At 64.3% G+C, this 57,671-nt stretch carries 45 protein-coding genes (2 of these 45 cut by a window edge); 26 read left to right on the top strand and 19 right to left on the bottom strand.

What is annotated here, in order from left to right:
- Nucleotides 1-792, top strand: the 3' end of a protein-coding gene (locus QX010_RS19155; RefSeq protein ID WP_316181196.1) for a S46 family peptidase. The gene continues 1,458 nt to the left of window position 1, outside the view; only the last 792 of its 2,250 coding nucleotides appear in the window; its start codon lies beyond the left edge, outside the window; the stop codon is at nucleotides 790-792.
- Nucleotides 793-921: 129 nt separating this feature from the next.
- Here QX010_RS19155 and QX010_RS19150 read toward each other — a convergent pair whose 3' ends face one another.
- On the bottom strand, nucleotides 922-1,089 hold the full coding sequence (locus QX010_RS19150) for a hypothetical protein (RefSeq protein WP_316181194.1): 168 nt from the start codon (nucleotides 1,087-1,089) through the stop codon (nucleotides 922-924).
- Nucleotides 1,090-1,967: 878 nt separating this feature from the next.
- On the opposite strand from QX010_RS19150, the gene QX010_RS19145 reads away from it, so the two are divergent.
- From QX010_RS19145 to QX010_RS19135, 3 genes are all read left to right on the top strand, one after another.
- Nucleotides 1,968-2,597: an MvdC/MvdD family ATP grasp protein gene (locus tag QX010_RS19145; RefSeq protein WP_316181192.1), complete on the top strand. Its 630-nt coding sequence runs from the start codon at nucleotides 1,968-1,970 to the stop codon at nucleotides 2,595-2,597.
- Complete coding sequence (locus QX010_RS19140) at nucleotides 2,594-2,905, top strand: hypothetical protein (RefSeq protein WP_316181191.1); 312 nt, start codon at nucleotides 2,594-2,596, stop codon at nucleotides 2,903-2,905. The genes QX010_RS19145 and QX010_RS19140 overlap by 4 nt, the downstream gene beginning before the upstream one ends.
- Before the next feature lie 262 nt (nucleotides 2,906-3,167).
- On the top strand, nucleotides 3,168-3,473 hold the full coding sequence (locus QX010_RS19135; protein WP_316181189.1) for a transposase: 306 nt from the start codon (nucleotides 3,168-3,170) through the stop codon (nucleotides 3,471-3,473).
- Nucleotides 3,474-3,482: 9 nt separating this feature from the next.
- Here the strand turns inward: QX010_RS19135 and QX010_RS19130 are convergent, their stop codons facing one another.
- The 3 genes from QX010_RS19130 to QX010_RS19120 all read right to left on the bottom strand — a co-directional run bounded on the left by QX010_RS19130 (nucleotide 3,483) and on the right by QX010_RS19120 (nucleotide 6,516).
- On the bottom strand, nucleotides 3,483-4,229 hold the full coding sequence (locus QX010_RS19130) for an IS5 family transposase (protein ID WP_316181187.1): 747 nt from the start codon (nucleotides 4,227-4,229) through the stop codon (nucleotides 3,483-3,485).
- A gap of 244 nt (nucleotides 4,230-4,473) precedes the next feature.
- Nucleotides 4,474-5,142: a class I SAM-dependent methyltransferase gene (locus QX010_RS19125; protein ID WP_316181185.1), complete on the bottom strand. Its 669-nt coding sequence runs from the start codon at nucleotides 5,140-5,142 to the stop codon at nucleotides 4,474-4,476.
- The gene (locus tag QX010_RS19120) at nucleotides 5,143-6,516 is read right to left on the bottom strand and encodes a radical SAM protein (RefSeq protein WP_316181183.1); all 1,374 of its coding nucleotides are present in this window, start codon (nucleotides 6,514-6,516) and stop codon (nucleotides 5,143-5,145) included.
- 629 nt (nucleotides 6,517-7,145) lie between these two features.
- On the opposite strand from QX010_RS19120, the gene QX010_RS19115 reads away from it, so the two are divergent.
- The 19 genes from QX010_RS19115 to QX010_RS19025 all read left to right on the top strand — a co-directional run bounded on the left by QX010_RS19115 (nucleotide 7,146) and on the right by QX010_RS19025 (nucleotide 25,558).
- On the top strand, nucleotides 7,146-7,610 hold the full coding sequence (locus QX010_RS19115; RefSeq protein ID WP_316181181.1) for a hypothetical protein: 465 nt from the start codon (nucleotides 7,146-7,148) through the stop codon (nucleotides 7,608-7,610).
- 1,322 nt (nucleotides 7,611-8,932) lie between these two features.
- Nucleotides 8,933-9,376: a hypothetical protein gene (locus tag QX010_RS19110; protein ID WP_315804564.1), complete on the top strand. Its 444-nt coding sequence runs from the start codon at nucleotides 8,933-8,935 to the stop codon at nucleotides 9,374-9,376.
- Nucleotides 9,377-9,674: 298 nt separating this feature from the next.
- Nucleotides 9,675-11,174: a bacterial transcriptional activator domain-containing protein gene (locus QX010_RS19105; RefSeq protein WP_316181179.1), complete on the top strand. Its 1,500-nt coding sequence runs from the start codon at nucleotides 9,675-9,677 to the stop codon at nucleotides 11,172-11,174.
- 196 nt (nucleotides 11,175-11,370) lie between these two features.
- The gene (locus tag QX010_RS19100) at nucleotides 11,371-12,627 is read left to right on the top strand and encodes a cytochrome P450 (RefSeq protein ID WP_316181176.1); all 1,257 of its coding nucleotides are present in this window, start codon (nucleotides 11,371-11,373) and stop codon (nucleotides 12,625-12,627) included.
- Between the two features lie 82 nt (nucleotides 12,628-12,709).
- Nucleotides 12,710-13,789, top strand: a complete 1,080-nt coding sequence (locus QX010_RS19095) for a PEP/pyruvate-binding domain-containing protein (RefSeq protein WP_316181174.1) — start codon at nucleotides 12,710-12,712, stop codon at nucleotides 13,787-13,789.
- A gap of 42 nt (nucleotides 13,790-13,831) precedes the next feature.
- A complete protein-coding gene (locus QX010_RS19090; protein WP_316181172.1) occupies nucleotides 13,832-15,640 on the top strand; it encodes a PEP-utilizing enzyme in 1,809 nt (602 codons plus the stop codon).
- Nucleotides 15,641-15,694: 54 nt separating this feature from the next.
- Nucleotides 15,695-16,297 carry an HD domain-containing protein gene (locus QX010_RS19085; protein ID WP_316181170.1) on the top strand — a complete coding sequence of 201 codons (603 nt, stop codon included), beginning with the start codon at nucleotides 15,695-15,697 and terminating at the stop codon, nucleotides 16,295-16,297.
- Between the two features lie 15 nt (nucleotides 16,298-16,312).
- Nucleotides 16,313-17,758, top strand: a complete 1,446-nt coding sequence (locus QX010_RS19080; RefSeq protein ID WP_316181169.1) for an aldehyde dehydrogenase family protein — start codon at nucleotides 16,313-16,315, stop codon at nucleotides 17,756-17,758.
- A complete protein-coding gene (locus tag QX010_RS19075; protein ID WP_316181168.1) occupies nucleotides 17,758-18,372 on the top strand; it encodes an HD domain-containing protein in 615 nt (204 codons plus the stop codon). The genes QX010_RS19080 and QX010_RS19075 overlap by 1 nt, the downstream gene beginning before the upstream one ends.
- The gene (locus QX010_RS19070; RefSeq protein WP_315804572.1) at nucleotides 18,369-19,130 is read left to right on the top strand and encodes an SDR family NAD(P)-dependent oxidoreductase; all 762 of its coding nucleotides are present in this window, start codon (nucleotides 18,369-18,371) and stop codon (nucleotides 19,128-19,130) included. The genes QX010_RS19075 and QX010_RS19070 overlap by 4 nt, the downstream gene beginning before the upstream one ends.
- A 14-nt stretch (nucleotides 19,131-19,144) precedes the next feature.
- A complete protein-coding gene (locus QX010_RS19065; protein WP_315804573.1) occupies nucleotides 19,145-19,468 on the top strand; it encodes a 2Fe-2S iron-sulfur cluster-binding protein in 324 nt (107 codons plus the stop codon).
- Nucleotides 19,469-19,894: 426 nt separating this feature from the next.
- Nucleotides 19,895-21,379, top strand: a complete 1,485-nt coding sequence (locus tag QX010_RS19060) for an aromatic/alkene/methane monooxygenase hydroxylase/oxygenase subunit alpha (protein ID WP_316181166.1) — start codon at nucleotides 19,895-19,897, stop codon at nucleotides 21,377-21,379.
- A gap of 100 nt (nucleotides 21,380-21,479) precedes the next feature.
- A complete protein-coding gene (locus tag QX010_RS19055; protein WP_316181165.1) occupies nucleotides 21,480-21,725 on the top strand; it encodes a toluene-4-monooxygenase system B family protein in 246 nt (81 codons plus the stop codon).
- Nucleotides 21,718-22,098 carry a Rieske 2Fe-2S domain-containing protein gene (locus tag QX010_RS19050; protein ID WP_316181163.1) on the top strand — a complete coding sequence of 127 codons (381 nt, stop codon included), beginning with the start codon at nucleotides 21,718-21,720 and terminating at the stop codon, nucleotides 22,096-22,098. The genes QX010_RS19055 and QX010_RS19050 overlap by 8 nt, the downstream gene beginning before the upstream one ends.
- A 9-nt stretch (nucleotides 22,099-22,107) precedes the next feature.
- Nucleotides 22,108-22,407, top strand: coding sequence for an MmoB/DmpM family protein (locus QX010_RS19045; protein ID WP_315716254.1), 300 nt, complete (start codon nucleotides 22,108-22,110; stop codon nucleotides 22,405-22,407).
- A gap of 21 nt (nucleotides 22,408-22,428) precedes the next feature.
- Nucleotides 22,429-23,454, top strand: a complete 1,026-nt coding sequence (locus QX010_RS19040; RefSeq protein ID WP_316181162.1) for an aromatic/alkene monooxygenase hydroxylase subunit beta — start codon at nucleotides 22,429-22,431, stop codon at nucleotides 23,452-23,454.
- Nucleotides 23,455-23,511: 57 nt separating this feature from the next.
- Nucleotides 23,512-24,501 (top strand): 2Fe-2S iron-sulfur cluster binding domain-containing protein, encoded by a 990-nt coding sequence (locus QX010_RS19035; protein ID WP_316181160.1) that lies wholly within the window; start codon nucleotides 23,512-23,514, stop codon nucleotides 24,499-24,501.
- Nucleotides 24,502-24,508: 7 nt separating this feature from the next.
- Nucleotides 24,509-25,039 (top strand): luciferase family protein, encoded by a 531-nt coding sequence (locus tag QX010_RS19030; RefSeq protein ID WP_315804579.1) that lies wholly within the window; start codon nucleotides 24,509-24,511, stop codon nucleotides 25,037-25,039.
- Between the two features lie 21 nt (nucleotides 25,040-25,060).
- The gene (locus QX010_RS19025) at nucleotides 25,061-25,558 is read left to right on the top strand and encodes a 2Fe-2S iron-sulfur cluster binding domain-containing protein (RefSeq protein ID WP_316181157.1); all 498 of its coding nucleotides are present in this window, start codon (nucleotides 25,061-25,063) and stop codon (nucleotides 25,556-25,558) included.
- 301 nt (nucleotides 25,559-25,859) lie between these two features.
- On the opposite strand, the gene QX010_RS19020 is transcribed toward QX010_RS19025, so the two are convergent.
- The 6 genes from QX010_RS19020 to QX010_RS18995 all read right to left on the bottom strand — a co-directional run bounded on the left by QX010_RS19020 (nucleotide 25,860) and on the right by QX010_RS18995 (nucleotide 46,791).
- Nucleotides 25,860-28,964 (bottom strand): DEAD/DEAH box helicase, encoded by a 3,105-nt coding sequence (locus tag QX010_RS19020; RefSeq protein ID WP_316181155.1) that lies wholly within the window; start codon nucleotides 28,962-28,964, stop codon nucleotides 25,860-25,862.
- A gap of 880 nt (nucleotides 28,965-29,844) precedes the next feature.
- A complete protein-coding gene (locus QX010_RS19015) occupies nucleotides 29,845-31,728 on the bottom strand; it encodes a hypothetical protein (RefSeq protein WP_316181153.1) in 1,884 nt (627 codons plus the stop codon).
- Nucleotides 31,721-37,390, bottom strand: coding sequence for a hypothetical protein (locus tag QX010_RS19010; protein WP_316181151.1), 5,670 nt, complete (start codon nucleotides 37,388-37,390; stop codon nucleotides 31,721-31,723). The genes QX010_RS19015 and QX010_RS19010 overlap by 8 nt, the downstream gene beginning before the upstream one ends.
- Before the next feature lie 37 nt (nucleotides 37,391-37,427).
- Nucleotides 37,428-40,724: a hypothetical protein gene (locus tag QX010_RS19005; protein ID WP_316181149.1), complete on the bottom strand. Its 3,297-nt coding sequence runs from the start codon at nucleotides 40,722-40,724 to the stop codon at nucleotides 37,428-37,430.
- 51 nt (nucleotides 40,725-40,775) lie between these two features.
- Entirely contained in the window at nucleotides 40,776-44,282 is a 3,507-nt protein-coding gene (locus QX010_RS19000) for a DUF6603 domain-containing protein (RefSeq protein ID WP_316181147.1), read from the bottom strand.
- Nucleotides 44,275-46,791, bottom strand: a complete 2,517-nt coding sequence (locus QX010_RS18995; protein WP_316181142.1) for a M64 family metallopeptidase — start codon at nucleotides 46,789-46,791, stop codon at nucleotides 44,275-44,277. The genes QX010_RS19000 and QX010_RS18995 overlap by 8 nt, the downstream gene beginning before the upstream one ends.
- A gap of 1,026 nt (nucleotides 46,792-47,817) precedes the next feature.
- Between QX010_RS18995 and QX010_RS18990 the strand changes: the two genes are divergently transcribed.
- Nucleotides 47,818-48,060 carry a hypothetical protein gene (locus QX010_RS18990; RefSeq protein ID WP_315804587.1) on the top strand — a complete coding sequence of 81 codons (243 nt, stop codon included), beginning with the start codon at nucleotides 47,818-47,820 and terminating at the stop codon, nucleotides 48,058-48,060.
- 228 nt (nucleotides 48,061-48,288) lie between these two features.
- Here QX010_RS18990 and QX010_RS18985 read toward each other — a convergent pair whose 3' ends face one another.
- The 5 genes from QX010_RS18985 to QX010_RS18965 form a co-directional block, all read right to left on the bottom strand.
- A complete protein-coding gene (locus QX010_RS18985; protein WP_315804588.1) occupies nucleotides 48,289-48,531 on the bottom strand; it encodes a hypothetical protein in 243 nt (80 codons plus the stop codon).
- A 126-nt stretch (nucleotides 48,532-48,657) separates the two neighbouring features.
- Complete coding sequence (locus tag QX010_RS18980; protein WP_316181139.1) at nucleotides 48,658-49,890, bottom strand: MFS transporter; 1,233 nt, start codon at nucleotides 49,888-49,890, stop codon at nucleotides 48,658-48,660.
- Nucleotides 49,891-50,060: 170 nt separating this feature from the next.
- Nucleotides 50,061-50,513: a hypothetical protein gene (locus tag QX010_RS18975; protein ID WP_316181137.1), complete on the bottom strand. Its 453-nt coding sequence runs from the start codon at nucleotides 50,511-50,513 to the stop codon at nucleotides 50,061-50,063.
- A 102-nt stretch (nucleotides 50,514-50,615) separates the two neighbouring features.
- The gene (locus QX010_RS18970; protein ID WP_316181135.1) at nucleotides 50,616-51,305 is read right to left on the bottom strand and encodes a substrate-binding domain-containing protein; all 690 of its coding nucleotides are present in this window, start codon (nucleotides 51,303-51,305) and stop codon (nucleotides 50,616-50,618) included.
- 218 nt (nucleotides 51,306-51,523) lie between these two features.
- On the bottom strand, nucleotides 51,524-53,560 hold the full coding sequence (locus QX010_RS18965) for an NAD(+) synthase (protein ID WP_316181134.1): 2,037 nt from the start codon (nucleotides 53,558-53,560) through the stop codon (nucleotides 51,524-51,526).
- Between the two features lie 188 nt (nucleotides 53,561-53,748).
- On the opposite strand from QX010_RS18965, the gene QX010_RS18960 reads away from it, so the two are divergent.
- Nucleotides 53,749-54,600, top strand: coding sequence for an NAD-dependent epimerase/dehydratase family protein (locus tag QX010_RS18960; protein WP_316181132.1), 852 nt, complete (start codon nucleotides 53,749-53,751; stop codon nucleotides 54,598-54,600).
- A 126-nt stretch (nucleotides 54,601-54,726) separates the two neighbouring features.
- Nucleotides 54,727-55,206, top strand: a complete 480-nt coding sequence (locus QX010_RS18955; RefSeq protein ID WP_316181130.1) for a hypothetical protein — start codon at nucleotides 54,727-54,729, stop codon at nucleotides 55,204-55,206.
- A gap of 72 nt (nucleotides 55,207-55,278) precedes the next feature.
- Here QX010_RS18955 and QX010_RS18950 read toward each other — a convergent pair whose 3' ends face one another.
- From QX010_RS18950 to QX010_RS18935, 4 genes are all read right to left on the bottom strand, one after another.
- On the bottom strand, nucleotides 55,279-55,905 hold the full coding sequence (locus tag QX010_RS18950; protein WP_315804683.1) for a hypothetical protein: 627 nt from the start codon (nucleotides 55,903-55,905) through the stop codon (nucleotides 55,279-55,281).
- A gap of 181 nt (nucleotides 55,906-56,086) precedes the next feature.
- On the bottom strand, nucleotides 56,087-56,353 hold the full coding sequence (locus tag QX010_RS18945; RefSeq protein ID WP_315804595.1) for a hypothetical protein: 267 nt from the start codon (nucleotides 56,351-56,353) through the stop codon (nucleotides 56,087-56,089).
- A gap of 72 nt (nucleotides 56,354-56,425) precedes the next feature.
- A complete protein-coding gene (locus QX010_RS18940; RefSeq protein WP_316181128.1) occupies nucleotides 56,426-57,406 on the bottom strand; it encodes a nitronate monooxygenase in 981 nt (326 codons plus the stop codon).
- A 58-nt stretch (nucleotides 57,407-57,464) separates the two neighbouring features.
- Nucleotides 57,465-57,671: the end of a hypothetical protein gene (locus QX010_RS18935; protein ID WP_315804597.1), read on the bottom strand. It continues 402 nt past the right edge of the window; only the last 207 of its 609 coding nucleotides appear in the window; its start codon lies off the right edge, out of view — the gene reads right to left on this strand; it ends in the stop codon at nucleotides 57,465-57,467.

Here is a 57,671-nt window from a genome sequence, read left to right as displayed (position 1 = left end):
GAAGCCTTTCTTGGGCGGGACGCGAGCCGCGAGTCGATTGAAAGGACGGTAAGGGCGGCTCACCAGGCGAGCAAAATTGGAGACCTGCAAGAACAAGCAAAAATGCTAGGCGAAACTACCGACCAATTACGGGCCAGACACGATCCGCTTCTGGACCTCGCGTTTGCTCTTCAGCCCGCGTTCAATGAGGCCAAGGACCGCAAAGAGCGAGACGAAGGCGCAATGCTTCAGTTGCGTCCTTTCTGGACGGCGGCCGTCATTGCCCATGGCCGCGGCCGGATATCTTCGGATGCAAACGCCACCCTTCGTGTCGCGTTCGGACACGTTAGAGGTTACATGGCTCGCGATGCAGTTTGGCTACAGCCGCAGACCACCCTGAAAGGGTTGCTAGAAAGATATACCGGCAAGGGGCCAACTAACTTGCCTGAGAAATTTCTGACTGCAGCGAAGTCGTCCGGGAATAGCCGCTGGATTGATCGCCAGCTTCATACCGTTCCCGTAAATTTCCTCGCCGACCTAGATACAAGCGGCGGAAATTCGGGAAGCGCAGTCGTTAACGGCAAGGGCGAGTTGGTGGGCATCAATTTCGACCGTACATGGGAAAGTGTGGCTAATGATCTCGCGTATAACCACCAATCTACTCGAAACATAAGTCTCGACGTCCGATATCTGCTTTGGCTGCTCGACACGTATTGGAGAGGCTACGCAGGGGTGCGCGACGAGTTGATGGGTCCATGCCGCGGGAAGGACCGGCAGGGCGCCTGCGACGGAAAATACCGTCTAGTTGAATGAGCAACAGGTTTGGGCCGTCGCCGTCAGAGAATTTGATAGGTCAAATGTTCGTCCAATCGAACCGCATTCGACCAGAAATGTAAACGTCAACCGAAGCTCCTAGAGGCGCTTCTCGTGAGTTAGTAAGGCTCAACTTAAGTGGTGAGCGACACCAAGAAGTTTCGGGAAGGTCCGGCCCTGGGTCTTGGTCGTGCGTTGCGTATTGGCCGCGGTGCTCTCCTCAATCTTGAGCGTACGCCAACGCATCTTGGCGCGGGTGAAGTTGATGCCCTCGTTGCTGATGAGGGTCGACTTCAATTACTAATTGTCAACAGGGCGTAAAGCAAGCTACTATTTGCTTCTTCGAACGGCTGCTGACGCAGGTTGCCAACAGACCCGCTCAAAGATCAGCGTAATCTGCCCGGCAACGTTCCTGGCCCCCGGGAACAATATTAACTTTACGTCTGCCTTGGATCACTCGATGGAGAGACCAATGGGAAATCAAAATGCAAACGCATTTGTCGATCTCGTAAAGAGTGCGCCGACGAAACCAAGCGCGGAAATAGTAACTTTAACTGGTGTTCTTTGGCAGCCCAGTGATCCTTCCAGATTTGGTCTGACATTTGGCGATGGGCGAAGCGCCACGTTCGATTTAGCAACTGTGAAATCGCATTTGGTCTTATACTCCTCCGTGGGAGCGACAATCGTACGGGTCGATTTAGACGCGTCTCGCGAGCTTCAATTAAATGATAGAGAGAGGTTTTTGGCATTCGGGGGGTGGGGTACAAGTAGGGCGCACAATTCGACGCATCTTGGAAAGCCGCCAAAGGATCCGATAGGCGATACCTATGACAGTGATCCAATGAGTTTCCATCAAACCGGAAAACCGCCGAAGGATCCGATCGGTGACACCTACGATAATGATGATCCTCGCGGTCAATTTTACGGAAACCGCGTACCGTTTTATGCGCTGCCCCATCGTTCGGCTGTGCCATTCGCCCTAGCTACATCTAGCCAGGTTCCTTCCTATCTAGTTGATTATTTGCAATCATTCACTCGTCATTATCATCCGACGAGAAGAGGTCCTGAAAATACTTGGCCTTGGGCACCGGATGTAACTTCGTATTCCTAAAGACCAAATTTGATGGTCCGCCATATGTGGTGAAGCGCTTTCGCCAAAGCGCGGCAGGAACTAAATGACCGTTCTAATTCTATCTGAGACCTACGATATTCACGCTCAAGCAGTGATGGAGGCGCTCAGAGAGCGTGGCTCCCAAGTGGAACTGCTCGATCTTTCAGAATTTCCTACCCGGCTTTCTCTTTCCATGGAATTCAGGGAAAGTGATCGCCGGTTTGAGCTGACGCGACGGAGCGGAGGGAGTCTGGATCTGAGCAGCATCAGATCCGTGTGGTGGCGTCGTCCACAGCCGATCCGCTTGCCATCCGACATGTTGCCTGTTCACCGACAATTTGCATCGTCAGAAGCAAATACAGCCTTTTGCGGTCTTTGGCAGTCGATGCGCGCGCGCTGGATCAATGTGCCTGCGCGCGATTCGTCGGCAGCGCATAAACCGTACCAACTTGCGCTCGCGCAGGAGATCGGCCTTCAAATTCCAGAGACGTTGATGACGAACAACGCCTCCGAGGCTAGCGCGTTTTGGCGCCGTCATGAGGGAGAAGTCATCCACAAGCAATTCGTCGCTAAGGAAGGTACCTGGCGCGAAACCAGGCGACTATCGAAATATGATGAAGAACATTTGGCCTCAGTCAATCATGCCCCGGTGAGTTTCAACGGCATGTTCCCGCAGTTGCTGATTTACGAGTGACTGCGGTCGACAAAGCATTTTTCGCGGCAAGCGCAGATGTTCGCAACGCGATATATCCGCAGGATGTGCGGATGAATCTAGATGTAAAATACGAACCACACGATCTTCCCGATGACATCGCGGCGTCCCTAAAGACATTAATGCATAAATTAGGGCTCGTGTATGGCGCTATTGATCTCAGACTGACTCCGGATGGACAGTACGTTTTTTTGGAGATTAATCCCGCCGGCCAATTCTTGTTTATAGAACAAGCAACTGGCCAGAAGATTTCTGCGGCACTTGCTGATGCGTTGCTTGCCGAGACGTGAGCAAATGAAGCGATCGTATGTGCTGCAGGTGAGGTGAGATAGCGCCGTGAACGGACACTGCCAGTCGGTTCGCTGTGGCGTACTACCAGCGCATAGCACGACATTGCGCTTGATCAGCGATCCCCAAAAGTGGAGACCTTTGCACGGATGGGGAACGTGATTCCCTTTTTACCGGATGAGTCGCGGAGGGCGAGATGGGTCAGCGGCGGATTGGTCAGGACTGTTGGGTGCGGCGGTGAGCAGGCGTGGTAGCCGGCGAGAGGTGCCGGACGAACTCAACGGTCTGCAGGACTGGTCGGCATTCGAACGATTGTTAGCCGTGATCCCGGTGGTGGCCAAGGGAGAGCCGTCATTCCCGCCCCTGATGATGTTCAAGGTAATACTGCTGCAACGCTGGTACGGGCTTGGGGACCCGGCGATGGAGGACGCATTGTTCGACCGGCTGAGTTTCCAGCGGTTTGCCGGGCTTTCGCTTGAGGACGAGACGCCGGACCACAGCACGATCTCGCGGTTCCGGGAGCGACTGACCAAAGATGGACTGATTGAGAGCCTGTTCGCCGAACTTTAGGGTCCGGACTCAATTGATCCACCAAGTGATCGCAGCGGCCAACAGGATTGCGGACAGGAAGATGTCTGCGCGCTTGTCGTATCGGGTTGCGATGCGGCGGAAGTCCTTGAGACGGCAGAACATCCGCTCGATGACGTTGCGGCCTTTGTAGGCGGCCTTATCGTAGCGATGCGGATGCTTGCGGGTCGGATTTGGCGGGATCACGGCCTTGATGCGGCGTGCGGCCAGTTCGTCGCGCAGGCTCCTGGCGTCGTAGGCTCGATCGGCCAGCAGACGGCGCGGGGTACGAACCATGCCGATCAAACCGCGTGCACCGACCAAGTCGTGGGTGTTGCCAGGGGTAATCAGGAAGGCAAGCGGACGGCCGATATCGTCGGTCAGCGCGTGGATTTTGGTGGTCTGCCCGCCGCGCGAGCGGCCGATCGCATTGTTGAAGCCCCCCCCTTTTGCGCCGGCCGCGGAGCGATGGGCTTTGATGTAGGTGGAATCCACCGACATCGATCCGTACATGCCGCTCGATCCGGTCAGGGCGTAAAAAATATCCGTCCAAATCCCCTGTCGGCTCCAGCGGTTGAAGCGGTTGTAGACCGTCGTGTAGGGGCCATAGACTTCCGGGCAATCGCGCCAGCGCGAACCAGATCTCAGCGTGTGCATAATGCCGCTGATCACGCGTCTATCATCGACCCGATGCGCTCCCTTGCGCCCTCGTGGCAACAACGGCTCAATCCGCCGCCATTCCGCATCGCTGAGCCACATTCCGCATCGCTGAGCCAGTAGACCTGCTTTGCCATTCAAGCCTCCCCTTCCGCTGAGAAGCTTGAATCACAGTCCAATTCCAGATGGAATCCCTATTGAGTACAGACCCTAGAGCACCCGTTCGATGCCGTGTTTGGTTCATTCACCAAAAATCACCACTGAATTAGGCTGTACTCTTGCTATGATCTTGGTGGACAGTAGTGAGGACGTGACCGAACCGCCCCGCGAGCTAATTGTTCTCGTGTCACAGTTGGCCAAAAACCTCGAATGTCCGCTCATCCGAAGTCACCGTCAGCCTTTCGAGACCGGCTCTCTTCAATTGCTGACGGACTTCCTCCGGCGAGTAGGCAGCTAACGACGCTGTGCGGAATTGGTTCGCAAGCAGCGCGGGATAACTCCCGGTTGACGGCGATGCTGCGGTTACTTCCTGGGCCTGGGCTGCGCGCCGCTTCAGGTCGCGAACAAGGACCGTGGCGCCCGGCTTGGCAACGCGTACAAGCTCTCGCCAAAACTCGTCCACATCGTCCACATAGTGCAGCACGCCGTTGCAAAGCACGACGTCAAAGCTGCCTGAAGGCGCCGGGATCTGGTGGGTAGAACAGCGGGCCAGCGCAATTGCATGCATGAGACCGGCACGTTCAATATTGCGGCGCGCAACATCGAGCATATGTGGCGACACGTCTATGCCGGTGATGCGCCACCCCTTCCGCGCCTGCGCCAGGTAGATAGGAATATTCGCAGCGCCCGTGCCTACATCAAGCACAGCGGCATCCGAAATATTCTCACAAAATTTTAGCAGATTGGCGGCGACAGTTCGGTCGGACACCTCGAACGAACTATCTATAAAAAGGTCCGCGTAAGGCGACAAATCTGGTTCACCTGTTATGGGGATGCGCTTGGGTACTTCGGTCATTCAACCCTCCGTCAGTTCCAGCGCCGGAAAATGCGAACGGGCGTCCGAAAATTGTTCCTCCGCGGTTTTCTGGCTTGTCAGCCGCGAGGAATCGTAATCTCTTTCAAGTTCAAGCCTTAAGCCACTCGGGACAGAGGACAGAATTCGTGCCCGAACGTGATTGATCAGCTTCGTCAAGTCGCGACAATACACCGATGGATTGTCAAAGCCATTGATGGCACTGTACCGATGCGACAATCCTCCACCTGCACAAACCGGCCGTAACGAGCATTTGCGGCATGCCCCACACAGTTGACCGCCGAGCGCCCCAGCACGTTGCATCTCGGTATTGAGCGCATCAATTTCATCGTTGTGCACACTCAAGCCCAGCTTCGTGAATTCCGGGCCGCACACTTTGAGAACGTCCAATGGCTCCAGTCCTCCGTCAGCTTCGCACACTGCTACGAAAGCGTATGGATCGCCAATGTACCCGGCATGATGCATGTTTGTCGTGGAGCCGTGCCCTCCAAACACCATTTTCACAAGATTTGTGAACAGGCGTAGATCGACCGAAGGAGCCATATCCTCGAACCACGCATCAAATACGCAGATGAGCCAGTCGGCAAATGGCGTCTCACCCGGGCCCGCCACAGACGGCAAGGGTGGCCGATCATGCGTCGCTTCGGGCCAGAGCAAGTCAACAACAGGTACCTTGAGGTTACGGAAGTGCTCATACAATGCGATGGGGTCGGTGGTCGGCTGTATTAATGCATTCACGCTGGTGAGCAGCGACGCATGGCGGGAATTCAATACAAGGCGAAGTGCCGCCTCCACACGCCCATATGAACTCTTGCCGAGATGATCGAGACGGTTCCGATCGTTGACGGTCGGCGGGCCATCGAGGCTGATACTAAACCCGATACCAAGTCGGCTGAAGAATTCGAGCCACTCTTCCGAGAGTAACGTTCCATTTGTCTGCAGAAGAAGCCGCGGCCGGACCGCAGGAAGAAGATGCTCCCGCGCCCGGTGCGCGAGACTGACGATACGCGAGGGACCCGCCAGCAGGGACTCTCCGCCATGCAGGACAATCGTTACTTCACTCAACTGATTACGAAGACAGTAACCCTTCACCCGATCGAACAGAGACTGCTGTACAGTTTCGGACATGAACTTCGGCTGAGATCGATAACTGAGATCGCCCTGATTATACATATAGCAGTAGGCACAGTTTAGATTGCAGCGGCTGGCGATTTTTGCGACGACGACCAGAGGAACTACTCTCTGTGGTGTACCCGCCGGGCTTGAGCCTCTTGCGCGTAAAAACAATCGCCGGACGAGTGGATGCGTGATTTGCTCGGCCTGCTCCGATAATACCGTATTGCTCAAAAATCCCATGGAAAGCTTCTCCTTCGGTTTCGGTTCTCGCTTCCGTATCGCGATGGCGCCGATAAGAACTTCAAATTCGTTTAGCGGTAAGGCCAGGAGATTATAACTATGCAGTCGATGAGACGCCGATATCAATCTCATAAAGCATAAGCTTGGCATTGCCACCTAAGATAGACAAGCGAAAAGCTACTCGATCCTTCGGGATACTGTGCGCTAGCTATGCTGGCGGCCGGAGCTGCGCGACCCTTCCAGATCGAGCTTGCCGACGAGCCATAAAATGAACGCATCACCGGTGCTTCGGGGTTCTTCGGCGGCGCATCAGCCGGTGCTAGCGTGAGCCCATCGGGTCGCCCCGCGGCGCCGGATCAGCGCCGGAGATGGGATTCCAGACCTTGCGGGGATTGCGTCACGCGCAGCCCGAAGCAGGCGATACAGAATCCACCGCCCAACGAAAAAGCGTCGTCCCTCGAACTTCATTGCGCCCGCGTGCGTGCGTCGTCGCCTCGGGGCGACATTGATCGGCGAAAGCCCAAGTTGGGTCCGGGTATTTACAATTTAGACTAGAGGGACTACTGATTGCAGCCACATATTATGCAATTTTTGCAAATCTCCCGACCGTGAGTGGGAGTTTGTAATGCGTGCGAAAATTTTACCAGCGATTTTATAGTCGCCGCACTTACAAGACCGGGTCTGGCACAAACGTATGGGCCTTTTCCGCTTGGCAGCTTGACGCCTCTCTACCGCTTCAATTCGGCGCCAATTCGTTACTGGCACCAGTATATTCACAATCGGACCTCTTCGTTTCACCCAGCCTGAAGTTATCGGCGCTTGGAGAGCTCGATCAGACGACGACTCTTTCTATCTATGCGACCGGTGGCCCCGACGCCTTTACGCGTGTCCGGATCTCCGACGATGGTTGGGCGACCACAGGCGGAAATATTCAAAAGGCGTTCGGAAAATTTGGCGTTGGCGCGATTTACGAACACAGCCTCATCTATGATGGCGTGTTTCGAACCCTGCTCTTCCAAGCAAACGATTTTTCCGCCTTCGCCGGCTACAAATACGCCAGTTCTTCAAAGCTAACGGTTTCAGCCCCTCGGTGATGGTCACCTACCGTGAGGCAGATCTCGCTTCATCTGAACGTGTCCTTTATACGCTAAAAGTAGCCGTTACGCAGAAATTGGCAAAGGACATGACCTTTTCTGACCCCCAGGCTCAGGTACTATGAATTTACGACGGGCGCGACCTCGGGGCGGCGTGATACGCGTCCATCCGTCATCTAAGGCCTTACGTATAAGATAAGCCCAGATGTAGGCCTTACCGGAAGTATTGAGTACGACCAACGCTGGAAACCTCACTGACACTGTTTTCCTGGTCAACCTTGATTTCAGCCACCAGTACAAGTCGCAGGTACCGAAATGAGCGGATTTGAAGGAACGTTTTGGGGCGAGTTTGTTTCGGGCAGCGATATTCGCATGCTGTGCGATGCTCCCGACGAGCGTACTTGGCCACGGCGCTACTGACCGTGCCTCAGCTCGGACGGATACGACGCGAGCGACAACCGAAGGCCGATCCCAGCGCCTTGACCAGAATCGCCAAGGCGCTGGCGAAGAGACTCTCGTGCGAGAGGAGATCATTACCGTCCCGGTCAAAAAGCCTACGGCGAAGCCCTCGTCTGGTAAATCCGAGAGTATATCGCGGCAGCAGCACCTCCTTATAATGGAACCGGCAGTTAAACCGGCCACCCCCGAACTCACCGAGGGGACCCGCCCGGCGACGAAGCGTGTAGTCGTCCGCCGAACTGAAACAATAAAGCGAGTCACGCCCGTGAAGATAAATCCCTATTAGGGGACCGGGACGCCGGGCATCCTAAAATGCCGTTCTCGCGCATGGACCGGAGTCGATAGCGCCGCATAGTGCGTCTTTGCGGGTCATCAAGAGTGCGAATAGATCTGTGAGTAGATTCCACCGACCAAAAGGGATGTGACAAGATATCAAATACTTACAAACTTGTTCGATTCCGGCCAGGGCACCATTTGGACCGTTCGCCCGCATCCGCCGTCGGCCGTTTACCCCTCAACATCAAAGACAAGCCGCATTTGCCCATCGCTGGCGTCCGCCCCCTCTGCCGGTATTCTTGATGGAAGTTCGCGGAGGTCATGGTATCGCGAGTCGTGGGTGGAATCGAACTGGCCGAGTCCGCCCCGTATCTCCGGCACCTGAAGCCGGCAGACAAGGATTACAAACGCTGAGATGAAGGCGGGTTTTTCATGCTCGCCACCGCGACTTTGGCGCTTCGCCTATCGTCGCCGGATTGGCGACAATACGCTCAATGCTGCGCTCTGCAGACTCGGCTGCGATAACACTGAGCGCACCACTCACGGTCTTCGTTCGCCCCCTCGGTCCCATCGAATGAAGGTGGCAGATGGAACGTGGGTGGCTGCGCGAACTGAACCACGCCAACCCGATCGCCTGGGCCTGTCTGGGAATCGCAAAGAGCTACCTCGGCAAACCAGAGGACGGCTTTCAGCACACATTGCTTGCCCGTACGATCGCTGGTGCGGCGCCTTTCCGTTTTCAGCTCGATGCCCTGAGCTGCATTGCGGGGACCATGGCGGGAGAACTGGACAAGGCCGTCCATCTTGCAGAAGCCAGCCATGCTCTTGCTCCGACCTTTGCTCCACCCTTGCGATATTTGTCAGCTCTCTATGCCCATAATGGGCACCGTGAGCTTTCTTTCGAGATGGTTCGCAAGCTGCAGACAACGGAGCCAGACTTCTCATATGACAAGCTGAGGGATAAAGCCTATCCCGCGGCTGGCCTCCATCGAACATCAATCATCAACTCGCTGCCAGCCCGACAGTTCTAGCGGCGTCCCCCTTCATCCGAGAGGTCATGGAGCGGCAATCCACGAGCGCCTGCCGGTCTAGAGGAGCCTCGCGTTGAGACAATCAGCTCCGCTGGCTTGCTCGATCCGCATCCCCTCCCTCGAACCCGAACATGCATCGTCGCTGAAGGCTATTCATTTCGCTGCCGCATTTCACGGCCTTTGGATCTCGCCAGCTTGCTGGAATGCTCGCGAAACAGGGCCTTGCAACCTTCCGGCGGCCGCTCTTAGACTACCTCCAGTCTGCTGACGGCAATGGGGTTGTCGCGGGTGAGGACCCATGACCAAGAACAGTTCTGTCAACCTCGCCCTATTCGCGACGCAGCAAAAGCTTCTTTTTGCGGACTTCTTCAAGCTTTACCAGACTGTCGCACAGCCGTGCCGGATCTTCGTGATCGCGGCGGACGTCAACGCGGTCGCGCGGGTCGAGAAGCTCGCAAAGCGCATCAACAAGAGCGGATTCGTCGAGGGCAAGAGCTTTGTCGAGATGGCGTTGCTGCGGGTGCCGATCTCGTTTCGAGATGTCGCAGGCCGAATCGAGAGGTGGGTGGCGCCGACCCGCAGACACGGCCCCGCCCTGCTCGTCGTCGACATGAGCTGGGGCCTCGAGACCAACTCGGCGACGGCCAATTTCGAGGGTTGGCCCGCACTTGCTGAAACGCTCACCCAGCAGTCCGAGGTCTCGATCGCCTCTCTCTATAACCGCCGGGTGCTGATCGACGAGCAGTTGCTCGTCGCGCTGCGCGGCCATCCGCAGATCCTCACCAGCGCCGGACTGGTGGACAATCCGCATTGGCTGCCGTCGCGGCTGCAGACGCGCGGCGCGTTGCGTGAGCAGGTCGATTTCTGGCTCGGCGCGATCGCGCCGGAGTTGCGGATCGGGACATCGGCGGCCGCGCTGCACGCAGCCGAAGGCGCCGACCCCATGTGGCTGTTGCGGCGATCGGCAGAAGAGCCCAGTACAGTTCATCTCGACAGCCGCGACCGCTGGAAGATCCGCTGCTTCGGACGGTTGCGGATCTATCGCAACGACGGCAGCCAGGTGAACTGGGACCCGCCCGGCGGAGCGACCCGCAAGACCAAGACCCTGTTCGCCTATCTGCTGCAGAAGGGCGGCCATGGCGCAGCCACCGACGAGCTTGCGGATCTGCTCTGGCCCAACGCCGAGGACATTGAGGCCGCGCGTAACCGCCTCTATCACACCGTGCGCTATCTGCGGCTGGCGCTCGGCCAGCCCAACGGACGCGACGAGACGCGCAACTATGTCCGACGCGAGGGATCGCGCTACGTGCTGGTGCCCCCGGAGCGCAGCTGGCTCGACATCTCGACCTTCGAGCAGCTCTGCCGTCAGTCCCAGGGTCACATCAAGGCGGGCGCCAGCGACGAGGCGCTGATCTGTCTGCAGGCGGCGGACCGTCTGTACACCGGCGACCTGTTCGAGGACATTCCGGTCGAGTACGCCGACGATGGCGAGCGCGACTGGTGCTGGAGCAAGCGCTATTGGCTGCGCGACATGTTCTTCAAGGTGCAACGCGACGCGGCTCGGATCTATCTCGAACGCAACGACCACTCGGCCGCGCTCGCGCATTGCCAGAAGGCGCTGGCGATCGATCCCTTGTGCGAGATGGCGCATGCCGAGGCAATGCAGGTGTTCAAGGCGCAAGGACGACGCGAGGCGATCGACCGCCAGTTCAAGCTGTACCTCGACTCGCTCAAGCATTTCGACAACCGGCCGAAGAGCACCTCGCTTCAGGAGCTGCACCGCAAGCTCACGGCGTAAGGCCGCTCGTTCGCGACCGGCTCGGCAACGCGACCTTTGCCGGCCAGGCCATGCGCCATGGGGCTGCCGCCGCCCGCATAATTGACGATTTGTCTCAAATTGTCATAGAGTTAAGGGCTAAAGAAAACCCAAAGGCCGCCGCTTAGAGTGAGCCCATGACAACGTCGCCACCAAGGGCGGCGAATGGGAGGACGACATGCCAGGTTCGGCAGCTCAGCTGGCGCGGTGTCCCTACAGCGACGCCGCCAAAGACTTCGATCCCTTCGAGATGCGCGATCCGTTCCCGTTCTATGAATGGGCCCGCGCCGAGGCGCCTGTCTTCTTCTCCGACGAGCTGAAATATTTCGTGGTGGCGCGCCACGCCGACATCAAGGCTGTGTTCGACGACTGGCGCACATTCTCCTCGGAGAACGCCCAGGCCCCGCTTCGCCCGATGTGCGAGGAAGGCAAGCGCATCATGCGCGAGGGCGGCTTCACCGCCTATTCCGGCCTGTCGGCGCGGGTACCGCCCGATCACACCCGCATCCGCAAGCTGGTCCAGGGCTGCTTCGGGCCGCGCCGGTTCAGGGCGATCGAGCCGGAGATCAAGGCGATCGTCAACCAGGCGATCGATGCCTTCGCCGATCGCGGACATGCCGACTTCTTCCGCGAGTTCGCCTATGATGTGCCGGCGCTGGTGCTGTTCAAGCTGGTCGGCATTCCCAATATGGACGTGCCGCGCGTGAAGTCCTGGGCGGTGAGCCGCGCGCTGCTGACGTGGGGCGACCTCAGCGACGACGAGCAGATCGTGCATGCGCGCAACATGGTCGAATACTGGACCTACTGCCGCGCGCTGGTGCGTCAGCGCCACGACGATCCGACCGACGATCTGCCGGGCGATCTGGTCCGACAGCAGAAGGACGGCGCCGAGATCAGCGACGAGGAGATCGCCGGCGTTCTCTACAGCGTACTGTTCGCCGGCCACGAGACCACGACGACCCTGATGGCCAACGGCATGCGCGAGCTGCTGCAGCGGCGCGACAACTGGGAAGCCATCATCGCCGAGCCGCAGCTCATTCCGAAGGCGGTCGAGGAATGCTTGCGCTTCAGCCCGTCCATCGTGGCCTGGCGCCGGCGCGCCCTGAATGACACCCAGATCGGCGGCGTGCCGGTGCCGAAGGATTCCAATATCCTCCTGCTCATCGGCTCCGCCAATCGCGACGAGGCGGTGTTCTCCGCGCCGACCCGTTTCGACGTCCGGCGCACCGACGCGAGAAGCCATCTGGCCTTCGGCTACGGCATTCACACCTGCGTCGGCCAGCAGCTGGCCCGCATCGAGTTCGCGATCGCGCTCGGCGAGCTCACCCGCAGGCTTCCTGGTCTCCGGCTCGCTGCCGACCAGACCATCGACTTCGTTCACAACATCTCGTTCCGCGTGCCGACGGCGCTTCGGATCGAATGGGACGTGACCTGACGCGACGATCGTCACTTGGCCGCGTTTCACAAGCAACAACAAGTCCGGAGCCGATCCGGGCCATAAGGTGGGGAACAGACGCATGGGCGCCAACGCAGCCGCATCCTTCATCGTGCCGTTCGAAGCCGCACGCGAGGACGACTTCCCGCGCATCGGTGGCAAATGCGCGAGCCTGGCGCGCATGATCGCCCAGGGCGTGCGCGTTCCCGCGGGATTTGCGGTCGCGACCGACGCCTACGCCCTTCATCTTCGAAGCAACGGACTCGAGGCGACGATCAGCGAGCGCCTGTCGCGGATCGTGCTCGACGATGTCGATGACGAAGAGAAGTTGTCGCACGAGATCCGCGACGCAATCATGGCGCAGCCGATGCCGGGCGCGGTCGAGCAGGCGATCCGCGAGGCGTATCGCCGGATGTCGCCCGACGGTCAGTTGCCGGTGGCGGTTCGCTCGTCGGCGACCGCCGAGGACCTGCCCGACGCCAGCTTCGCCGGCCAGCAGGATACCTATCTCTGGGTGGTCGGCGAGGACGCCGTGGTCGAGAAGGTCAAGGCGTGCTGGGCCAGTCTCTTCAACGCGCGCGCGATCTCCTACCGTGCCGAGAACGGGCTCGGCCAGATCGACGTGCTGATGTCGGTCGGCGTCCAGAAGATGGTCAACGCCGCCGCCGCGGGCGTGGCGATGACGCTGGATCCGATCAACGGCGACCGTACCAAGATCGTGATCGATTCCGCCTTCGGGCTCGGCGAGCCCGTGGTCTCCGGCGAAATCACGCCCGACAATTTCGTCGTCGAGAAGGTGCTTCTGCAGGTCATCAAGCAGCGCATCGCCGAAAAGGATTTCGAGCTCGTCGCCGATCATGCCGAGCGCCGGACCGTCGAGCGCGTGATCGCGCCGGAACGTCGCACCCTGCCTTCCCTGTCCAATACCCAGGTGCTCGCCGTCGCCAGGCTCGCCAAGTCGCTCGAGCGCAGCATGGGCTGTCCGCAGGACGTCGAATGGGCGATCGATGCCGATCTCCCTGAGGACGAGAACCTCGTCGCGCTGCAGAGCCGGCCGGAGACCGTCTGGAGCCAGAGGAAGAAGCAGTCGACCGCGATCTACGAGACCGGGATTGCGGGTGTACTTGGAACGCTGCTGGCCCCGGTCCAGGCCAAGCGGTGAGCATCACGACAACAAACAACAGATAACCGAGGGGAAACGACAATGACGGCGCATGCGAAATTCCCAAGTCCCTATGACCTGAAGACGCCGGTCGGCGCCGAGGGCTGGGAGAAGCTCTACCCCTATTATCTCCAGTTCCAGAACAGCCTGCGCGACAAGGAGGACGGCAAGTTCTGGTTCTGCGACTCGCAGCACTGGCCGAGCCCGTTCAAGCCGTTCGACGCCGTCACGGTCGAATTCGCGGTCAAGTGCCTCGGCCAGTACAATACGCGGCACTATCTGATCCCGCCGGCAAACGGCGTCGAATACCGCATCCACAATGGCTATTGCTACATGAGCCCGGTGGCGGTGGCGCCCGAGCTGATCGCAGGCCGCGTGCCGCATTTCATGGAGCGCGCCGGCTACTACTTCCAGAACTGGGATCGCCTGCTGGCGAACTGGGACAAGAAGGTCCGAGCCAACATCGCCGATCTCGAGGCGCTCAACTTCGAGCCGCTGCCCGAAGCCGTGCCGCTGGAGTGGATCACGGCGGGAGTCGGCCTCGACAACACCTACGCGCTGATGGAGACCTATGACCGGGCGATCCAGCTTCTCTACAAGACCTGGCAGTATCATTTCGAGTTCCTGAATCTCGGCTACGCGGCCTATCTCGACTTCTTCAGCTTCATGAAGGGGCAATTCCCCACCATTCCCGACCAGGCGATCGCCAAGATGGTGCAGGGCGTGGAAGTCGACCTGTTTCGTCCGGACGACGAGTTGAAGAAGCTCGCCAAGCACGCCGTGACGCTCGGTGTCGCCGATGCCCTGAAGAGCGGATCGGTCGACGAGGCGCTGGCCGCGGTCGGCCGTGCGCCGAACGGCGGCGAATGGCTGAAGGCCTGGAGCGAGGCGCAGGATCCCTGGTTCAACTTCACCTCCGGCAACGGCTTCTACTCAACCGACAAGTACTGGATCGAGCATCTCGACATCCCGCTCGGCTATGTCAGGGATTACGTCGTCCGCGTGCAGCAGGGCGAGGAGATCGACCGGCCGACGGAGGCCATCGCTAAGGAGCGCGACCGCATCACGTCCGAATATGCCGAGATGCTGGACGCCGATGCACGCGCCGCCTTCGAGGGCAAGCTGGGCCTGGCCCGGACCGTGTTTCCCTATGTCGAGAACCACAATTTCTACATCGAGCATTGGTCGATGAGCGTATTCTGGCGCAAGATGCGCGAGCTCGGCGCCATCTTCCGCGATGCCGGCTTCTGGAAGGACGCCGACGACCTATTCTATCTGAATCGTCAGGAGGTCCGCGACGCGCTGTTCGACTACGGCAATGGCTGGGCCGTCGGCGCACCGGCGATCGGTCCGACCTATTGGCCGCCGGAGATCGAGCGGCGGAAGAAGATCCTGGCTGCGCTCGCGACGACACCGCCGCAGCCCGCGCTCAACAATCCGCCCGACGTCATCACCGAGCCGTTCACGATCATGCTGTGGGGCATCACCACGGAGAGCATCGGCCGATGGCTCGATGGCGCTGCCAACACCACCAAGCTGTCCGGCATGGCCGCCTCCCCCGGCCTCGTCGAGGGCCGCGCCCGCGTGGTGCGCTCCGCTGACGAGCTCGGCCAGATCCAGCAGGGCGAGATCCTGGTCGCGCCGGTCACCGCGCCGAGCTGGGCGCCGATCTTCGGCAAGATCAACGCGATCGTCACCGACATCGGCGGCATGATGTCCCACGCCGCGATCGTGTGCCGCGAATACGGCCTGCCCGCCGTCACCGGCACGGGACGCGCCAGCTCCTCGATCAAGAACGGACAGATGCTGCGCGTCAACGGCTCGACCGGCGAAGTGACCATCCTGTCCTGACCCAATCGAGAGAGGCCGGCAGCGCCGGCCTCTCTCCGCATATGGAACATTGCAATGCTCGATAGGTCCGATGTCGGCAACCGCTATGACGAGGTCTGGCGCATCAGCGAGCCGTACATGCGCGCGCGCAAGAACGACGTCCACATTCCCCTGTCCTATGCCTACGCGCGCAAGCTGCTCGTGCACTATCCGGACGCGGACGAGGACATCGTTTCGCTCGCAATCATCCTGCACGACATCGGCTGGTACGCGATCGACATGAAGGACATCATCGAGAAGGGCTTCGGCCCCAACATGATGCAGTCCGATGTGCGCTTTCTCCACGAAAGCGAAGGCGTCCGCATGTCGCGCGAAGTCCTCGAACAGGCCGATTGGCCGGAGGACATCATCGTCGCGGTCGGCGAGATCATCGACGGCCACGACACCCGCCCCTACCCGCGCTCGCTGAACGACCGGATCGTGCGCGACGCCGACAAGCTGTGGCGCTACACGACCACCGGCGTCGCGGTGGCCTGCGACTGGTTCAAGATGACGCCACGTCAATATGCGTCGCGCCTGACGACCCAGCTCGGCGTGCTCGAGACCGAAGCCGGACGGCTGATGGCCGAGGCGGCGTTGGGCGAGACCCGGGCCGCGCTGATGCTCGACCTGATCTGAGCGAGGGACGCGGACATGGACATGTTCATCGGCGGCCGCTGGGTTGCAGCCCAAGGCGGCGCGACCTTCGACGTCGTCGATCCGGCAACGGGCGAGACGATCGACAGCGTTCCGGAGGCCGGGCCCGCGGATGTCGATGCCGCGATCCACGCAGCCGAGATCGCATTCCAATCGTGGAAAACGACGCCCGTGGCAGAGCGCGCCCGCCTGCAGAAGAACGCGGCGCGGCTGATGCGCGAGAGTGCCGGTGAGGTCGGCCGCCTGCTGACCAGGGAGCTTGGCCGTCCGCTGGCGGGAGCCATCAGCGAAATTCAGCGCTCGGCCGAACTGCTCGACGTCTACGCCGAGGAAGGCCTGCGCCTGCACGCCGAGATGCCGCTGACGGGTGTGGCCGGCGAAAAGATCGTCATCACCCGCGAGCCGGTCGGCGTCGTCGTCGCGATCACGCCCTTCAACTATCCGGTGACGCTGCTCTGCTTCAAGCTCGGCGCCGCACTGATGGCCGGCTGCACCGTCGTCGCCAAGCCTGCCGAGGACACGCCGCTGTCGACACTGCGGCTCGCCGAGATCTTCCATGCCGCCGGCTTTGCCGAGGGCTGCTTCAATGTCGTCACCGGCCGCGGCCCCGACCTCGGCATGCAGATGATCGCGCATCCGACACCGCGCAAGATTGCGTTCACCGGCGGCACCCGAGCTGGCAAGGCGATTGCCGCTGCAGCCGCAGGAACGATGAAGCGGATCACGCTCGAGCTCGGCGGCCAGTGCCCGGCCATCGTCTGCGCCGACGCCGATATCGGCGCAGCGGCCGCTGCGATCGCCCGTCACGCGTTCGCCAATTCCGGCCAGTTCTGCTACCGCGTCAATCGCGTCTATGTCGAGCGCCCCATCTACGCGGCCTTTCTCGCTGCGCTCGCCGACAAGGTCGCGCAGCTCGACGTCGGTAACGGGCTGACCTCGAATTGCGCACTCGGACCTGTTGTCAACGAGAAGATCTACCGCAACAGCGAGCGGCAGATCGCCGATGCCCGTGTCAATGGCGCAACCGTGCTGACCGGCGGTGCCCGGTTGACGGGCGGACTCTACGACAAGGGCTGGTTCCTGCCGCCGACCGTGATCGCCGATGCGCCCCCCTCCGCGCTCGTCATGACCGAGGAAACGTTCGGTCCCGTGCTTGGTGTCGCCCCATTCGACGAACGCAGCGAGGCGCTGCGGCTCGCAAATGCGACAGTCTATGGACTGGCCGCCTTCGTGTTCTCGCGCAACCTGGCAACAGGACTGACCCTGGCCGAGCGCCTCGAAGCCGGCTCCGTGTGGGTCAACGACATCCAGCGCTCGAATCAGCGCGCGCCGTTCGGCGGCATGAAGCAGAGCGGGATCGGCCGCGAGAAGGGCCGCTACGGCATCGAGGACTATCTCGAATACAAGACCATCTATCTCACCTACGACGCGGAGCTGCGGTGATGCATTTTCTGCGCGACCAGGACTTGCCGGTCTGGCTTGCGGCGCGGCCGTGGCTGGACGTGCGCTCCAACGACGAGCATACGCTGATCTCCTATCGTCTCGGTCAGGCGCTGTTGCGGATCCATCCCGAAGCGGACGCCTCCGTGGTGCTGCCGGCGATCCTCATGCACGACGTCGGCTGGAAGAAATTCCCGCCCGAGCAGCTCGCCGCCGCCGTCGGTCCCAATCCCAGATATCCCGAGCTGCAGCGCGCCCACGAGATCGAGGGCGTGAAGATCGCGGCCGAATCGTTCGCACGGCTGGCGATTCCAGGGCTGCAGGTGGAGACCATCCTGGCGATCATCGACGGCCACGACACCCGCAAGAAGGCGATCTCGCACGAGGATGCGCTGATGAAGGACGCCGACAAGCTGTGGCGCTTCACCGGCCATGGGGTCGCGACGATCGGCGGCTGGTTCGATACGCCGCCGAAGGAGACGCTCGCGATGCTGGAAAGCTTCGTGCTGCCGTCGATGCTGACCGAGGCCGGCACCACCATGGCCCAGGCACTGATCGCCGAGGGCACAGCGTCTGCCTTCATGACGGATCTGCTGCACATCGAGGCTTCAGCATGAGTGCGTTCCAGCTGCATGGGAAACGTGTGGTCGTCACCGGCGCCGCCGGTGGGCTGGGCCGCGGCTTCGCGCTCGCCTTCGCTGCGGCCGGCGCCGAGGTCGTGGCCGCCGACATCCGTCTCGGCGGCGCCGAGGACACCGCGCGGCTGATCCGCGACCGCGGCCACAAGGCGCACGCCGCCGAGGTCGACGTTGCCAACGAGACGTCCACCGCGGCGCTGGCGCAATTCGCGCTTGCGCGCATGGGCGGCCTCGACGTGCTGGTCAACAATGCCGCGATCTATGCCGGGCTCGCGCGTCGCGGCTTCGAGGCGATCCCCGAAGCCGAGTGGGACCAGGTCATGCGCGTCAACATCAAGGGCGTGTGGATGATGAGCAAGGCGGCCGCGCCGCTCATGCGGCGCGCCGGCGGCGGCGCGATCGTCAACGTGTCGTCGGCGACCGTCATGAGCGGATCACCGATGTGGCTTCACTACGTCTCATCGAAAGGCGCCGTCATCGCGATGACCCGTGCGCTGGCGCGCGAGCTCGGCGACGACAAGATCACTGTCAACGTCATCGCGCCGGGCTTCACGCTCACCGAGGCCAGCCTCGGCCTGATCGAGAACGCCGCCGAATATGGCGTGTCCCGCGGCGCCCTGAAGCGCGCGGCCGATGTCGACGACATGGTCGGCGGTGCACTGTTCTTCGCGTCACACGCCGCGGCCTTCATCACCGGCCAGACCCTGATCGTCGACGGCGGCCGGCAGTTCATCTAGGGACCCGAAGATTCATGCCCAGGATCACCTTCATCGAGCCCGACGGCACCGTACGGACAGTCGATGCAGAGCTCACCGAAAGCGCCATGCAGGCGGCGAAACGCAACGGCGTCGACGGCATCATCGGCGAATGCGGCGGCTCCTGCATCTGTGCCACCTGCCATTGTCACGTCGACAAGGCCTGGCTCGACCGTGTCGGCCCCGCCGGTGACATCGAGGCCGACCTGCTCGAATTCGAGGCCGCCGACGTGCGCCCGGAGAGCCGCCTGGCGTGCCAGATTTCGATCACCGATAAGCTCGACGGTCTGGTGCTTCAAGTCGTCGGCCTCGGCCGTTGAACGGCCGGAGAGTTGCACCGGTCTTTGATCCCGCCGCACGCATCATCGGCAGCGGGACAATGACGGGCATCGAGCTGCTCGCTTGAACAGATCGGCCCGCTTGGTCGATACGGCCGCGCCGATCCTCGCCGCCGCCTTCCCTTCGCATTGCATCATCTCGTCACCTGCGTAGCAGCAGGAATGCGGTCGCCTGCGCTCCCGATCGCGCCCGAATGCGCTCGATGTTCGTGCGCATCCGCGACCTAAAGAAAAACCAAAGAATGCGTCCTACACTGGATCGTACAACATCGCGCGACGATCTATCAGGTCCAACCGCCTGACTCGTACGCCATCGCCACGCGCCGCACAACGTTCGCCCATCAAGGGCGGCAGCGGACCGCAACGAAGAGCAACGAACGCGATCACATAGCTCGGGAGGAGCAACGCATGCCGAAGCTGCAGCGGCGGGACTATTACGACACGGCCCGCGACATGAACTGGGCTTTCTCCTACGTCAGCGAGGACGAGGTCTTTCCAGAGGAGCTATCCAAGAGCTTCGGCATCCACGGCGAGGAATGGTGGGTCTGGGACGAGCCGTACAAGCTGACCTATCGCGAATACGTCCACAACCAGGCCGGCAAGGACGACGGCATCTACTCGATCCGCTCGACGATCGCGCGCTCCAATCTGTACGACAATCTCGACGCCGGCTGGAAGTCGGCGATCAAGGCGCATTACGGCGCGATCCCGGTTCCGGAATATTTCGCCTCGATCGGCGAGGCGCGCATGGCACGGTTCGGCCGCGCCGCAGCCTGGCGCAACATGGCCGCGTTCGGGACGCTCGACGAATGCCGCCACGGCCAGGCGCAGATCTACTTCCCCTATTGCCTGCTCGGAAAGGACCCGCAATTCGACTGGGCTCACAAGGCGATGCACACCAACGAATGGGGCGTGATCGCGGCGCGCAGCCTGTTCGATGACATGTTCACCGCCAATGATGCGGTGTCGACGGCCATCCAGCTCACATTTACGTTCGAGACCGGCTTCACCAATCTGCAGTTCCTCGGCATGGCCTCCGACGCGCTGCATGTCGGCGACATCGAGTTCGGTGCGCTGATCTCCTCGATCCAGACCGACGAGGCGCGGCATTCGCAGCAGGGTGAGCCGACGCTGAAGATCATGATCCAGAACGGCAAGAAGGCCGAGGCGCAGAAAATGGTCGACCAGATGTTCTGGCGGTCGTGGAAGCTGTTCGCGCTGCTGACCGGCATCTCCATGGATTACTACACGCCGCTGGAAAGCCGGACGATGTCGTTCAAGGAGTTCATGCAGGACTGGATCTGCCGGCAGTTCATGGACCAGTTCAAAGACCTCGGCATGAACGTGCCATGGTACTGGGAAGAGCACTTCCTGCCGGAGCTGGACTGGGTCCATCACGCCTATCACATGGGCGTCTGGTTCTGGCGGCCGACGGTGTGGTGGAATCCCGACGCCGGCGTGTCCGCCGCCGAGCGCGACTGGCTCGAGCAGAAGTATCCCGGCTGGAACGATCGATTCGGCAAGCTGTGGGATGTAATCGGCGACAATGTCCGCACCGGCCGGATCGAGAAGACCTATCCGGCGACGCTGCCGATCGTCTGCAACTGCTGCCACATCCCGATCTGCAGCCCGAGCATCGGCCAGGCGCCGCGGATCACCACGCATAATGGACGCAAGCTGAACTTCTGCTGCGAAGTCTGCGAATGGGTGTGGAAGAGCCAGCCCGAACGTTACGACACCCATCTCTCCGTCGTTGACCGCTTCCTGGCCGGCCATATCCAGCCACCGACCCTGGAAGGCGCCCTGCAATATATGGGCATCACCCCCGATGTCGCCGGCAACGATGCCCAAGCCTATGCCTGGGATGGCGCGTCGCGGCTCGCGGCGGAGTGACCCGGCCGCGACGGACGGCCAGCACGGAAAGGGGCGCCGCTCGCGAGCGACGTCTCCAATCGAAAAGACCACCGACATAACAACAATCCGGGAGGCACACATGGCCCTGTTTCCGCTCCAAGCCAATTTCCGCGGCGACTTCGTCGTCCTGCTGATCCCTGTCGACGACGGCGACGACATGAGCATCGTGGCAGACAAGGTCGCACAGCACGCGGTCGGACTTCGCGTCGCCGAGCAGAAGGCACCAAAATGCGTCTACTACAACGGTCGCGAGCTGCCGTCGGCGATGACGGTGGCGCAATCCGGCATCGCGCCGATGGATTGGATCGAGGTGGCCTATGTCTGACGATGCCGACGTGACATGGACGCAGGTCGCAACGCTGGACGATCTTTGGGAAGGCGATTTCATCGGCGTCGAGGTCGACGGCGAGGAAGTGATCGTGATGCATCTGCCCGGCGGCGACTTGCGCTGCTTCCAGGGCATGTGCCCGCACCAGGAGATCCTGCTGGCGGACGGCAAGGTCGATTTCGAATCCGGCACCATCACATGTTCGGCCCATGAATGGGAATTCAGCATGGATGACGGCCGCGGCCTCAACCCGCGCGACTGCCGCCTCTTTCGCTACGCCGTGAAGAAAGACGGTGAAGCCATTCTGGTTGGCGTGCCGAATGACGGCCGGCTGCGCCGCCTCCGTCACAAGACCGAGCAGGACGCATAGGACAAGCCCATGACCACGACAGCAGCTCCGAAACTGGTCGGCCCCGTCATCAGGGGCGTCGACGAGGACATCATCGACGCCGTGATCGCGGCGAGCGAGCAGGACAATCCGGACGTCGAGATCGTCATCGAGGACCGCGGCGGCTACGTCCGCGTCCAGGCCGACCGCAACTTCCGCCTGACGCAGAAGAGCATGCAGGCGGCGCTGGGGCGGCCGTTCCGGCTCGCCGAGATCGAGCCGAGCCTGGTGTCGTTCGGCGGACGACTCGAATCGATGGACGACGAGTGGGTCTGGACCATCCACACATAACAAATCCCGGGAGGACACGTCATGACCGCAATGACCGCGAAGCCGGCTGCGCGCAAGCAGAAGAAAACTTGGAGCCTGTGGACCGAGCGCCGGCTGCCGTCGGAATACGAGGCCGTCACCTACAAGTTCCACAGCCACTTTCGCCGCGCGCCGGCGCCATTCGAGCTGTCCGAGAACTGGTCGATCAACCAGTTCTACCTCACCAATCGCGAAGGCTCGAAATTCGCGCTGGACGACTGGGAGGGCTATCGCGATCCCCTCACCTACACCTATCGCCGCTACGTCGGCGATCAGAAGGACCGCGAGGTGTATTGCGACAACCTGATCGACGAGTTCGAGCGCCAGGACAGCTATCGCAAGCTGTCTGCGCCGTGGCTCGACTTCCTCGGCCAGGCCTATCTGCCGGTGCGCTTCCCGGGACACGCGATGCAGATGAGCGCGGCCTATGTCGCGCAGATGGCGCCGTCGGCGTTCGTGACCAACACTTTCTACTTCCAGATGGGCAATGAGATGCGCCGGGTGCAGCGCCAGGCCTATCTGGCCAAGGCGCTCGCGCTCGACACCGGACGCGAGGAGCTCGCCGACAGCGGAATTGCCCGTACCGTCTGGACGCAGGCGCCGCAATGGCAGGGCCTGCGCGAGCTGATCGAGAAGCAGCTGATCGCCTACGATTGGGGCGAGGCGTTCGTGTCCCGCAATCTGGTGCTGCGGCCGATCTTCGATCACGTCTTCAATCGCGAGATCGCCGATCTGGCGCGCACGAACGACGACGACCTGCTGGCGCTGCTGCACGACGACTTCCGCAACTACGATGAAGCCTATGCGGTCGAGACCACCAAGGCCCTGGTGCGCTACGCCACCGGCAAGGTCCCGGAGCACGCGGTTCTGCTGCGGGAGTGGGTCGCGAAGTGGATGCCGCTCGGCGAACGCGCCGCGCGCGGGCTCAGCGAGGCACTTTCGACCGCGCCCGGGGCCGACGGTGCACCGGCGATCCTGGAGCGGACCATGACGACCCAGGCGAGGCTGATCGCGGATTGCGGCTTGTAGTCTGGCAGGCGCGCTCGGCGTGCTGCGCCGACCGCCTGGACTGGAAGGATGGCGTGGATGACCCGACAACTCCGCATCGAGCCCGACGGGGTCGTGATCGACGCGGCCGACCATGACACCATCCTGCAGGCAGCACGACGCCGGGGCATCGCGCTGGCCTACGAATGCGGCTGGGGCAGTTGCGGCGCCTGCAAGGTGACGCTCGTCGACGGTCAGGTCGATCCGATCTTTCCCGGCGCTCCGGCGATGAATCCGCGCGACGCGCGACGCAGCCGCATCCTGGCCTGTCAATCACGCGCGATCTCGGACGTCACGATCGCGCGTGGTCCCGGCGACTGGTCCGCGCCGACGCCGCGATGCGTCGAGCAACAGGCGATCCTGCGCGGCGTCGACGATCTAGCGCCGGAGATCCGCCAGTTCAGCTTCGAGACGGCCGAGCCGATCGACTTCCGGCCCGGTCAGTATGCGATCCTGCATCTCGGCGAAGGGCTACGGCGCTGCTACTCGATGTGCAACCTGCCGGGCAGTAAAGCCCTGCAGTTCATTGCCAAGCGCTACGATGGCGGCAAGGGCAGCAACGCGCTCGCCGCTTTGGCCTCGGGCGCACAGATCACCATCGAGGCGCCATTCGGCGCCTGCACGCTGCGTCGACAGCAGGGACGCAAGGTGTTCGTGGCGGGAGGCACCGGCATCGCGCCGATCCTGGCGATGCTGCGCGAGGCCGCGGAGGCGCGCCTCGATTTCGGATCGCCCGTGGATGTCATCTACGGCGCCCGCACACCGGCGGATCTCGCCGCCGATGACATGCTCGAGACGGCGATCGCGCGCATTCCGCAGGGGCGCTACCTGCCCGTGGTCGAACACGCGCCATCCGACTGGCCGCATGCGGCCGGCTTCGTTACCGATGTCATCCAGAGCGCAGTCCTGGATCACGCGGCGGCCGAGTTCTATGTCGCGGGCCCGCCGGTCATGGTGAACGCGGTCAGATCGCTGCTGCGCGCCGTCGATGTTCCGATCACGCGGGTTCATTATGACAGCTTCGGCTAGAGCAGGCTTGCGCAGTGCTGCACCCGTCTGGGCGATGGCACCGGGACTGCGTCGTCTCGCCACACGTTCCGGCAGCGCACCGCGGCTCGCACCGACATGGCCCTGCCACCAGCTCGACGGCACCTCGCCCGCCGGATACGCCGCACAGCTCGTGTCCTGCACATGCGCGCTGGCCGGGGTCGAAGAGGTGCCGGCGCCGCTGAACGCCGCAGGCCGCGCCTTCGCGCTCGATGACATCCATGCCATGGGCCAGCCGGAGGCCTTCGTGTTCGCGCCGGTGTGGCTCATCGTTCGCCCCGACGGGTCGCTGCACCTGACCTTGCGACCGGAATGGGCGCAGAAGGTCGCGGCCAAAGGCTGGGGCACGGTGCATCCGTTCGCACGCTACATGGCGGGCGCCGTGCCACCGCAGAGCCTCGTGGTCTACGCGCCGCGCGATCGAAGCGAGCTGGCGGTTGCGGCGCGGATCATCGCGGCCGCGCACTGCTACGCCAGCGGCCGCATCGGCGACGTCGCATTGCCCGACAGCCGGTGGTGAGCGATGACGGAGCTCTCGGCCATGACCAATGAAGGCGGCACCAGGCGGTTTCGCATACGGCTGGAACGTCCGGAGGGGACGTTCACATTCGACGCCGCATCCGACGAATATTTGCTGTACAGCATGATCGACGCCAGCATCGAGACCCCCTACATCTGCGAGCAGGGCTGGTGTCTCGCATGCGCCGCGCGCTTGGTGTCGGGCACCGTGGACCGCTCCGATGCGCTGACGGTCTACCCTCAGGACGCTGAAGCCGGCTTTCTGCTGCTGTGTTCGACCAAGCCGTGCTCCGATCTGGTCCTGATGCTCGACGAGCGCCAGACCCGACGGGAGATGATGCAACACCGGATCGAGCACAATCAGCTGGCGCGAGCCTATCCGCCCGGCGCACGTCTCCGGTTTCGCCGCGGACGCGCTACCGCGCGGGTCGACGCGTGCACCCGTTCAGCAACAGGAACTCGAACAGACGAGCCGGCGACATCCGCTCAGATGGGGCTGATTGGGCCAAAACCCAAATAGCGTCCTTCTGCATATCATGAGGACTGGTGGTCACCAAAGCCGCAAAAAGGTGAAGCTGGTTCTGTCGCTGACTCATTCGTTTGTTGGGATCCGGGCTGGGTCGGCCGCCAGCGCAGCTTTGAACTTGAACGATCCACCGCATCCGACCGGCCGGTTCAGAACAGCTCGAACGATCGTCTCTGTGTCCCGCAACACGGGTTCTCTCAATCGTCCTTGCCAAGGGTGAAGCGCCATCGCTTTCATTTCGGGGCCCCCGAGGAGGGCACACAACATCGCTTCAAGTTGAGTGACGAATCCCTCGTCATTCGTCCAACAGATCCAAGAACTGCTCGACCCTTCGTAAAGCAGGTTCATCGCTGCGCCCGGGGTAGACGACGCGATCGCCCTCGCGCTGCAGCGACCGTGAGCGTGACTTCTTGATCCTCCCTGCGAGCATCGTTGCGGCAATTGCATCCGGACCGACATCGAGACGCATGATCCCCCGTTGCCTGCAACTTACCCTGAGCTTGGCGACAGCAAAGAAATTGCTGGCCTCGGATGGCAGCTTGCCGAATCGACGGTGCGTTTCATCCTCGAGCTCCTCCAGATCGTCATCACTCCGGCACCGAGCGGCTCGAGCGTAGATCTCCAGCCTGACCGCCTCCGATTGCACATAGCTCGAGGGAAGCAGCTCAGGGATGGGAAGATTCAACTCAGGGATCCAGAGCGCGGACATTCCATCGCGGTCTCCCTCCAGGGCAAGCGTCAGAAGGTGGCCGTAAAGCGTCGGTCCGAACACCTGCGTGTGGCCGGATTGTCGATCGGAGCGAAGGTCGCCACCACCGCGCAGGTCGAGGTCGCGAGCGCTGATCGCGAAGCCAGCGCCCGGACGACTCAATTCCTCAAGAGCGGAAAGCCGTTTTTCCGAGCGTTCAGAGCCGCCTTCCGTCAGGAAATGCGCAAACGCCCGGATGCCGCCCCGTCCTACTCGCCCCCTGAGCTGATGCAATTGTGCCAGGCCGAATTTTTCCGGCCAGCACACAACGATGGTATTTGCACGTGGGATGTCGAGGCCACTTTCCACGATGTTGGTTGCAAGTAGTACATCGGCACGACCTTCGACGAACCCCATCAACCTCTCGTCGATCTCGTCGGTTGGCAACTTGCCGTGAATGGTCATGATACGTAGTTCCGGCGCCAGCGCGTGGATCCTGGCGAGCATGGGATCGAGATCCTGGATCCGCGGACAAATGACGAAACTCTGACCGTTACGTCTGTGCTCACGAACCAGGGCAGCGGCGATAGCTATGTCCGAGAGGGGGGCCACCTTGGTGGCTACCGGAACACGATGGACCGGCGGGGTTGCGATCACGCTGAGGTCCCTCAAGCCCGTCAAGCCCGCTGCAAGTGTGCGGGGGATCGGTGTCGCACTCATCCAGAGCCGATGGCCGTTCTTATTGAGGCCCGACAGCATAGCTTTCTCAGCAGCGCCGAAATGCTGCTCCTCGTCAATGATGATCAGACCAAGGTCGGCAAATCTCACCTCCTTGGATGCGAGCGAGAGGGTCCCGACGACGATCCTGAGTTCTCCGCTCTTGAGGCCCTCCCTGACCTTTCGCACTTCGGCGGTCGAGGCAACCCGCGACAGGTTTCCAACATCGATGCCAAGAGGCGCAAAGCGCTTTCGAAAGGTTTCGACATGCTGTCGCGCCAGCACTGTCGTCGGCACGACGATAGCGACCTGCTTTCCGGCCAGCACGGCGGCTGCCGCTGCTCGCAGCGCCACCTCGGTTTTGCCAAAGCCGACGTCTCCACAGACGATCCGGTCCATCGGGTGCCCCGATGCAAGATCATCCAGAACGTCGCGGATGGCCTTCGCCTGATCGGGGGTGGTGAAATAGGGAAACCGCGCGACGAACTTCTCATAGACAGCAGGACGCGGCACGAGCTTCGGAGCTGGGCGCCGCCGGCGCTGACTCATCTGCTTGGCCAGCTCCTTTGCGACCACGTGAATTTCCGTCTCGGCAGCCGTTCGCCGCGGCCGCCACGAGCTGCCGTCGGCCTTGTCCAGCGAGGTGTCTCCGAGCTCGGCGGCGTAGGGCCAGATCAGGGCCAATTCTGCGAGAGGGACGAGAACGGCGTCGTTTCCGGCGAATACCAACCTGACCATCTCGCGCGCCGAAAGATCGCCCGCGCCCATGGATCGCAAGCCGCCAAGGCGTGCGAGTCCACGTTGCAGATGAACGACCACGGATCCGAGTTCGGGGAGATCTCCCGAATCGAAGCCGGGCGTCCACGCCCAGTTCGTCGGTTGCGGCTGGTGCGCCCTGCTGCCGAGCACGTCGGCAGCAGTGACGACCACGAGCGGCTTCTTTCCAGGAACGACAAAGCCCGCATCGAAGCCTGCCAGCAACGCAGCCTGCTGCCTGCCCCTTGCGGTCGCCTGCGCCCAATCGGGCACGCATTCGGCCTTGATGGCGCTCATCCGGGCCATCACACGCAAATCCGCTTCGACCGCAGCGACGAAGAGCACACGTGCGCTGCCGCGCTGGGCTTCCTCGATAAATGCACGGAGGGCCTTCCGCGGAGAGGCTGCCTTGTAGAACTCTGGCGTCGCACGATACGGAGTGGTTGGCGGCAAGACAGTGATCTTCTTCGCCGCCAGCTCCCATTCGCGCCGGCTGAGATAGGCACCGTCACGCTCACTGCGGGCGGCCGCATCGTCGATCGTGCTCAACCAGGTCTCGGCGTGCCTGGGCACGGTGCTGTCGGCGATCCATTTGGCGCGCGCACAATAGTCCAATAGGCTGGACCTTCTTCGCGCCCGGCCCGTGAACGCCAGCCGCTCGGACATCGGGTCAATCAGGAGCTCCTTCGCTTCGGAAATCACCTCCTGGTCTATCGGATTGATCGCTGCAATACGCCGGATTCTCCCTCCGGAATGCTCGATCCTAAAAGGTCCGAGCGCGCCGGCAGGGAATATCTCGAAGGTGTTGCCGTGAAACAAAACTCCACCGGGATAATCCGGACTGTCGTCCAGGTCGTACCCAAGAGCTTTCAGACGGGCCTCAAGGTCTTCCTCGGAAAAGACGGCCCCGGTCCGAAGTGGAAATCCGATACGAGACCAGTTCGCAGGCAACGGCAGGAGTTCCATTATTGCCTCCACCGTCGTGATCAGCAGGATCGGCTTCTTTGCCCTGGCAAGGCGTCTCAAGACGGAGCTCCGCCGACCCGCGATATCACGTGACGGCTCAAGCTGATCGAACGGAAGCGTGTTCAAACGGGGATAGACGAGCACATCACAAGCCGGCTCGATAACTGGGATGATCGAACCCAACAGCTCGGCTCGGCTCTCATTTTCGGCGAGGAACACAAGTCCGCCTCGGCCCGAAGCACGCCATTGCGCAGTAAGATACAGCGCCAACATGCCCAATGGAGACGAGGAGGAAGTGCCGGTCCGAATCGGAGCCTTCGTTGTTGTCGCAACAGATGTCTTCTTCCGCAGGGCGACCTTTGGTGACGCGGAGCGCTTTGCTGATGTGTTCTTGCGCGGCGTTGAGCCACGGGGCGTACGAAGAGCAGTGGTCACTGAATTCTCGTGCTGAATTGACGAATGCGATGCAAGCCTGCGAATCTCTGTCGAGCTTTAGCGGATTCGACGGCTTCAAGGGATCCAAACTTCGGAGTGTCGATCACCGTTCTCCCCTTAAGTGCGACGGTGTCACCGACCAGCACCATCGTCGCGCTCCACGTGGGCAGACTGGGGTGTGATTTCAACTATGACGCAGAGAGATTCGTTCTTGAACGACCATGGTACGAACGCGTTGATAAGCGTGATCGCGGCCTTGGTGACTGCGCTGCACAGAATTCGCGAGCCAGGCTGACGGCCTGCGGTGGGACTACCTGTCACGAGGTTTGAGCAGAGCCTGCGGTTGCCCCATGCCGTAAGCGAGGCCGCGTGATCTCTGTCCTTATGGCTATGGGCCTCTGCCGAAGAGGCTCGGGCCGCAACGTACAATAACGCAGTAGCTTCAGATTCGACACAATCAATGCGAACCTCTCCGCGCTCAACCTCGAACGGTGTTCCTCGTGCTCGCTCTCCGTTGCTCCTGCTGTGTCATGAAGGAAGCGCTCAGGTCGGGAATGGGCCCTCGGATAGTCAGGCTTGCCGGCCACTACGTAGTCTTGGGGCACCGAGCGTCTGCCGTCGCGCGAGAAACGACCGACTTGGGAATGACCCGCGCCCGTTCAACCCTCCACCGCCGGCGGCCGCGCCACGCCAGATTCGACGGTGACGTTTCATGCGTTCATGCCTTCCGCTTCGGAAGGATCGTGTCGAAAGCGAGCTTGCTCGACCGCTCGCCGCGATCGGTCTCCTTGCGGATGCCGAGCCAGACGAAAGTGCGGCCGTTGTACCAGCGCGTGCGCTGGAAGCTCTGGGTGACACGAATGCCCGCGCGCGGCACCTCCTCCTCATGGAGATTGTAGCCCTGCTGCTGCGGGAGGTCGAGACCGTGGCGCAGCAGATCGGTGCGAGGTTCGACGCGCACCGGCGGATCCGGGTCGCGGTCGATGACCCGCAGCAGCGCGGCGCGACGCAGCTGAATCTCGCGGCTGTCGTTGTCGATGTGCACTGGGATGAACGGGATCCAGTTCTCCGGCATCTCGCTCATCAGCCGATAGCGGATCGCGGCGTCGTTCTCGATCGGCGCCGCAGGTGGTGGGGCCGGCGGCAGGCTCTCCTCCACCAGGCGACGGAAATAGCGGCGGGTGTCGAGCGCGGCGCTGCGTCCGCTCTTGCTGTCGCCCGAAGCCAACATCACCCGCGACTCGACGCCCCACACCATGTTGGCCATCTCGTCGCGGAACAGTTCCACGGATTCCAGCGGCTCGCCCTCCTGGATCTTCGGCACGCTGGGCACGACGAACAGGCTGAGATCGGCGGGAATGTCGTCGCTCCCCTTCGTCGCCAGCGTAAACATCGACCAGCGTTGCCAATCTTCATCCGCGCCCTTGCCCGCGGCTTCGACCCAGATCCGCTCTCCGAAGACGTTGGTCACGCTCATGCCGGCGACCCTGGTGATCGCCCCGGCCGGCACCGTGAACGGCATCAGGAACCAATCGTTGGCGTAGACGAGGCCGAATTCGATCAGCAGCAGCTTGTTGACGTCCGTCGTCTCCGGATCGATGTCGCCGAAATTCGTTCGTCCCTCCTCGAAGGTCCACCAGCGCGTGTTCGGCATGCCGTCGAACTGGATCGGCGCCGGGATGAACGACGCCGTGAAGGTCGTCTCGATGGCGGCAGGCGGCGGCGCGTCCGCCAGGTCACCGAGCCCTGCGCCGGAGGCGTCGACGTCGAAATTGTACCAGTCGAGATGCCCCTGGAAGTATTCGTCGGCGACCACGAGCTTCTCGCCGCCCGCCTTGGGCGCCGACGCTGCAAAGGCGTATTCGAGGCGATCGGGCAGCCAGGCATCGGCCGCACCCGCGGCGGGCTGGTAGAACGCCTCCCGGTACCACGCCAGGAATTCCGCCTCCGCCGTCTCGATCGCAGCAGTGCTGGCCGGGTTGCCGAGCGCGACGAGGTCGTGCGCGTGATTGCCGGGCGCGGCCATCAGATGCTCGACGAGGTCGTAGCCGTCCATCGACCTGCCGGCGAGCGCCGCCATCGTCTGCCAGGCTTCGCGATGGGCGGCGACCGGCGCATCGGCCTTGAGCGCCGGATCTGGCATGGCGAGCGGCAGCGCCGCGATGAATTGCTGGGCAAGCCCCGGCTCGATGCCGGCGACGAGCTTCAGCCAGCGTCGGCCCAGGGCGATGCGGAGATCGAACGCCATCTTCTGGCCGGCGAGACGGAACGGGATCGGCCGCCGCTCGACCTTGGCTTCGAGCGGCACGTCGTCGGCGAACGCTTCGGGCGGATTGCCGGCCGCGCGGTATTTCGTCAGTTCGGTGGTCTCGATGTGCACCTTGGCGACGACCGGCGAGCCGGCGTCGTCGCCCTGAAACTCGCCCATCTGCCACTGCTTCGTCAGCAGCCACAGCGGATCACGAACCTCGGCCTTGAGCGCGCGGTCGAAATCGTGCGTGCGTGGGCGGCCCTCGAGCCTGTTCCACAACGTAATCGTGGGCAGCTTCACCTTGCCGGAGAACACGGGGGAGAGGTTCTGAACCGCGACATAGTCAGCCATTGCCCGTCTCCGTCTCGGCCAGCACCGCGGCGAGGTTGTTGTTGAAGGCGAGGTTGAGCGAGGCCGTGATCGGATGGAAGGTCACGGCGGACACCAGCGCCGGCAGGAAGCGGGCATAGGCGGTGGTGTCGACGTGGTCGGGCTCGATCGCGCGCTTCTTGGCGAGGTCCATCGTCTCGCGCACCGTGTCGACGAGATCCTGCCACTGCCACGCGCCGACAAATTTCGGCGGCAGCGCCAGCAGCAGGGTCTGCGGCGGTTCGGCGTTTGGCCGGTCGAAGTGGAACGCCAGCCCGGTATCTTCGGTCGGGCGCGGGATCACTTCGGTCCACTCGTCGAGCAACAGCCCGAGTTGCCGCCGCGCCGGATCGAAGCTTTCGGCGAAATGCGCGGTATAGAGCAGCTTGTCCTCATCGATCACGAACGGCTTTCCGTCGGCATCGGTCTCCGGGAATTCGAGTCCGAGCCACGGCAACTCGGGGCGATGCGGAAATTGCAGCGCCTGCAGCGCGACGCCCGCCCCCGTGAACGCCTCGGCGAGATGCTGCGAGGCTTCCAGATCGTGCAGCTTCGACCGCACCCGCGCGACACCCGTGAACCAGTCGTCGAGCGGAAAGCGGCGTCCGATCGTCGTCTTGACGAACCCGAGAATGGTCTCGTCCGCCTGCGCGCCCGCGCCCCAGGCGTTGCTCCATTCACCGGCCAGCGCCGCTGGCAGGCCGAAATCCGGCACGATCTTGAAATCGTCGCCGAACAGCAGCTTCGCCGCCGCGGTCAACGCCTCGATCTTGTTCTTCGCCTCCGCCGCGGCATCGTATTGATCGAGCCGGGCCTGGATCGCCGGCAGCCGCGTCGTCAGCTCGAGCGCGAGCGCGGCGGTGCGCTTCGCCATGTCCTCTGCGAGGGCGACGATCGCCGCGCGCTGGGCTGCGATGTCGATCACCGCGGCGTCGAACGCGGCGTTCGCAGCCTTCGAGGCTTCGATGCCGTCGTGCAGGGCGGCGAGGTCGGACGCATTGTCGTAAAGCGTGATCAGAGCGGCGCGCTGTCCGACGAAGGCGGCGCGCTTGCCGCTCATGAGATCGTCGCGGAAATCGTCCGGTTGCGCCGGTAGAGGGTCGGTCGCCGTGGTCGCGATCAGCTTTTCGGCCACCCGCAGCGCCAGGAACTTCGCCGCGTCCGGCGCGCCCGGATCAGCGTCGTAAGCGGCCATGCGTGCGTCGAACTCGGCGAGTTGCCGGGTCCATCGAGCGATGTAGCCGGCGAGTGCGGCATGCAACTGGGAGAAGATCCGCCGCCGGTCGGCGTAGACGGCACCGGTACCGGTCTGCAACGGCGCGAACGGACCGAGACCCTGCATCACCGACACGAAGCCGGTGATCGTCAGCTCGATCTCCGTGGCGATCTGCGCCTCCTGCTTGGCGTCCAGGCGGGCCTGCAGCGCCGTACGGAAGGTGTCGAGATCCGCAAGCCCCCCGACGAGCAGGACGCGCGGCAGCGTCGCCCGCTCGCGTGCGAGCGCCGCGTCGAGATCGACCGCCTCGTTCGCCTCGCCGGCCATCGCCATGTCGCTCGCCTTGAGCGGACGCGAGCGCAGCAGCAGGCTTCTGAGATGCCGCATCAACGCCGACAGCTCGAACAGCGGCACATGCCCGGCGATCGCCGCGATCCTCTCGCGGTAGGCGATCGTCAGCATGGCGTCCGGGCGAGGCGTATGAGCGGCGATCACATGCGCTTCGATCAGATCGTCGAGCGCCTTGGCGGCTGGATCGTTGTCCGGATCGAGCAGATACAGCAGGTCGATCGGCAGCAGGCCGAGATCGGCCTGCGTCACGTTGTAGTTGACGGCGGAAAGATCGAGCGGGTCGGTGACCGTCACCGAGCAGGCGACCGCTGCCGGCGGCGGCAGAATGCCCGCGAGCCAGGCGTTGAGCGCAGGCTCCGCCTTCGCCCGCGGCGATGTCAGCGCGCCGTCGTTCGGGTCGAGCCCGGCCTTGAGATGCAGCGCCACCCGGTGGGTCAGCGTCACCCCCGACCGCGGCGTACGCACCACGTCGGGGGTCGCCGGGAATTTTCCCTTGGAGTAGGTGTCGAGCACGGCGCCGGCACGGTCGTAGTTGCCCTGCACCACCTGATGCACGCTCTCTGCCATCGCGAGGTCGGCGACCGCGTCGGCGATGTCGGCAATCCGCGCGGCCTCGGCGGTGATCGCGGCTGCCTGCTGCGGGCTCGCCGCCGGCAGGTCGGCATCGTGGCCGAACGGATAGCTGCTCACGCCGCTGGTCTTGATGTGCTCGACCAAGGCCAGGCCGTCGATGACGTTGCGCGCCTCCACCCGGTCGATCCGCAGCCGCCGACCGAACGCGTCGAGCCGACCGGTACGCGTCGGAGTCAGCCGGTCGCCGACCAGCGGGAACACCTTGCGGAGGTCGTAGATGAACCCGTCCACTTCGACGTCGTGGCGGTCGTGCAGGCCGCGCTCGAACTGGTAGCCGAGCAACGCGCCGAGGCTCTGCTCGCCCTTCATTCCCTCAATAATCGATAGCGCGATGCGGACCCGTTCCGAGCTGAGATTGACAGCGAGGCTGCCCGGATTGTCGGGCGTGGCGTTGGACAGATAGCCGTTGCGCAGCACCGCGGCGGTCACCGCTTGGTTCAGCGACGGCGCGTGGATGTAGCCCTGGTTGCTGCGGTCGCGCATCAGCGGCGGCGCGTCGGGATCGGCAAAGATCGCCGCGAGGTTTGCCGGCAGTTCGACGGCCGTCAGCTTCTTGAACTCCGGCTTGACGTTCTCGAGCCAGCCATAGGCGCCGAGATAGATTCCCCTCTTCGCCTCGCCGGCCGGTGCGCCCGGCTGGGCGGTCCCCCGGCCGGCACCGTTCGGATAGCGCATCCGCTCCAGTTGGCGGCTCATGATGCCGCCGTACCAGGCGTCGAACCGGTAGGTGCAGAGGTCGAGATGCTCGGCGAACACCCGTTCCAGCACCGCCGTCGGCGACCTCTTCAGCCGTTCGAGCGCATCGAGCTGGCGCTTGAGATACGCGGTAGCGACCATCGAGGTCAGCACCGTCGGGATGAACTCGCCGACCGTCCTCAGTCCCGTTCCGGTGACGGCGGCGTCGCTGCGGTGGAGGTAGCGCCAGCGGCTGCCGCCGGCCGCAGCCGGCACGGCGAGGCTCGCCTCCTCGACCTGGAAGAACTTCGGCTCGCGCCGCGCCGCCTTCAGCTCGGTCTCGCCGATCAGCCCGGCATTGAAGAACAGACGGATGCTGGTCTCGACGAAGCTCAGGTCGAGCGCGTGATGCAGCATGAGATACAGCAGCGCATTCGGGCGCTGGGTGAAGCCCTGCTGCAGCCGCAGCGCGTCGTGGGAGGTCGCCGCAGCCTTGATCAGCCAGCCGATGTAGTTGTCGCCGCCCGCGGTGTAGGCGCGGATCTGCTCGGTCTCCGACAACGGACGGTCGTCGATCAGCGGGCCCTTGAGCTGGTTGGGCGCCTTGAGAAAGAGTTTCTCAAGGATGTCCGGCACCTCGATTCCCTCGGGCGGCGTGTAGCCGAGCTGCTTCAGCAGATCGAGCCCGCTTCCGACATAGCCTGCGGCGAGCAGGAGCGCGACCAAGGCGCCGCCCGCCCCCTGCATCGCGAGGCGGTTGTACAGTTCCTTGAAGCTTTCGGCGAAGCGCTGCTGGAATTCTACCGATCCGGCGTGCAGGCCGAGGACATCGAGCAGTATCTGATGACGGTCGCCGCCCGGCTTGCCGATGTAGGACACCCGCGACATCAGCGGCTCCAGATCGGCCTCGACCTTGCGCAGCAGTTGATACAACCGCATCAGGAACCGCAATTCCGGATCGTCCGGTGCGTGCGCGGCCCCGACCGCGACGTTCGACCCGGCGAAGATCCATTGGATGCGCGAGCGCGGCGTCGCCGGCAGAATGCCGTAGGGCTGACGACGGACGCGGATCGTAGGCATCGGCCCGCGCGCCGACACGTGCCGGACGAAGAAGTCGCGGGTCCGCTCCACCGTCGAATCGTCGAAGATCGGATGAAGCATGCTCTCCATGAAGTAGCCGAGCGTAGCCGGCCACAGCGCCGTGTTCATGGCGCGGGCGTCGTTGACGTCGTGGCGATGGTAGAAGGGGATCGCCGCCAGCGCGGCCGGATCGAGACCGAGCGTGGCGGCAAGGCAGCGTCCGTCTGTCCGCTCGAACCATCCGTCGGGGTCCAGGGGCGGAGTGCCGAAGTAGTGATCGAAGCTGACGTCGGAATCCTCGCGCCAGCTGTAGGCGGCGCCCTCGCCCTCGACGTTGTTGGTCGGCTGGCCCTGCGGCAGGATCGAGAACCCCGCCTTCGACTGATGATGATGGACGAACAACTGCTCCAGCGCGACCCGGCCGGCGTCTGCATCGGCCCCGAGCCGCACACCGAGCACCATCAACTGATCGAAGCCACGGCGGAAGGCGGCCGGCGTTAGCGGCACCCGGAATCCCATGCCGATCTCGACGGCGCGGTCGAAGTTGCGCACCCATTCGAGCTCCGGACCGAACGTGATGTCGTCGCCGTCGCCCGCGACCGATGCGTCGTCCGTTCCGGTCGGCGACGGCGTGACCGGCAGCGGCGACGGAATCGGTTTTCCAAGTTGCTCGAGCTCGAGCGTTCCGTTGTTGTAGCCGAGCAGGACGAGGCGATCAGGCAAGGTCCGGGCGGTCGCCGGCTGCGACCAGCCGGTCTCGCGCATCGGCGTGGCGTCCGTGGCGGGAAACTCCAGATACGCGGCGATGACCGTGGTGGTCGCGCGGTCCGCGCCTTCGGGCGGCGCGTCGGCGAGATTCCGCGGCCGGTACGCCTCACGGACCGCCGCGGCGCGCTCGGCGCCGAGCGCGCTGTCGAGCGCGGCGATCGCGTCCGCCTGCGCGGCCGCATCGGTGCCCGCGCGCCACAGTGCCGTCCAGAACGTGCTGACCGCACCTCGCTCGGGATCGACGAGCGGCGCGCTGGTCACCACCGTCAGGATCACGGTCGGCACGCCTTCCACTTTGGCCGGTCGCGCCACCTCGTTGAGCGGGCGATGAGTCTGGATCACGTAGTAGGACCGCCCCGAGCCCTGCCCGCTCAGCAGCGTTCGCCAGGCGGCCCGCTCCCCGGCGGGGTCGTGGTTCGCCCGCCAGACGTCGGCCCAATAGGCCTGGGCGCGCTTCACTTCGTCTTCCGACAACGCCTCCTCGAAGCTGTCGACGGCGATGTCGTCCGGATAGACCCGGACCCACAGCTCGTCGCGGTCGCCGCCGAATTCCGCCGCCTGCTTGAAGCGCGTTTCGATTCGCAGCGGCATCAGCAGGATCGGCGTCTGATCGGACAGCAGGCCGATGTTGCGGCGGGGATCGGTGAAGTTCGCGAACAGCCCGATATTGCGGACCACTTCGTCCTTCGCCGCCCTCAGCGCACCGCCCAGCCGCTCGATCTCGGAGGCCGCCGCCTTGATCTCCTTGTCGATCGCCGCCAGCGCCGGATCGTCGGCGCCCTTGCTGACGCGCTCGGCCCGTGCGCGGTCGCGGATCAGCCGCGCGCGGGTGTGGCGAAGCCGGCCGATTTCGCGCGACGTCGCATCGGCCGCGGCGCGCGACGCTTCCAGCTCCTTGCGGATATCATCGAACTCGGACATGTCGCTTCAGCCGCCCCCTGTCGTGTCCGCTGCGCGATCAGTTCGGCAGCATCTCGCTGCCGTGCACCGCGACCAGCACGGGAACCTGGTAGAGGATGTAGGCGAGCTCCGCGGAGTTGCTGTCCGGATGCCAGCGGAGCGCCTTGTCCTCATCGTATTGTTGTTTCTTCTCCTGCAGCTCCGGAGCCACCGGATCGTCCAGGGTGAGGGTCGGCCCGCCCGGCCTGATCTGCAGGAAGCCCTTGTCGGCGTCGGACAGCACGTCGGGCCAGGCGAGGTCGTTCCAGACGTTGAGCGGCCCATCGCGAGAAATATCGAGGCCGAAGCGCGGCTCGCCGGGCCGCTCCTTGATGACGAAGAACCAGCCCGGCGCCGTCGAATTGCCGCGGCCGCTGCCCCCCTTCGCCTCCTTCGAGGTCAGGTCGAAGCCGATGAAGGTGATGTCGGGATCGACCTTGGCTTCGTAGAGCGGTGTGCGCAGGCGATCCTCCACCGGACCGTCGGTCTCCAGCACCCGCTCGACGCGGGGATTGATCGCGCCGCCGTCGTCGCGCTGCCAGCGCGCCTTCTGGGCGTAGATCACCGCGGTCGGATATTTCTTCAGCAGCTCGCCGCGGATGACGAGGACGACTTCCTCCTCGTTCTCGCCCGGCTTCTCGCGATGGTCGTGATCGCCGAGCTTGGAGAACAGCGACCAGGTGTGGAGCGGCGGAATATCGCGGAGCTTTTCGCGCAGCTCGTCCTTCGACAGGCCCTCCCGGTCGATCACGCCGCTCGGGTCCCAGAACTGGCGGAAGCAGCTGCCGCGCTGGTCAGTGGGATATTCGCGCCACAGCAGCTCGCGGGCGAATTCATGGTTGAGGCCGACCATGTAGGCCTCGATGAAACGCTGATTGGTCTCGAGCAGCGTGATCGTGTTCTGCGGAATCTTGTCGATGTTCGGCAGGAAGTGCTCGTCGGACAGGCCGAGAAGCGGCTTGTACATCGGCAGGTCGATTTCCGGATATGCCATCACCGGCTTGAACACTTCCGGCTGCAGCAGCGTCGCGATCCCGTTGATGGCCAGCACTCGCGGCGGAATGGTGATCGAGGAGAAGGTGAAGGCGGGCACCGTCTTGTCGGGATCAATCGCAGCGAAGGTCGACGCTCCGAGCGCGGCGATGTCGATCGGCTTGCGCAACGGCGGCCTGCCGAGATCGGCGCTGACTGTGAGCAGCCGGTTGAGGTCCTTGAGGGCCAGTTTGAAGCGCGCCGCCTCCGGGCTGTCGGCGGACGAAGCGCCGCCGACAGGCTCCGGCGCGGCGGGATCAGGATCGCGGATGGTGAACGACGGAAAGCCCGGCAGCGCGTCGATGATCTCGGGCGAAGCCCCTTGCGGCAACACGCCGGTCGCGATGCCGGCCTGCTTCTCGAGCCGCACCAGCCATCCGAACAGCGCCAGCGCCGCTGCCGCGACCACGATCGCGAACGGAATGGCGACGGCCAGCAGCAGCACGGCGAGCAGCAGCAGAACGACCAGCAATACCCACTTCGCCCAGCGGTGCTTGGCGAGCCAGTCGGTCAGCTCCGCGGGCAGCGACTTCGGCTGAAGTTGCGCGGCGACATCCTCCACCGCCGGCAAGGCTTCCGGGGTGACCCGCGGCGGCGCCGCGCTGACCTCGCCGCGATTGATCTTCTCCAGCAGCTCTTCGGCGCCTTTCGGCGAGTCGAAGCCGAGCGTCGCCGCGACCTGGTCGCGCGGCCGGAGCGCGCGCCGGAACGGCGCAGACAGCGCCGCGCGGGGCACCGTGCTTTCCTTGAGCCGATGGCGCAGCGTGAAGCCGTCGGCGATCACCCGGCGCTGCACCGGCGCCATCATCGTGAGCCCGCGCTCCGCGCTGAGATCTTTCAGCGGCCCGAGATGGCGCGCATGCCAGATCGCGGCCGCCGCCTTGGCGAATTGCGCCAGCCTGATCCGCCGGTTCGCCGCGAGGATGTCGCCGACCTGGTCCCAGGCGGCGTCCATATAGGCCTCCTGGTTCTTCTGCACGACTTCCGTGCCGAACGCGGCGGGAACGCGAAACCGCGGGTCCAGATTGAGCTCGTGCACCCAGTTGCGCGGCTGCGGCGCGTCGCTGCCATCCGCCTCCTCAAGCAGCCGTTCGGTGAGCGCGTGCCAGCGGCCGTACAGCGGCGGCGTGATCACCGGGTCGGGCGCGCCTTCGCGGGCATAGTCGTCGGTCAGGTTGACGAAGCCCGCCAGCGCCTTCTCGAATTCGTGCGCGTAGGGTTCATCCCAGCCCTCATAGGCCGCAGCTTCTGCCTCCTGCGCACCGGTCAGCGCCTCGTCCGGCACCTTGAGCGCGCCGCCGAGCCGCAGCACCCCGTGAAGCCCGGCGACCGCGATGGGCGGCATCCCGGAACCCGGCGTCTGCGTGTCCATGTCGCGGCGGCCGAGCCGCGAGTCCGGCGGACGCGGCTTCAGCAGGCGGACGAGGTACTCGAAATCGCCCACCGTCCCGGTCTTGAAGTACCACCGCTTGTACACCGGATGCAGCGTCGGGAACGGCCGGTCGGTATAGTCCGCCCAGGCCGACAGGGTGGCGAAGAGCGCGGGATTCGCCACCGGCGCGATTCCGAGGCCGGCGAGACGGCCGCTCTCGAAGGTCGGCACCACGAACGCATGGTAGGACGTATTCGGCTTCAACTGACGCGGCGACAGGACGCGCGAATAGGCGTAGTCCGGATTGCTGGCCAGCAGGCTCTCCAGTCGCGCCCTCGCCTGGTCGGCATTGGTCGATTCCACCACGCCGTCCTGCTGGATCAGGTCGCGATTGACGTGGACGTGCGCCCAGGCCCAAAGCTGGTCGGCGGGCGGAAACACCGAGGCCGGATCGCCCGTCACCTCGATCGCCGGCAGCGGCCGCGCCGACGACACCGCGACTTCCTTGAACTCCTCCACCTCGAGCACCAACAGTGCGAGCCACGGGCGCAGCCGGTGGCGCGACTCGTCCGGCGCCGCCGGCGTGTAGCGCCACGGAAAATCCTCGTCATAGAACTCAACGAAGGGCAGGTAGTTCGGCTCGAAATTGGTGATCCAGTCGCGCGGCTCCACCTTCACCACCGCCTTCGGATCGATGCCGACGATGTCGCCGGGACCATAGAGCGCGACGTCGCGCGAAATCGTCGCCGTCAGATCCGTGTCGCCCTGGACCGGCCGCCCGGCCAGCGACAAGTCGACCTTGATCGTCGCGCGCAGCGCCACCGCGTTGTCGTTGTCGGCCGCGGTGATGTTGTTCGCCACGCCGAGCCGCAGCCAGGGCAGGAAGGAATAGGTGCCGATCGTGTCGCTCATCCCGCCCCTCCCCGCCGCCTCGCCGGACCGCCCGCCATCATCGTGCCTCCGCTACGCCGCGCGCTTCATCTCGTGCGGGCGCACGATATGGGCCTCGCTGGCGAAGCTCGGATTGCGCCGCGTCTCGGCCGCCATGAATTCACCGGCGCTGGCGCGCGATTGGAACGACGCAGGCGCGCCGGCGATCGGCGAATTGTCGGCCAGGCTCACCACCACATAGGACGCCTGATCGACCGCGATCTTGTCGTCGAATCCGTGCTTCAGATCGCGCGACTTCGCCGAGATCTCGGACCGCGCCACGGCGTTGTTGGCCAGGAAGTGCGTGAACAGCCCGGAGATGAGCGTGACGAAGCGCCGGCGTGCGCGCTTGAAATTGTTGTCGACGATGATCTCTTCGTAGCGGGCGATGCGCTTGGTGACATAGCTGGTCTTGGCCTGGTTGCCAGTGACCGACAGCTCCAGCCCCGCCTCCTCGGCCTCGTAGTCGGAAGCGCTGAGCTTCTCGCCGTCCTTGAGGTCCTTGAACTGGGCGATCGCGAACGACTCCCGGATGGTGGCGCGCTTCTCGATGCCCGACGTCGCGGCCGCGACCGAGAAGTAATTGGCGTCGTCCGGGCGCTGCGCGCCGATCTTGTCGAGGGTGATGCCGAGCGGAATCGCACGCTGGGTGATCTTGAGCGAGCCGACCGGATGCAGCACAAGGTCGGAGCCCGCGTCCACGGTCTTGAGCGTCACCAACAGCCTGCTGCTGTTCTGCAGCGCGGCAGTCCAATTCTCCGCCTTCGAGTATTCCGCCACCAGCAGGGGCAGCACGGAGACCGGCGGCAGGCTGGTGTCCTCCTTGTCGCCCCAGGTGTGGGAGAAGTCGACGTCGACGTCCCAGAACAGCAGCGAGATGCTCCCGGTGCCCTCGACGTGCCAGGGCGATGTGCCCTCGAGCGAGCCGCGGAAGCGGATACTGAACAGCCCCGCGCCGAACAGCTTCACCGACAGCGAGGCAGAGATCGTGATGATGAAATAGAACGGCGAGAACTGGAACAGCGCGTCGAAGGCGAGATGGCCCTCGATGCTGGCGATCGAGATGCCGAAATAAAGCTCCGCATGTGCGCCGAACTGCACGGTGTTCGACGTCACCGCGAAATAGGCGTCGACCCGGATGCGGGCCACCGGCGTGTTGAGGATGTTGATCGCGATCCGGGGGATCGGCGGGAACGGCAGCGGCGGTGGATTGTAGGCCGGGTGGAAGCCGCCGACGGAGACGATGAAAGTGGCGTCGCCGCCGAATGACGCCAGCACGCCCATGCCGCCGTCGAGCGGCATGAAGATCACGCGCGATTCGTACAGGATGGCGAAGAACCAGCCGCGCTTCTTGTCGAATTCGATCGCGCCCATGAAGGCGACCTGGATGATGATGAGCGGCAGCCGCTCGTCCGGGATCGCCACCGTCAGCTTGCCGATGATGGCGATGTTGCCGGGAATCTCGATGATGATCCCCAGCGACAGGCTGATCAGCGTCGGCGTGCCCCAGCCGAACTTCGCCATCGGGCCGATCAGGAAGGTCCCCTGCTCCGGCGGGAAGAAGGTGCGGAGGTCGGAGATGATCCGGTGCGCGTTGGCAACGACGTCGTGCGGGAACAGCACCGAGTCCAGCGAGCCGGCGCGCACGCCGTTGACCAGCGCGTCGAGGTCCATCGAGCGGTTGAGGCCGACGAGTCCGCCGACTCCCAGCAGGGTGAAGCCGAAGCCGAGCTGCATTCCGGGATTGAACTCGACCGTGATGATGGCGATGAAGGAAAAGCCCTTTGACCCGTCCGGCATCTTGGTGGTGATGACGCCGATTGCCGTCACCGAGAGAAAGTCGAGGATCTTCAGTTCGAGCGCGCCGGCATATTCGCCGCGGTCCGGATCGATGAAGAGATAGCCGCCGCCTGTCACCGCCCCGGCATCGATCGACAGCCCGACGCCGTTCGGTGGCTTGAAGCCGAAGGATAGATCGATCGGGCCGAGATTGCCGCCGCTCCCCGGAAAAGCGAGATCGGTCCGCAGCCCGATGTTTTCCACCACCGCGACCAGCGGACCGAGCGCCGCCTTCAGCGTCGCGCCGATATCGATCGGGAGGCCGCCACCCGACGGTGTCACCGCGAGCGTCAGTCCCTGCACCTCGATCGGACCGAGGTCGATATGCGCTGGGATCTGGATCTCGAGATGCGAGGTGCCGCGGAAGTACACGCCGCGCGGATAGGCGACGCCGAGGCCGAGATCGAACTCGAACCGCGTCGAGATCCCCGACAGGATGGTCGAGATGAAGCCGTCCGAGCCGGACGCGTCAAGGACGAAAGCGAGGCCCTTGAGGTCCACCTCGGCGAACACCTCGACGTCCTTGCCCGCCACCAGCGTGAAGCCGCCGGCACCGCTCACCGATTGGTATTCGAGCCGCGTGCCCTCGCCGGTGCCGAGGACAATGGTCGGGCTGCCGGAGGCGGCGGAGTATTCCACTTCGACGCGCGCGGTGCCCTTGGCCGACGTCGGCGCGCCGCTGCCCGCGAAGCCGGTCACCATGTCGATGCCGCTGCCCGGCCGCACCATCAGGCCGACACCGCCGGTGAGATCGAGGTCGCTCGAGATCGTCACCGCGATCGTCGGACCGAGCTGCATCCGCACCGACAGCAGCCCGCTGAACGACGGCAGCAGCGCGAAGCCCGGCTTCTTGCTCCCGGACTTCGGCAGCGGGAACAGTCCGAGCTCGGCCGATAGCCGACCCGCGTCGCGCGCCCGCTCGAAGAACACCAGGCGGAGCCGCTTGCGCACCGCGGCACGCCCGGTCGGAGGGCCGCCTTCCAGCGCGCGCGCGACCCGATCCGGCACCTCCACCATCCGGACGTCGAGCCCGAGCCCGGCCGCGAGGCTGTCGATCTGCCGCGCGAAGCCGGAGAAGTCGAAGCTGTCGGTGCCCCAGCCGAAGGCGTTCTCGAACAGTGTCACCGGGTCGGAGACGATCTTCGGCAGGTCCGGGAAACTGAACCTGTAGTCGATGTAGTCCGGGCGGTTGCCGGCCGGCGCGGTATAGCGGGTGCTGATGACGCCGAGCGCCTGCAGCGCGAAACCGATGCCCGGATGATGGTTGCGCAGATAGGTGATGAAGAGATAGCCGACGAGCTGCCCCGGAAACTCGCCCTTGAAATTGTCGGCGTTCAGCGTCGCCGAAAATGCACCGCCGGGCGCCGAGACGAGGTCGTCGATCGCCTGCACGACGCCGGCGATCGCCTCGATGGCCTTGAAGGCGTCTTCGAGCGCCCCGGACTCCAGCGTCATCTCGCCGTCGGACGCCACTTCGCCGTCGAGCGACAGCCGACCGCCGACCAGCGCCTGGAGCCGATCGAACAACAACTGCAAGTCGACCGCGAGATCGGCGATCGGCTTCGGAATCACGTCGGAATCCCAGCCCAGCTTGAGCAGCAGGCCCTGGAACGCGGCCGGCGACTCCACGGCCGCCCGCAGCGGCAGCAGCAGCTTGCCGATCTCGGCCACGATCGTTTCGAGGGCGCCCGGTTCAGCCATTTTTCTTGGCCTCCGGATAGAATTCACGGTCGACGACGTCGTGCAGCGCGGGATCGACGCGGTTGGTGATCAGCCATTTGCAGACATGGCAGAAAGCGCCGCTGCTGTTCCGCATCTTGCAGTCGCCGGCCGACCGATAGACCAGCCCGGTGAAGTTGTATGCGCCCTCGTACAGGCCGACCAGCCGCTGCGCCTTGCATGGCGGCTTGAAGTCCGGGATGTCCTTCGGGTCGTCGCCCTCGTCGTTCACATGAGCGGTGTCGGTATCCTTGTTGAGCGGCAGATGGTTGCCTGCGATGAAGTCGCGCACCTTCTTTTCCACCACATAGACCAGCGCGTCCGCATCGTCGCGGCGCGGCACGAACAGCAGCGAGCCTTTCGGAAACACGGGAAACGGCGCCGGCGGCAATTCCAGCCCGCCGAGCCGGATCGAGCCGAGGTTCTGGTCGATGTCGCCGATGTCGAGTCTGACGAGGTAATCGGCATCGATGAACGTGAGCGGCAGTTGCTGGCCGATCGCCGTGATCTGGATGCGGCGGAGAAACGCCTGGCGGCCGGCCGCCTTCGCCTGCACCCAGCGCGGGATCTGGCGCGGGTCGATCCTGACCTCGATCGAGCCACCCTGCTGGGTCGAAGCCTGGGTCAGCTTGGCCGAAAGCTCGATCCTGAGAAGTTCGAACCATTTCACCTTGGACGGATCGACCAGACGGGAGTGGTTGGCGGCGTAGCTCGGATCCTGAAAGATGTCGGCGAGCGCGACGATGTTGTCGTCCTCGCTCGAAGCGGTCGCATTGTCTTCGGCGCTCGTCTCGTATTCGTCGCCGAGATTGAAGGAATGGCCGAACTCGTGCGCAACCGTGTCGATAATATCGGTGAGATCGGCGTCGATGTCGCTGGCAGGCTTGCGCCGCATCACTTTCTTCGTCGCCGTGTTGGTCGCCGGATATTCGAAGTCGAGCGTCTTCAGGCTCTGCAGCGAATTGGCGGTCACGGTCGACTGGTTGAAATTGGTGCCGCCGATCATGTCCTCGTTGGTGATCATGGCGATCAGGCCGCGGCTGCGCTTGAAGCTGCCGTCCGGTATCCACTCGGCGCCGAGCGCGGTGTGCGGCGACGACCCGAGCCGCAGTCCGGACAGGTAGGCCATGATCGGCGCCGCAACGTTCGCGCGGCCGTCCCTGGCGAGCTCCGGCGGGTGCCGGCGCGGATCCGGGGCAAGGTGCCGGGTGGCGCTGGCCGGCTTGAAGAACTGATAGGCGCGGGCGATCAGCGGCGCGAGGTTGGCATCGCCCGCCGCATCCGCCGCCGGCATCGTCAAAGCGGCCCCGGACTTCGCCGACCGGTCGCCCCAGCGGGCGCCGAGCATCAGGCCGTAGAAGGTGTCACGTGCCTCCAGGATGCCGAGCGATTTCTGCTTCCTCCACGCTTCGATCAGGGTGTCGTTGACCTTCGCCGCGTCGTAATTGGGCAGCGACTGGCTCGCCCACCGCGCCTTCAATTGCGCCGGCGTCGCAGTCTCGTTGCGGAGCGGCAGGCCGACACGGGCCACGAGCTCGTCGACCTCGTAGATACTCTTGTCGTCCGAAACGCTGTAGTTCCACGGAATCGGTCCGCCCTTGCCGAGCTCGGAGGTCTCCTCGTCGTTGACGCGCCAGCCGCAGGTCACCGCCTGCTCTTCCGACGCCTGGAAGGCCTTGAATACGTTGAAGCTGCCCGCGAGCGTGCCATAGGGCTCGTGGCGCTTCTGCGAGAACAGACCGTCCGCCGCTTCCTGCACGATCTTGTCGAACTTGTCCTTCTCGGACGCGCGAAAGCCTTCGGCGAGGAACAGGATGTTGTGCATCTCGGCGGCATTGGCGAGGTCGCCGGCGCGCACCGTGGAGATGTTGTCGCGGGTCTTGGCGTAGTCGACCACCTTCACCGGCAGGCTCTGGTTGACGCCGAGGAAGCTGCCGTCGAGCTGGGCCGTCCCCTCGCTCACGCCCCTTAACCGTCCCTCATTGTTCGTATTTGCCACCACGAAGGTGCCGGGGCTGCCTGAGCTGAGCGTGACGAAGCCGTGCCCGGTGATGTCGCCGACGAGATCGGTCCCGGTCGGGTCGTCGCTGAACAGCGCGCACAGCGTCGGCTGGCTGTGGGCAACCGTCGGATGCAGCGCCGTGGTGATCGACGAGTTGCCGAACCACCAGCCGAGCACATCGTCGTGCACCTGGATACGCGCGACGACGTAGCCGGGGCCATATTCGATCACCACGAGATTGATGCCGACGTCGTCGCCGGTGATGGTGCGCGCCGCAGGATCAATCGTCACGAAGCTGGTCAGCCGGGACCCGACCGGGTTGTACGGCGCCAGGATTCGAAAATTGCAGTCCGCGGTGACGTCGGTCAGCGTGTAGGTCGTCGAGCCGTTCGGCAGGTCCTGGTCGAACACGCGGAACGGCAGCACCTTGGTCGCGGGCTTCTTCAGCGCGACGTGCATGTCGCAATGCGGATAGACGATGAGAGGCATGCCGGCACGACCCTCTCTCAGCCAGCACACCTATCGGGAAGCCCGTCGCTCCCATCGAAAATCTGGCATCATCAAGATTGTACACTCAAGCCTTCTCAACACAACCTCAACGTGATACTGTTTCGACATCCTTCCGCAATTGTCGTTTGCCGAGTGGTGTTCTCCATCACTGGGGCCAATCCTGCTGCAAATGCCGGCGGCGTGGAGCTCTCGTTGTCCTCGTTCACGGATGAACACGACCGCTCTATGGCGCGATCCGGTTTCTCTCCGTCGAGCTCCTTGAGACGTACTGCGACTGACCGCGTCTCCTATCCGTGGGTTCGGCCCGACGCTGCTCGACGTTGTCACGGGCGCAGACAAGCACCGTCACGTCATTCGGATGTCAAACAGCCAGATGTCAAACAGCCACTTGCGGTCGCTTCAGGCGTGCGCGCGCAGTCTCGCGGCTCGATGAGTCCGAGGGATGCGCTGGTCGGCGCGCCTCGACATACGAGAGGCGCAGGGAGAGCCGGACCTCGACTGAGGCCCGTGGCCCGTCTGCGAGAAAAATGCAGGCGGCAGGTACCACAGGTCCAGCCGGACGATCCGGCCCTCCCTGCGCGATCGGTTTTAACGGTGTCCTTCGTGCTCTCCTTGGGGACCGGGCTTTCTTGCCCCCATCGCCCGCGTGACGCTTGCGCATCAACAGCAGGCTTGACCTCAGCATCGGGAGGCCGGGACCCCACGACTTCGCCGTCCGCGACGCACGCGCTCGTCTGGCGCAGCATCCACGTCCATCGCAGCCCACCTCCACGTATCGTGACGACGCGTACGCCCTCTGCACGAGGCGGGATGCGCAGATAAAATCTGCGGTTTCGGAAAACCGGCAAGTGGAATCTTTATTTCGGCCGACGCCTTGAAAAAGATGGCCAACCGCAACGACGCACAGGCGCCCGCGACTTCGTCTGTCGCGCTGCAGCGTTGCCAATCTCGTTGATTGAGCGCAGGCTATCAAAAGCGCAGAAGTCGCATCAGGGGGAGAGACGCATGAAGGAACCGGGCCTGGACGGCCGCCATCGGGACAAGGATGGCGAGATCAGCAGGAAGCACGGCAATACGCTGGTCGGCACGCTGCGCAAGATCTACGGGAAGTCGTTCGCAGCGGGCTATCCGGACTCGACGAAGCTGAGCGACGTGCTGCTTCAGCTCAACGAGACGTCGCTGAGCCAGTTGCGCCGGGACCACGGCACCGGGCATTTGGATCACAAGATCAAGGAAGCCTCGAAGTAATCGGGTTTTGCTGATCGGGACTCATCGCCCGATTGGCGAGGCCGATTGGTGTTCGCAAGGTTTGTTCGCTCCCGTGGTTTCGTGCCGTCCGTTCGCGTGGAGCGCGTCGTCTTGCAGCTCTGTGGTGTAGCGGCGTCTTGCATCGCTGCGCTGCTGCGGAGTGCCACCGCGCGCCGGAAAGCCCGGGCACCGGGCACTCCGACGCGGAATCCGAGGGACGATCCCGTCCTACTTCCCCATGCTCCCCGCCTGGTTCGTGCCTGGGCCGACGTTGCCCTGGCTCGACGAGGTGGAATCGCGGCTGGACTTCATCGCGCCGCCGGTCGCCCGCATGTTGCTGCCGGTGGTCTGCGACGAGGTCGTCGAGGTCGCGGCGCTGTGCTTCTTGGCATGCTTGGCTTGCGCGGCGAGCGGGACGGCAGCGAGGGTGGCGGCGACGAGGGTGGCAATGGCGAGCTGGGTCTTCTTCATGGATCCGATCTCCATCCGGTTGAACCCCACGCTCGCCCAACCCGGCTGCGACATCACAGTTCCTGCCGGTGGATCAAGCGTTGTTGTCCGATTCCGACCGCGGCGTGAAGGTGCGATGCAGCAGCGTCAGGCCGGCGTCTGCATCGGCACGGCGCCAGGCTGCGACGCCGGTTTGGGAAACGGCCTGAATGTCATCATCATCATGACAGCGCCGAGGCCCATCACCCACGAGCCGACATAGAGCCAGGTGTAGCTGGCAAAGCTGTCGTAGATCAGGCCGCCGGCCAGCGGGCCGGTCGCCATGCCGAGGCTGCCGGCCATCGCCGTGCCGCCGATCACCGTGCCCATGATGCTCTGCGGAAAGTTGTCGCGCGCGATCGCCGCGTAGAGCGGCATGGTGCCGGCATAAAGGAAGCCGAACGTCGCCGCGACGGCATAGAACGCGGCGAGGTCGCGCACGGCCACGTAGGCGAGCGCACCGAACGCCTGCGCCAGCAGGCCGAGAACGAGCACACGCTTGGCGCCGAAGCGGTCACCGAGCAGGCCGAAGGCGATGCGGCCGCCGAGGCCGGCGAGGCCCTCGATGCTGTAGATCGTCACCGCCGCCATCAGCGGGATGCCGCAGGTGACGGCGTAGCTGACGGTGTGGATGATCGGGCCCGAATGGGTGGCGCAGCAGAAGAAGTTGGTGGCGAGCAGGATCAGGAACTGCGGCGAGCGCAGCGCCGCCGCGCGCGTCATCTCGGCCGGACCGTCGGTAGGGCCCGACGCGAGGGCGGCGTCGGGCGCTGACGATGGTGGACGGCCCACCAGCAGCGACGTCGGGATCATGATGGCGGCGACGATGGCGGCGATGCACTGCATCGCGGTGCGCCAGTCGTAGCTGGACACGAGCCAGGCCGCGAGCGGCGACATCGTCATCGGCGCGACACCCATGCCGGCCGAGACCAGCGAGACCGCGAGGCTGCGGTGGGTGTCGAACCAGCCGGTGACGGTCGCCATGACCGGCGGGAAGATCGCCGCTGTCGCGATGCCAGCGATCAGTCCGAACAGCAGTTGGAACGCCAGCAGCGAGGACGTCAGGCTTGCCAGCAGCAGGCTGACGGCGAGCAGGACCGATCCGATCAGCAGCACGGGACGCGGGCCGATCCGGTCGGACAGCGTGCCCCAGGCCATGCTGGTGACGGCCATCGCCAGGAAGCCGATGGTCATCGCGCTGGAGATCCCCGCGACCGACCAGCCGGTCTCGGCGGCCATCGGCTTGAGGAACACCGGCAGCGAGAACAGGCCGCCGACCGCGACGCAGCCGAGCACGCCCCCGGCCGCCACGATCACCCAGCGATAGTGCGATGTGATCATTCGTCTCCTCCTCTGCCGTTCGATGACAAGACGAACGGCGCGGGGCTCGGACGACATACGCGCGGACCATTTTTCGTCGCCCCTGGACCGTCGAAGGGATCGGCCGACGCGCGCAACCGGCAGCCGCGCCCCAAGCCGGTGCCGATGCGCTGGTCGCTTCCGATCCGTGCCTACTCCGTCTCGATCTCGGGAAAGGGCGAGTAGACGCGCTTTGCGTCGCAGCTGAGCATCGCGATCTCGCGCCGGCCTTTCAGACCTGCGTGATTCAGGCGCTTGTTGGTGAAGGAAATCGATTCGACCACCGTCCGCGGGCTGAGCTCCTGTCCAAAAGCACGCGGTCTGGTCATGTAGCGCACGCAGATGCCGACCACGGTTCCACCATTGAGGATGTCACCGAACTCCTTGGCGGGGTTCGATATCTGGGCCTTGGTGATGGGCATGCCAGCGTAGTCCGGCCAGGTCTTGAAATCGTTGGCGAGGATCTGACGATAGTCGGCCGGCAGATGCGTCGCCATCGCGGCGGCTTCCGCAGCCTTGTCATTTTCCGCGCTCTGCGTGACGCAGCCGGTCAGCAACGGAGGGATGAGAGATACGAGAGGCCAGCGACGCATGAGTCCTTCCATTCGCTTTCAGCACACGTCCTTCCATAGGGCGCGGCGGGGCGAAGTTCCATGCGGAAGTTGCGAGGCACGTGAGGTCCAGGACGATCCTTGCCCCTCGCCGCCTCACACCGGCGTCATGCCGTGCTGGCGCTTGGTCTCGGCGGTCTCGTCCGAGACCAGATATTCGATGAACGCGCGTGCGGCGTCGGTGTGTGCGCCGGCGTTGCACAACGCGGCGGCGAACACGGTGCCCGGCTGCAGCGCGTCCGGCAGCAGACCGACGATGTCGATGCCAGGTGCGCCGAGCATCTCGCTGAGCTGCTGGAAGCCGACATCGACCTCGCCATCGGCGAGCAGCTTGGCCACGGGAATGCCGGGCTTGGCCTGGACCAGGCGCGAGGCGCCATCGCCCTCCAGGCCCCAGTCGCGGGCGAGCTTCTGCACATATGTGCCGCTCGGGCCGGTGGAGATGCCGATCGCCTTGGCGTTCTCCATCGCCTTGCGCACGGCAGCTTCGTCGAGCGGATCGGGCTTGGCGCTGCCGGCGCGCACCGCCATCGCCATCGGCGATTCCGCGATCTCGATGATGCTGCCGGGCACGAGGTGGCCGTCGGCCTCGAGCTTCTGCAACGCGTCGGAAGCCAGCACCGCGAAATCGAACGCTTCGCCGGCGCGGATGCGCTTGGCGGCATCGACGCCGCCGACGGATTCGATCGTGATCACCTCGCCGGTCGCCTCCTCATAGGCGGCCGCGAGCTCGGCGAGGATCTGCCTCGTCGCCATCGAGGAAATGCCGGCGGCGGTCACGCTCATGGAGGGGCTCCGTTTGAAGAGGCAATTGCAGCGCCGCAAACTACGCTGCGACGCTTCTTCGGATATGGCAAGCGGGGCAGCGGAGCAAGACGGTGGGAGGCAACAGCGGTTACGGCGAGCGCCGCTGCGCTCCCTCTCCCCGTTCTTACGGGGAGAGGGAGCGCACCGCCCGTGATGCAAAACGGTGCGCCATCGACATGCCACGAGAACTGCGTCCCTCACTTCGGCACGCTCTCCAGGTCCTCCAGCCACGCCGTCGCATTGCCGTCCGACGGCGCGCGCCAGTCGCCGCGGGGCGATAATGCGCCGCCGGCCACCACCTTCGGGCCGTTGGGCATCGCCGAGCGCTTGAACTGGCTGAAGGCGAAGAAGCGCTTGAGGAACACTTCGAGCCACTTCCTGATGTCGCCGAGCGCATAGGCGTTGCGCTTGTCGGGCGGAAAGTGCGGCGGCCAGGCGCCCTCGCCCGCATCCTTCCAGGCGTGATGCGCCATGAAGGCGATCTTCGACGGGCGCATACCGTAGCGCAGCGTATAGAACAGGTTGAAGTCCTGCAGCTCATACGGGCCGATCGTGGCCTGCGTGCTCTGCGGCGTCTCGCCCTCCTTCACCGGCACCAGCTCCGGCGAGATCTCGGCCGACAGCACCGCCTCCAGGGTGCGGTCGACATCGGCCGAGAACTGATGCGAGGCGATGACCCAGCGGATGAGATGCTGGATCAGGGTCTTCGGCACGCCAGCATTGACGTTGTAGTGCGCCATCTGATCGCCGACGCCATAGGTGCACCAGCCGAGCGCCAGCTCGGAGAGATCGCCGGTGCCGAGCACGAGGCCGCCGCGGTCGTTGGCGAGGCGGAACAGATAGTCGGTGCGCAGGCCGGCCTGCACGTTCTCGAAGGTGACATCGTAGACCTGTTCGCCGCGGCCGAACGGATGGCCGATGTCCTTCAGCATCTGCGTGGCGGCGGGGCGGATGTCGAGCTCGGCGGCACTGACTTGAAGCGAAGACATCAGCGCATGCGCGTAGGACTTGCTCTGCGCGCCCGTGGCAAAGCCCGGCATCGTGTAGGCCAGGATGTTGGTGCGGGGCAGGCCGAGCAGATCCATCGCCTTCGCCGCGACGATCAGCGCATGCGTGGAATCGAGCCCGCCGGAGACGCCAATGACGATGCGCTTGGTGCCGGTGGCGCGCAGCCGCTGCGTCAGGCCGGCGACCTGGATGTTGTAGGCCTCGTAGCAGTCCTGATCGAGCCGCGCGGCATCGCTCGGCACGAACGGAAAGCGCTCGATGCTGCGCCTGAAGCCGATGTCGCCCTCGGCCGGCTGCAGCTCGAAGCCGATGCGGCGCCAGTGCACGCCGGCGCCTTGCGCGCGCGCATTGTCGTCGAACGTGCCCATCAGCGCGCGCTCCTGGCGCAGCAAATCGAGATCGACGTCGGCGACGATGGTCTGGCCGGTCTGGCGGAAGCGCCCGCTCTCGGCGAGCAGCACGCCGTTCTCGAAGATCGAGGTCTGGCCGTCCCAGGCGAGGTCCGTGGTGGATTCGCCGGCGCCGGCCGCCGCGTAGACATAGGCGGCGAGGCAGCGCGCCGAGGTCGAGCGGCACAAGAGTGAGCGAGACTCGGCGCGGCCGACCGTGATCGGGCTGCCGGAGAGATTGGCGAGCACGGTGGCGCCGGCAAGCGCAAGTTCGGACGCCGGCGTGACAGGGATCCACATGTCCTCGCAGATCTCGACGCCGATCACGAGCCCGGCGACATCGGCGGCGGCGAACAGCAGATCGGTGCCGAACGGCGCCATGGTCTCGGCGACCTCGATCATCTCGCCGCGGATGCCGGCACCGGAGGCGAAGTGGCGGCCTTCGTAGAATTCGCGATAGGTCGGCAGGTAGCTCTTGGGGATGACGCCGAGCACCTCGCCGCGATGGATCACGACCGCGCAATTGTAGACCCGGTGGGCGAAGCGCAGCGGCGCGCCGACGATCAGCACCGGCATCAGGTCATGCGAGGCTTCGACGAGGGTGAGCAGCCCGCGCTGCACGGCGTCGAGCAGCGGGTCCTGCTTGACCAGGTCCTCGATCGCATAGCCGGATAGACAGAGCTCCGGAAACACCGCGACCGCCACGCCCTGGTCATGGCAGGCGCGCGCCGCCGCCAGGATCGCCGCCGCGTTGGCGCTGGGGTTGGCGACGCTGGAGGCCGTGACGCAGGCGGCGACGCGGGCAAAGCCATGGCGGTAGATCGAATGGAAATTCATCGTGGCAGTCCATCTCTTGTCGCCGGAGCATACGACATGGACCATGACGGGAGCCATAACAAGCGCGGCAGGTCAGCACCGCTCCGCCCGCAGGCTGACTCCGCGCGCGTCATTTGAATTGCGCGGGCCGCCCGGCGCCGGGTAACTCGGAGACTCATCTATTCGCGCAGTCCAGGTGAACGGCATCCATGAACCTCTTCGTCATCGGCTTCGGCTACACCGCCCAGCGCTTCGTCGAGCTGCACCGTGGCGCGTTTGCCCGCATCAGCGGCACGGTGCGCAGCGCCGGCAAGCGCGCGGAGCTGGCGCCTGATGACATCGACCTGTTCGACGGCACGGCGCCCGCCGCCGCGACGCTGGCGAAGGCGGCGGACGCCGACGTCGTGCTGATCTCGGTGCCCCCCGGAGCGGGCGACGACCCGGTGCTGGCCGCATTCGGCGACGCGATCACGGCGGGGCGCGCGCGGCGCGTGGTCTATCTCTCGACCGTCGGCGTGTACGGCGACCACCAGGGCGGCTGGATCGACGAGGACACGCCGCTGGCGCCAGAGCACGACCGGGTTCAGGCCCGCGTCCGCGTCGAGGCGGAATGGCGCGCTGTCATCGGCGACCGGCTCGCGGTGCTCCGGCTCGGCGGCATCTACGGGCCCGGCCGCAACGCGCTGGTCGAGCTGCAGGCCGGGCGGGCGCGCCGCATCGTCAAGCCGGGCCAGGTGTTCAACCGCATCCATGTCGATGATGCCGCCAGCGCGATCATGGGTGCGATCCGGCACGGACAAGGCGGCGCCTGGAACATCGTGGACGACGAGCCGGCGCCGCCGCAGGACGTCATCGCCTATGCCGCCAGCCTGATGGGCATCGCGCCGCCGCCCGAGCTGCCGTTCGACAGCGCCGAGCTGTCGCCGATGGCGCGCAGCTTCTATGCCAGCAACCGGCGCATCCTGAATATTCGTGCCAGGCAGGAGCTCGGCGTCGGCTTCGCCTACCCGACCTATCGCGCCGGGCTCGACGCGCTGTGGGCCGCCGGCGACGGGCGCTGAGGCAAGATTTTCGCCGCCGGGCGGGAAACCTTTCATGCCACCGGCGATTGCAACGAACAGAGATTGTCATGCGGGTTTGACGCGACTGCACGTCGCGCAGCCCTCACGGATCAAAGGATGTTCGACATGCAAGGCGATCAACCCATCAGCTGGCTGATGTTCTTCACGCTCGCGGCCGCGATCATCATCGCCGCCGGCGCGTTCCTGGCCTTCCTGCGCTCGCGGCACAACCGGGAGATCGCGGCGGTGGCGCTCGAGGGCGACGGCCGGAGCCGCGGCGTCGCCCCATCTGGCGCGCTGCCTGAGCTCGGCGGCCTGTTCGTGCTCGGGCTCGTGGTCGCCGGCCTGCTGGTCGCTGGCTATCAGAGCGGCGGCGCGACGCGCTTTGCCGGCGGCGACAAGCCGACGCCGGTGCCGTCGGCGCCGAGCAACACCGATCGCGGCACCACGGTCGGCGCCGGCGCCGCGATCACCCCGCCGGAAGCTCCGACCATGACCCAGCCGGCGCGGCCGGCCCCGGACCTGCGCACCGCGCCCGCGTCGTCGCCGACCGGAGCCGGTCCCGAGAGCGGCGGGCATCCAGAGGCCAATCCGCCGGCGCGGTAAAAGACCCCCTCGAACAGCGAAGGCCGCGCAATGCGCGGCCTTTTGACGTGTTCACGGCAGGGATCGCCCGGATCAGATCGCAGCTGCGACCTTGTCGAGGCCGATCGTGCGCGCGAGCCGCCGCACTTCGTCCTTCTGGTCCTCGCGCAACTGCCAGAGCAGCGGCATCGCGGCCGACTTCAGCTGTTGCACCTCATCCGAATCCGGATCGAGCGCCACCGCGCCCGGCTTCGCCGCGCCCTGCCGTCCGGCGTGGATCTTACGGGCGACGGCGCGCAGCGCGGTCTCGACCGCCGGCCAATAATATTCCTGGCTCGACGAGAGCCGCAGCCGCTCCTTGATGCCGGCGATCTGGCCGTCCGACAGCAGCGAATAGGCCTTCTGCACCTCGGGCTTCAGCGGCGCCGGCGTCGGCTCGCTCCGGGCGAGAATCTTGGACTTCGGCACCACCGGCTCGGCAGCAACGACCGCAGCGGCCGACGCCTTGGCCATTTCGGCCTCGGACGGCGCATAGGCATAGGCTTGGCGGAGAGTCGTCTTCGGGGCGGCACTCGGCTGCTGCACCTCGGGGGCCGCAAGTGTGACCATCGCCAGGCGGTCGCCCTTGGCTTCACGGTTGGAGAGCGGGCTCTTCGCCACCACGGGCGGCATCATCGCACCGGCCGAAGGCACGCTGTCCTGCATCAGGACGCTCGTCACGGCCGCGCCTGCGATCAGCACGCCCAGCAAAGCGACAAAAGCGATCGACTTCGTCACGCAATTCTCCGTATCCCGGCGGAAAGCCGCACTTTGCCGAAAAGTGGGAGTTAATTAAGGCTTTACGATGCCACAGAAACACGCCGGCCACCATTCCGCCCTGTGAACATGACGGATATTTTTTTCACGCCGCCGAAGACAGCTCGGCCGGGATCAGCAGATCGTACGCGGCCTGGATGTCGGCAACGATGTCGGAGGCCTCCCAAAGCGCCGCCGGCTCCACCGAATGCAGGCTGATGGTCCAGTTCCCGCCGCGGGCGGTGCGGGGAACGCTCATGATGTCGAACTGGACGTTGCGGCACAGCGGATGCCGCTGCAGGGCATGCCCGACACGGATCCGGATCTCCTCAAGCGTCGCCCGCTCTTTGTCCTGCCGTAGCCCGATGCCCATCGCACGATTCCGCCAAGTTCAAGCTCCGCGGATTGTGGGACCCGATGGTTAATGGTGCCTTAAGGACACACATCACGTTTTCTCACGAGCGTGGCCACCGGCGCCCATGTACTCATCGGCCGTGCGCGCGACCAGTTCGGCAACGGACGGAATGTCGGTGACCCCAGAGGTCGCGTGCCCCGCACTCCAGATGTCGCGCCAGCGTTTCGGCCGCGCCTCGCGCGCAGCAATGTCGATGTCGCTGCCGATCTCGATCGCGCCGCGCGCCGGCAAGGCTTCGGGGTCGAGCCCGGCGGCGACGATCGACGGCCGCAGCATGCTGGTCGGCAGGCCGGTGAAGGCGGACGTCAGCAGCACGTCGTCGGCCGAGCTCGCGACCAGCATCGCCTTGTAGCGATCATCGGCCAGGCTTTCGCGTGTGGCGATGAACTTCGTGCCCATATAGGCGAGGTCGCAGCCGAGCACCTCCGCCGCGCGTAGCGCGACGCCGTCGCTGATGCCGCCGGCAAGCACGATGGGACCATCGAAGAACGCCCTGACCGCGCGCACGAAGGCGAATGGATTGAGCCAGCCGGTCTGGCCGCCGGCCCCGGCCGTGAGCAGCACCAGGCCATCGGCGCCGGCCTCGACCGCGCGCTCGGCATGACGGATCGAGGCAACGTCAGCGAACACCAGCGCGCCCGCATCATGCAGGGGCGCAACGACCTTCGCCGGCGAGCCGACCGAGGTGATCACGATCTCCGGACGATGCCGCAACAGCACCGCGAGATCGTCCTGCAGCCGCGCGTTGGAATGGTGCACGATCAGGTTCGGGCAGAGCGGCGCAGCCGCCCGCCGACTGGCATCGCTGTGGCGCGCGAGCCGATCGGCGATCTCGCGCAGCCAGGCGTCGAGCTCATCGGGAGTGCGACAATTGACGGTCGGGAACGCGCCGATCACGCCGTTCCCGCAGGCCGCGCTCACCAGCTCGATCCCCGACACCAGAAACATCGGCGCTGCGATCAGCGGCAATCGCAGCCGCGTCCGCAGCCCTCCCCATCGCGTGTCCTGCACTTCAGGTCCCTCCCTGATCCTTCGTTGGGCTCAGGGATAGCGACGCGACCGCGTGCGATCAATCGTCGCCGAAGAAGCTGAAGCGCGGTCCATCCATGCCGACCGGCTGCGCCGCATAGGCGCGCGGCGTCGTGTCATCGCGCACCGCCTGCTCGACGGCGCGCATATCCTGCTCGCGGCGCTGCCGCCGGCGCTCGACATATTGCCGGTGCCGCTCGGCGCGGCGCTGCTCCGCGGCGCGCTTGCGCTCGGCGCCGCGCGACTT

It is taken from the genome of Bradyrhizobium sp. SZCCHNRI1009, from assembly GCF_032487575.1.
Lineage (GTDB): Bacteria > Pseudomonadota > Alphaproteobacteria > Rhizobiales > Xanthobacteraceae > Bradyrhizobium.
The sequence above is the reverse complement of the archived record's forward strand: the minus strand, read 5'-3'. Positions and strand labels throughout refer to the sequence as shown.

Bases quoted from the DNA above. Each gene is read 5' to 3' on its own strand.
- QX010_RS19145 (WP_316181192.1), top strand. From the start codon at position 1,968: ATGACCGTTCTAATTCTATCTGAGACCTACGATATTCACGCTCAAGCA.
- QX010_RS19130 (WP_316181187.1), bottom strand. From the start codon at position 4,229: ATGTGGCTCAGCGATGCGGAATGGCGGCGGATTGAGCCGTTGTTGCCA.
- QX010_RS19125 (WP_316181185.1), bottom strand. From the start codon at position 5,142: ATGACCGAAGTACCCAAGCGCATCCCCATAACAGGTGAACCAGATTTG.
- QX010_RS19120 (WP_316181183.1), bottom strand. From the start codon at position 6,516: ATGGGATTTTTGAGCAATACGGTATTATCGGAGCAGGCCGAGCAAATC.
- QX010_RS19110 (WP_315804564.1), top strand. From the start codon at position 8,933: ATGGAACGTGGGTGGCTGCGCGAACTGAACCACGCCAACCCGATCGCC.
- QX010_RS19105 (WP_316181179.1), top strand. From the start codon at position 9,675: ATGACCAAGAACAGTTCTGTCAACCTCGCCCTATTCGCGACGCAGCAA.
- QX010_RS19100 (WP_316181176.1), top strand. From the start codon at position 11,371: ATGCCAGGTTCGGCAGCTCAGCTGGCGCGGTGTCCCTACAGCGACGCC.
- QX010_RS19095 (WP_316181174.1), top strand. From the start codon at position 12,710: ATGGGCGCCAACGCAGCCGCATCCTTCATCGTGCCGTTCGAAGCCGCA.
- QX010_RS19090 (WP_316181172.1), top strand. From the start codon at position 13,832: ATGACGGCGCATGCGAAATTCCCAAGTCCCTATGACCTGAAGACGCCG.
- QX010_RS19085 (WP_316181170.1), top strand. From the start codon at position 15,695: ATGCTCGATAGGTCCGATGTCGGCAACCGCTATGACGAGGTCTGGCGC.
- QX010_RS19080 (WP_316181169.1), top strand. From the start codon at position 16,313: ATGGACATGTTCATCGGCGGCCGCTGGGTTGCAGCCCAAGGCGGCGCG.
- QX010_RS19075 (WP_316181168.1), top strand. From the start codon at position 17,758: ATGCATTTTCTGCGCGACCAGGACTTGCCGGTCTGGCTTGCGGCGCGG.
- QX010_RS19070 (WP_315804572.1), top strand. From the start codon at position 18,369: ATGAGTGCGTTCCAGCTGCATGGGAAACGTGTGGTCGTCACCGGCGCC.
- QX010_RS19065 (WP_315804573.1), top strand. From the start codon at position 19,145: ATGCCCAGGATCACCTTCATCGAGCCCGACGGCACCGTACGGACAGTC.
- QX010_RS19060 (WP_316181166.1), top strand. From the start codon at position 19,895: ATGCCGAAGCTGCAGCGGCGGGACTATTACGACACGGCCCGCGACATG.
- QX010_RS19055 (WP_316181165.1), top strand. From the start codon at position 21,480: ATGGCCCTGTTTCCGCTCCAAGCCAATTTCCGCGGCGACTTCGTCGTC.
- QX010_RS19050 (WP_316181163.1), top strand. From the start codon at position 21,718: ATGTCTGACGATGCCGACGTGACATGGACGCAGGTCGCAACGCTGGAC.
- QX010_RS19045 (WP_315716254.1), top strand. From the start codon at position 22,108: ATGACCACGACAGCAGCTCCGAAACTGGTCGGCCCCGTCATCAGGGGC.
- QX010_RS19040 (WP_316181162.1), top strand. From the start codon at position 22,429: ATGACCGCAATGACCGCGAAGCCGGCTGCGCGCAAGCAGAAGAAAACT.
- QX010_RS19035 (WP_316181160.1), top strand. From the start codon at position 23,512: ATGACCCGACAACTCCGCATCGAGCCCGACGGGGTCGTGATCGACGCG.
- QX010_RS19025 (WP_316181157.1), top strand. From the start codon at position 25,061: ATGACCAATGAAGGCGGCACCAGGCGGTTTCGCATACGGCTGGAACGT.
- QX010_RS19020 (WP_316181155.1), bottom strand. From the start codon at position 28,964: ATGTTGGCGCTGTATCTTACTGCGCAATGGCGTGCTTCGGGCCGAGGC.
- QX010_RS19015 (WP_316181153.1), bottom strand. From the start codon at position 31,728: ATGGCTGACTATGTCGCGGTTCAGAACCTCTCCCCCGTGTTCTCCGGC.
- QX010_RS19010 (WP_316181151.1), bottom strand. From the start codon at position 37,390: ATGTCCGAGTTCGATGATATCCGCAAGGAGCTGGAAGCGTCGCGCGCC.
- QX010_RS19005 (WP_316181149.1), bottom strand. From the start codon at position 40,724: ATGAGCGACACGATCGGCACCTATTCCTTCCTGCCCTGGCTGCGGCTC.
- QX010_RS19000 (WP_316181147.1), bottom strand. From the start codon at position 44,282: ATGGCTGAACCGGGCGCCCTCGAAACGATCGTGGCCGAGATCGGCAAG.
- QX010_RS18995 (WP_316181142.1), bottom strand. From the start codon at position 46,791: ATGCCTCTCATCGTCTATCCGCATTGCGACATGCACGTCGCGCTGAAG.
- QX010_RS18990 (WP_315804587.1), top strand. From the start codon at position 47,818: ATGAAGGAACCGGGCCTGGACGGCCGCCATCGGGACAAGGATGGCGAG.
- QX010_RS18985 (WP_315804588.1), bottom strand. From the start codon at position 48,531: ATGAAGAAGACCCAGCTCGCCATTGCCACCCTCGTCGCCGCCACCCTC.
- QX010_RS18980 (WP_316181139.1), bottom strand. From the start codon at position 49,890: ATGATCACATCGCACTATCGCTGGGTGATCGTGGCGGCCGGGGGCGTG.
- QX010_RS18975 (WP_316181137.1), bottom strand. From the start codon at position 50,513: ATGGAAGGACTCATGCGTCGCTGGCCTCTCGTATCTCTCATCCCTCCG.
- QX010_RS18970 (WP_316181135.1), bottom strand. From the start codon at position 51,305: ATGAGCGTGACCGCCGCCGGCATTTCCTCGATGGCGACGAGGCAGATC.
- QX010_RS18965 (WP_316181134.1), bottom strand. From the start codon at position 53,560: ATGAATTTCCATTCGATCTACCGCCATGGCTTTGCCCGCGTCGCCGCC.
- QX010_RS18960 (WP_316181132.1), top strand. From the start codon at position 53,749: ATGAACCTCTTCGTCATCGGCTTCGGCTACACCGCCCAGCGCTTCGTC.
- QX010_RS18955 (WP_316181130.1), top strand. From the start codon at position 54,727: ATGCAAGGCGATCAACCCATCAGCTGGCTGATGTTCTTCACGCTCGCG.
- QX010_RS18945 (WP_315804595.1), bottom strand. From the start codon at position 56,353: ATGGGCATCGGGCTACGGCAGGACAAAGAGCGGGCGACGCTTGAGGAG.